The sequence below is a fragment of the Pseudomonas sp. W15Feb9B genome, assembly GCF_000828175.1.
GTDB classification, from domain to species: domain Bacteria; phylum Pseudomonadota; class Gammaproteobacteria; order Pseudomonadales; family Pseudomonadaceae; genus Aquipseudomonas; species Aquipseudomonas parakoreensis.
In genome coordinates this window covers 1-44,683 of sequence record NZ_JTKF01000043.1, presented here as the reverse complement: position 1 = coordinate 44,683, position 44,683 = coordinate 1, and the positions used below count along the sequence as shown (strand labels likewise).

The following is a 44,683-nucleotide window of genomic DNA, read 5'->3' as shown; positions in this document are numbered from 1 at the left end:
GAAGCAAACCGTAGGCGCTGCCCCCCGGATGAATCCCGCAGCGAAGGAACCCGAGCCTAAGCGAGGGCCGAACGTCAGGGCATAGACCTTTTGGTTACTTTTGGGGCGTTTGCCAAAAGTGACCCGCCGTAAGGGCGGAACCCTAAGCCGCCGTTACCGCAGCAACGGATATACACCCAAAAAGATCAGACAACAAAAAAGGCGCCCGAAGGCGCCTTTCGCTTTACAACAGACCAACACCGTCAGGCCATCTCCGCCGTAGTCTCGAAGTCAAACGTCAACTCACCATCCTTGATGTCGATGTGTACCACACCGCCATGCTCGGCCAGCTCGCCAAACAGAATCTCCTCCGCCAGCGGACGCTTGATCTTGTCCTGGATCAGACGCGCCATTGGACGTGCGCCCATCGCCGAGTCGTAACCACCGGCCGCCAGCCAACTGCGCGCCGCATCGGTAACCTCCAGCAACACACGCTTGTCTTCCAGCTGCGCCTGCAGTTCGGTAAGGAACTTGTCCACCACACTTTTGATGACCTCATGGCTGAGGCGACCAAACTGGATAATGGTGTCCAGACGGTTACGGAACTCCGGCGTGAAGCTCTTCTTGATCACTTCCATCGCATCGGACGAGTGGTCCTGATGAGTGAAGCCGATCGAAGCCCGCGCTGCCGTCTCGGCGCCGGCGTTGGTGGTCATGATGATGATCACGTTGCGGAAGTCCGCCTTGCGCCCGTTGTTGTCGGTGAGCGTACCGTGGTCCATCACCTGCAGCAGCAGGTTGAAGACTTCCGGATGCGCCTTCTCGATTTCATCGAGCAGCAACACGCAGTGCGGCTGCTTGGTGATCGCTTCGGTCAACAGACCGCCCTGATCAAAGCCGACATAGCCTGGAGGCGCACCGATCAGACGCGATACGGTGTGGCGCTCCATGTACTCGGACATGTCGAAGCGCACCAGTTCGATGCCCAACGCCTTGGCCAGTTGCCGCGCAGCCTCGGTTTTGCCGACACCGGTTGGACCGGCGAACAGGAACGAACCGACTGGCTTGTCCGGCGACTTGAGGCCGGCGCGGGACAGTTTGATCGCGGTCGACAGCGAATCGATCGCCGCATCCTGACCAAACACCGTCAGCTTCAGGTCACGCTCCAGGTTACGCAGCAGTTCCTTGTCGGAGCTGGTGACGTGTTTCGGCGGAATCCGCGCGATCTTCGCCACGATGTCTTCAACCTGTGGCACGTCAATGCGCTTCACGCGCTTGTCGGCCGGCTGCAGACGCTGGTAGGCGCCCGCTTCGTCGATCACGTCGATGGCCTTGTCCGGCATATGCCTGTCATTGATGTAGCGCGATGCCAGTTCAGCAGCGGCGCGCAACGACTCATCGCTGTATTCGATGTTGTGGTGTTGCTCGAAACGCCCCTTCAGGCCGCGCAGGATACCGATAGTGTCTTCCACCGACGGCTCGACGACATCGACTTTCTGGAAGCGTCGTGCCAGCGCACGATCCTTCTCGAAGATGCCGCGAAATTCCTGGAACGTGGTCGAGCCGATGCAGCGAATGTCGCCAGACGACAGCAGCGGCTTGAGCAGGTTCGAGGCATCCATCACGCCACCGGACGCGGCACCCGCACCGATGATGGTGTGGATCTCGTCGATGAACAGGATCGCCTGCGGACGTTTTTTCAGTTCATTGAGCAGCGCCTTGAAGCGCTTCTCGAAATCACCGCGATACTTGGTGCCTGCAAGCAGAGCGCCGAGGTCGAGCGAATAAACGACACTGTTGGCCAACAGATCCGGCACCTGGTTGTCGACAATGCGCTTGGCCAGGCCTTCGGCAATCGCGGTTTTACCCACGCCTGCCTCGCCCACCAGCAGCGGATTGTTCTTGCGTCGACGCGCAAGGATCTGCGCGACACGCTCGACTTCCGTTTCGCGACCGACCAGCGGATCGATCCGACCCTGGCGCGCAAGTTCGTTGAGATTGCTGGCATAAGCATCCAGCGGATTGCCTGAAGAAGAAGACTCACCGCCCTCGTCGTCCTGCATGTCTTGTTCACCTTCAGAGTGATCGCCATGCCCCGGCACCTTGGAGATGCCATGGGCGATATAGTTGACGACATCAATGCGCGCAACGCTCTGCTGTTTCAGCAGGAACACCGCCTGACTCTCTTGCTCACTGAAGATTGCAACCAGCACGTTGGCGCCAGTCACTTCGCGTTTGCCCGAGCTCTGTACATGAAAAACAGCACGTTGCAGTACACGCTGGAAGCCCAGGGTTGGCTGGGTTTCGCGATCTTCGTCGTGGACGGGGATCAATGGCGTGGTTGAGTCGATGAACTCCTGCAGGTCGTGCTTGAGTTTGTCGAGGTTTGCGCCGCAGGCACGCAATACGGTGGCGGCAGCCTCATTGTCCAATAGGGCCAGCAGCAGGTGTTCGACGGTCATGAATTCATGACGCTTCGAACGAGCCTCCTTGAAGGCAAGATTGAGGGTGACTTCGAGCTCGCGGTTTAACATAGCTTCACCTCATACCCAAGTGGTCGGCGATTAACCGTCCTTCTCGATTTCACAGAGTAGCGGATGCTGGCTTTCCCTGGCGTACTGGTTGACCTGCATGGCCTTTGTCTCGGCGATGTCGCGGGTAAACACTCCACATACTGCCCGTCCTTCTGTGTGAACGGCCAGCATGACCTTGGTCGCCAGCTCGCGATTCAGGTTAAAAAACACCTCGAGCACTTCGACGACGAAATCCATCGGTGTGTAGTCATCGTTGAACAAAACCACCTTGTACATCGGCGGCGCCTGTAACGCAGGCTTTGCTTCCTGAACAGCAACGCCTGCCGAATCGTCGTCGTGCTCCTGTGGAAGATCCTTTTGGAGAAGCGGGCGATCCTGATTGAATGTTAGTCGAATCTGGCTGATTGCATGCATGGAAAGAAAGGTTCGTCAGTTGTGCAAATACAGTGGTGGGGGCGGCTGTACACCTTTTCAACTCCGACTGCCCGGTCACCTTGACTATCGGGAAAACGGTGTTACAACCAATAGAGCCCACAGTGGGTAAAAAAGATCCGCGGAGTCAATCTTTTTAACGGATTCGATTGCGGATGAATTGGATGATACTCCAGCGATGGAGACTGTTGCAGAGGGATTTGAGCATGGCTGTCGGCAAGGTGAAATGGTTCAACAATGCCAAGGGGTTCGGTTTCATTAACACTGACTCCCGCGAGGGGAAGGACGAGGACGGCAAGGACATCGATTTCTTTGCCCACTACTCCGCCATTGAAATGGACGGGTACAAAACCCTTAAAGCCGGGCAAATCGTCAAATTCGAGATCGTGCAAGGGCCCAAAGGCCTGCACGCCACAAAAATTCAGAATGTCGAGGCCGCAAAAGATAGTGCCTCGACCGCCGCTCATCACCAATCCGTGACCAACTGAAGCGACCCGGACACCTGCCAGAAAACAGACCGCCCGGCTCGATCACTCGAGCCGGGCGATTTTGTTGCGACTGCCGTTCTTACATGTGCTTGACGATCGCCTCACCGAAGCCCGAAGAAGACACCAGCGTGGCGCCTTCCATCAGACGTTCGAAGTCGTAAGTCACGGTTTTGGCCTTGATGGCGCCATTGGTGCCCTTGATGATCAGGTCAGCCGCTTCGGTCCAGCCCAGATGACGCAGCATCATCTCGGCCGACAGAATCACCGAGCCCGGGTTGACCTGATCCTTGCCGGCGTACTTCGGCGCGGTACCGTGGGTCGCCTCGAACATGGCCACGGTGTCGGACAGGTTGGCGCCCGGCGCGATACCGATACCGCCCACTTCAGCCGCCAGGGCATCGGAGAGGTAGTCACCGTTGAGGTTCAGCGTGGCGATCACATCGTATTCGGCCGGACGCAGCAGGATCTGCTGGAGCATGGCGTCGGCGATGGCATCCTTGACGATGACTTCACGGCCGGTTTTCGGGTTCTTGAATTTCATCCATGGGCCGCCATCGAGCAGCTCGGCGCCGAATTCTTCCTTCGCCACCTCGTAACCCCAGTCCTTGAAGGCACCTTCGGTGAATTTCATGATGTTGCCCTTGTGCACGATGGTCAGCGACTTGCGGTCGTTGTCCACCACGTACTGCAGGGCCTTGCGCACCAGGCGCTTGGTGCCTTCCTTGGAAACAGGCTTGATGCCGATACCGCAATCCTGGTCGAAACGGATCTTGGTGACGCCCATTTCTTCTTTCAGAAACTTGATGACCTTGGTGGCCTCAGGGGAGCCGGCCTTCCACTCGATGCCGGCATAGATGTCTTCGGAGTTCTCGCGAAAGATCACCATATCGACGTCGCCAGGCTTTTTCACCGGGCTCGGCACGCCTTCGAACCACACCACAGGGCGCAGGCAGACATAGAGATCGAGCTGCTGGCGCAGGGCAACGTTGAGGGAGCGGATGCCGCCACCGACCGGAGTGGTCAGCGGGCCCTTGATGGAGACCACGTAATCCTTGACGGCGTCCAGGGTTTCCTGGGGCAGCCAGGTGTCCTGGTCATAGACCTGAGTCGCTTTTTCGCCAGCATAAACCTCCATCCAGGAAATCTTGCGCTTGCCCCCATAGGCCTTGGCCACGGCAGCATCAACCACTTTGATCATCACCGGGCTGACGTCGACGCCAATGCCGTCACCTTCAATGAAGGGGATGATCGGGTTATCAGGAACATTGAGAGAATGGTCTGCATTGACGGTGATTTTGTCGCCGACGGCTGGAACCTGAATCTTCTTGTAACCCATGCTGAACTCCATTGTTTGGATTGAACATCTGGCTTGGTTCGAGCGTAACCCAGTTAAATCAACACGCAAACCCTCTGTTCACGGCGCGGGCACATCTGGTTTCGTACAAGCCTGAAAGCAAAGGGAAAAGCGCCAAACTCAAGCATTCCCGGCGACTCTACGCCCCACCCCGCCCTGCGACCTTTAGACCAATGGACGAGACCGGTTGCATATGAACCATCGGCAGATTGCCAGCTACCTATGTATAATGCCGCCCGCTGACCAAAGGGTCACGACGGCTGGCCTCTCTAGTACGAGACTTTCCGCCTGATTGGTCGGGTTGTTACCGCAGCCTGACTGCTTGACGCTCAACGATGCACCCAACATCACCGCGAAGATTCTCGACATTCGGTTCATGGATGACTTTGAACGAACGCGCTTACCCGGCGCCCCTCGAGTTTCTGCGCACGCTTTAGCAAAGAAGAGAGAGTTAATCCGAATATGCCCACCCGCTCGAAGATCATCTATACCTTCACCGACGAAGCTCCAGCCCTCGCCACCTATTCCCTGCTGCCGATCATCGAGGCTTACACCGCCTCGGCCGATATCGCCGTGGAAACCCGCGATATCTCTCTTGCAGCACGCATCCTGGCCAGCTTCCCCGAGCAACTGGGCGACAAAGCCGTAGCCGACCACCTCGCCGAACTGGGCGCCCTGGCCGTTACGCCTGAAGCCAACATCATCAAGCTGCCGAACATCAGTGCTTCGGTACCTCAGCTGCAAGCGGCGATCAAAGAGCTGCAAGCCCAGGGTTACAACCTGCCGGACTACCCGGAAACCGTGACCAACGACGCCGAAAAAGAAGCCAAGGCGCGTTACGATAAAGTCAAGGGCAGCGCCGTGAACCCGGTTCTGCGTGAAGGCAACTCCGACCGCCGCGCTCCGCTGTCGGTCAAGAACTATGCGCGCAAGCACCCGCACAAGATGGGCGCCTGGGCCAAAGACTCCAAGTCCCACGTCGCTCACATGAGCACCGGCGATTTCTACGGCAGCGAAAAAGCTGCCCTGATCGACGCCGCTGACGCTGTGAAGATCGAGCTGATCGCCAAAGATGGCACCGCGACCGTCCTGAAAGAAAAAACCAGCGTTCAGGCCGGCGAGATCCTCGACTGCGCCGTGATGAGCAAAAACGCCCTGCGTGCGTTCATCGCTGCTGAAATCGACAGCGCCAAGGCGCAAGGCGTACTGCTCTCGGTGCACCTGAAAGCGACCATGATGAAGGTCTCCGACCCGATCATGTTCGGCCAGATCGTTGCCGAGTTCTATAAAGACGCCCTGACCAAGCACGCTGACGTGCTGGCCCAGATCGGCTTCAACCTGAACAACGGCATTGGCGATCTGTACGCGCGCATCAAGGCCTTGCCGGCCGAGCAGCAAGCACAGATCGAAGCGGACATCGCAGCGGTCTACGCCGCGCGTCCGTCGCTGGCGATGGTCAACTCCGACAAGGGCATCACCAACCTGCACGTGCCGAGCGACGTTATCGTCGACGCCTCGATGCCGGCGATGATCCGTGACTCCGGCAAGATGTGGGGCACCGACGGTCAACTGCACGACACCAAGGCAGTGATCCCGGATCGTTGCTACGCCACCATCTACCAGGCCGTGATCGAAGATTGCAAAGCCAACGGCGCGTTCGATCCGACCACCATGGGCAGCGTGCCAAACGTTGGCCTGATGGCGAAGAAAGCCGAAGAGTACGGCTCGCACGACAAGACTTTCCAGATCAAGGCTGACGGCGTGGTTCGCGTCACCGACAGCAAGGGCAACCTGCTGATGGAACAGGCTGTTGAAGCCGGCGACATCTTCCGCATGTGCCAGACCAAAGACGCGCCGATTCAGGACTGGGTCAAACTGGCCGTCAACCGCGCTCGCGCCAGCAGCACCCCGGCGATCTTCTGGCTGGACCCGATGCGCGCCCACGACGGCGTGGTCATCGAGAAAGTTCAGGCGTACCTGAAGGATCACGACACCAGCGGTCTGGACATCCAGATCATGGCGCCGGTCGACGCCATGAAGTACACCCTGCAGCGCACCCGCGAAGGCAAGGACACCATTTCGGTGACCGGCAACGTCCTGCGCGACTACCTGACCGACCTGTTCCCGATCATGGAACTGGGCACCAGCGCCAAGATGCTGTCGATCGTGCCGCTGATGAACGGCGGCGGCCTGTTCGAAACCGGCGCTGGCGGTTCGGCACCGAAGCACGTGCAGCAACTGGTCGAAGAAAACTTCCTGCGCTGGGATTCGCTGGGCGAGTTCCTCGCGTTGGCAGCGTCCCTCGAGCATTTGGGTGTGAACTACAACAACCCGAAAGCACTGGTTCTGTCCAAGACCCTGGATCAGGCCACTGGCCAGTTCCTCGACAACAACAAGTCGCCATCGCGCAAAGTCGGCAACATCGATAACCGCGGCAGCCACTTCTACCTGGCGCTGTACTGGGCTCAGGCCCTGGCCGCCCAGACCGAAGACGCTGCACTGCAAGCGCAGTTCGCGACCCTGGCCAAAACCCTGACCGAGAACGAGGCGACCATCGTTGCCGAGCTCAACGCCGTGCAGGGCAAGCCAGTGGACATCGGTGGTTACTACCACGCCGACGCCGAGCTGATCAGCAAGGCCATGCGCCCAAGCGCAACTTTCAACGCGGCGATTGCTGCGCTGGTTTAAGGTTGTAATGCTGCAAAGAAGCCCCGGCCCAGTGCCGGGGTTTCTGTTTCCGAATACAACACAAAACCCTGTGGGAGCTGGCTTGCCAGCGATGGCGGCTTATCATTCAACATTGAAGGTGCCTGATCCACCGCTATCGCTGGCAAGCCAGCTCCCACAGTGAATCGGTTAAACCTGGATATTGAGGAAGGTTTTATGGAATGGCTCCCCCACATCACCGTCGCCACCATCGTCGAAGACAACGGCCGCTTCCTGATGGTCGAAGAGCACAAAGCCGGGCGTAACGTGCTCAACCAGCCCGCCGGTCATCTGGATCCGGACGAAACCCTGATCGACGCCGCCATCCGCGAAACCCTCGAGGAAACCGGCTGGGACGTGGAACCCACCGGCGTGATCGGGATTTACCTGTACACCGCACCGAGCAACGGCGTGACTTACCAGCGCGTGTGCTTCAGCGCCAAAGCGGTGAAACACCACCCGGACTATCAACTCGACGACGGCATCGTCGGCGCCAAGTGGTTGACCCGTAGCGAATTAATCGCTCAGCGCGACAACTGGCGCAGCGAGCTGATCATCCGCTGCATCGACGACTATCTGGCCGGCCATCACTTCAGTCTCGAACTGATCCGCCCTTCTCTTTAGCCTTGAGGCCGTGAGCCTGCTAGAATCGCGTCCTTTTTCAAGACACTCATTGAATCCCTATGCGTGATCCAGCCCCTTCTGACACATCCAAGAAGCGCGTCATTGTCGGCATGTCCGGCGGCGTGGACTCTTCCGTTTCCGCTCTCCTGCTGATCGAGCAGGGTTACGAGGTGGAAGGCCTGTTCATGAAGAACTGGGAAGAAGACGACGGAACGGAATACTGCACCGCCATGGATGACCTGGCGGATGCCCAGGCCGTGTGCGACAAGATCGGCATCAAGCTGCACACCGCCAACTTTGCCGCCGAGTACTGGGACAACGTGTTCGAGCACTTCCTCGCCGAATACAAGGCCGGACGCACGCCGAACCCGGACATCCTGTGCAACCGCGAGATCAAGTTCAAGGCATTCCTCGACTACGCCATGATGCTTGGCGCCGACCTGATCGCCACCGGCCACTACGTGCGCCGTCGCGACATCGATGGTCGTACCGAACTGCTCAAGGGCCTCGATCCGAACAAGGACCAGAGCTACTTCCTGCACGCTGTCGGCGGCGAACAGATCGCCAAGACCCTGTTCCCGGTCGGTGAACTGGAAAAGCCCGAAGTGCGCGCCATTGCCGAGAAATACGAGCTGGCGACCGCCAAGAAGAAGGATTCCACCGGGATCTGCTTCATCGGCGAGCGACGCTTCAGCGACTTCCTCAAGCAATACCTGCCGGCGCAACCGGGCGAGATCAAAACCACCGAAGGCGAAGTCATCGGCCGTCACCACGGCTTGATGTACCACACCATCGGTCAGCGTCAGGGCTTGGGTATCGGCGGCCTGAAAGATGCCGGCGACGAGCCGTGGTACGTGCTGCGCAAGGATCTGGACAGCAACGAGCTGATCGTCGGCCAAGGCAACAACCATCCGTGGCTGTTCTCCAGCGCCCTGCTCGCTTCGGAAATCTACTGGGTCAATCCGATCGACCTGAGCCAGCCGCTGCGCCTGACCGCCAAAGTGCGTTATCGCCAGAGCGATCAGGCCTGCACCCTGGAAAAAACCGCCAGCGGCTACCGTGCCGTGTTCGACGAACCGCAACGTGCGGTAACCCCGGGTCAGTCCGTGGTGTTCTATGACGGTGAAATCTGCCTCGGTGGCGGCGTGATCGAAGTTGCCGAGCCGTGGAGCGGCCAGGCATGAGCCCGACTCAGGAGCAACTGACGGCGCTGGGCGGCGTGTTTCTCGCCGCAGTGCTGGTCGACCGGATCGCCAAGACCGGCCAGACCAGCGAGGCCGGCCTGAGCTGCATGCTCGGCAGCCTGCTGGTACGCGACCCGAAAGACACACTGGACGTGTACGGCGGCGACGATATCAATTTGCGCGAAGGCTACCGTGCATTGATCGGCGCTCTTGAGCGCGACCCCAGCACCCTGCAGCGCGAACCGCTGCGCTACGCCCTGTCGATGCTCGGCCTCGAACGTCAATTGGCCAAGCGTGACGACATGCTCGACACCATTGGCAAGCGCTTGCCGCAGATCCAGTCGCAGGTCGAACATTTCGGCCCGGCCCACGAAAACGTGATCGCCGCTTGCGGTGCGCTGTATCAGGACACCTTGAGCACCCTGCGCCAGCGGATTCAGGTGCATGGCGACATGCGCAACCTGCAACAACCGAGCAATGCCTCGAAAATCCGCGCCCTGCTGCTGGCTGGCATCCGTTCGGCGCGCCTGTGGCGCCAGCTCGGCGGCCACCGCTGGCAGTTGGTGATCAGCCGGCGCAAGCTGCTCAAAGAGCTGTATCCGTTGATGCGCAGCGAGTAAATCGTCGCGCAATAAAAGTTTTGTAGTCTGTAGCGCGTAATACGCCGGTCAGTTGGCAACGGACCGGCGGATTTTTTCATGTATGATACGCGCCCCATTTCGTTGCCCGACTGTCCGAGAACACCCCATGCAGCTCTCTTCGCTCACTGCGGTTTCCCCTGTTGACGGCCGCTACGCCGGCAAAACCCAGGCCCTGCGCCCGATTTTCAGCGAGTACGGCCTGATCCGTGCCCGCGTCCTGGTTGAAGTGCGCTGGCTCCAGCGCCTGGCCGCCCACGCCGGTATCCCGGAAGTGCCCGCCTTCTCCGCCGAGGCCAACGCCGTTCTCAATGAACTGGCTGAAAACTTCTCGCTGGAGCACGCCGAGCGCGTCAAAGAGATCGAGCGCACCACCAACCACGACGTCAAGGCGATCGAATACCTGCTCAAGGAGCAGGCGGCCAAGCTGCCGGAGCTGGCCAAGGTCAGCGAGTTCATTCACTTTGCCTGCACCAGTGAAGACATCAACAACCTGTCCCACGCCCTGATGCTGCGCGAAGGCCGTGACGACGTGATGCTGCCGCTGATGCGCCAGACTGCCAACGCCATCCGCGAACTGGCAATCCGTTTCGCCGACGTGCCGATGCTGTCGCGCACCCACGGTCAACCGGCCTCCCCGACCACGCTGGGCAAAGAGCTGGCGAACGTGGTTTACCGTCTCGAGCGTCAGATCGCTCAAGTCGCTGCCGTGCCGCTGCTGGGCAAGATCAACGGCGCCGTAGGCAACTACAACGCGCACCTGTCGGCCTACCCGCAGATCGACTGGGAAGCCAACGCCCGCGCCTTCATCGAAGACGAGCTGGGTCTGGGCTTCAACCCGTACACCACACAGATCGAACCGCACGACTACATCGCCGAACTGTTCGACGCCATTGCGCGCTTCAACACCATCCTGATCGACTTCGACCGTGACATCTGGGGCTACATTTCCCTGGGTTATTTCAAACAGCGCACCATCGCTGGCGAAATCGGTTCGTCGACCATGCCGCACAAGGTCAACCCGATCGACTTCGAAAACTCCGAAGGCAACCTGGGCATCGCCAACGCACTGTTCCAGCACCTGGCGAGCAAACTGCCGATCTCCCGCTGGCAGCGCGACCTGACCGACTCCACCGTACTGCGCAACCTCGGTGTGGGCTTCGCTCACAGCGTGATCGCCTACGAAGCCAGCCTCAAAGGCATCAGCAAGCTTGAGCTGAACGCTGACAAGATCGCTGCCGATCTGGACGCTTGCTGGGAAGTATTGGCCGAGCCGATCCAGACCGTAATGCGCCGCTACAACATCGAAAACCCGTACGAGAAGCTGAAAGAACTGACCCGCGGCAAGGGCATCAGCCCTGAAGCGCTGCAGACTTTCATCGACGGCCTGGACATGCCAGCCGAAGCGAAAGCCGAGCTGAAACAGCTGACCCCGGCCAACTACATCGGCAACGCTGTGGCGCAAGCCAAACGCATCTGATTCACCGCTTGACCCGTTTGAGACGCCCGGCCGCGCCGGGCGTTTTTATTCCCGTCTGAAAAATGCTTTTTTTCAATAGGTTACACATGAATCCTGATACTCCTCTTCAACTTCTGGGCGGTCTCACGGCGCGCGAATTCATGCGCGATTACTGGCAGAAAAAGCCGCTGCTGATCCGTCAGGCCATCCCTGACTTCGAAAGCCCGATCGACGCCGACGAGCTGGCCGGCCTGGCCCTGGAAGAAGAGGTCGAGTCGCGCCTGGTGATCGAGCACGGCGAGCGTCCGTGGGAGCTGCGTCGCGGCCCGTTCGCCGAAGACGAATTCAGCAAGCTGCCGGAAAAAGAGTGGACCTTGCTCGTTCAGGCCGTTGACCAATTCGTCCCGGAAGTCAGCGAGCTGCTGGAAAACTTCCGCTTCCTGCCGAGCTGGCGCGTCGACGACGTGATGATCAGCTTCGCCGCCCCGGGTGGCAGCGTCGGTCCGCACTTCGACAACTACGACGTATTCCTGCTGCAAGGCCACGGCAAGCGCAACTGGAAGATCGGCCAGATGTGCGACTCCGAGAGCCCGCTGCTGCAACATGCGGATCTGCGCATCCTCGCCGAATTCCACGAAACCGAAGAGTGGGTGCTGGAACCGGGCGACATGCTTTACCTGCCACCGCGCCTGGCCCACTGCGGTGTCGCCGTCGACAACTGCATGACCTACTCGGTCGGCTTCCGCGCGCCGAGCGCTTCTGAAGTGCTGACCCATTTCACTGACTTCCTCAGCCAGTTCCTGACTGACGAAGAACGCTACACCGACGCCGATGCGAAGCCGGTCAGCGATGATCCGCATCAGATCCAGCACGACGCACTCGGCCGCCTGAAAAGCCTGCTCGCCGAGCACATGAGCGACGAGCGCCTGCTGCTGACCTGGTTCGGCCAGTACATGACCGAACCGCGCTACCCGGAACTGGTGGTCGGCCCGGAAGACGTTGAAGAAGATGACTTCCTCAACGCCCTGCAAGACGGTGCGGTGCTGATCCGCAACCCGAGCGCGCGCCTGGCCTGGTCGGAAGTCGATGACGATCTGCTGCTGTTCGCCAGCGGTCAGAGCCGTTACCTGCCGGGCAAGCTGCGCGAGCTGCTGAAGATGATCTGCGCCGCCGATGCGCTGCACGTCGACAACCTCGGCGAGTGGCTGAACGACGAAGACGGTCGCGGCCTGCTGTGCGAGCTGGTCAAACAGGGCAGCCTGGGATTTGCCGATGAATAAGATTCGCGTACGTGTCGCAGACTGGCAAAAGGACAACGCCGAGATCCGGCGCATTCGTGAAACGGTGTTCATCGCCGAACAATCGGTGCCACCCGAGCTTGAATGGGACGCCGATGACGCGACCGCCGTGCATTTTCTGGCGTTCGAAGGTGACTTTCCGATCGGCACCGCGCGCCTGCTGCCCGACGGGCACATTGGCCGGGTTTCGGTACTGAAGGACTGGCGCGGGATGAAGGTGGGTGATGCGCTGATGCAGGCGGTCATCGCCGAAGCCGAAGCCCGCGGCCTGCAGCAGCAAATGCTCAGCGCGCAGGTACAGGCCACGGCGTTCTATGAGCGTCTGGGCTTCAGCCTGGTCAGCGAGGAATTCCTCGAAGCCGGAATTCCGCATGTCGATATGGTTCGGCATTCGGCCTGATCAGTAGAGATCTCATACCTGTGAAACCCTGTGGCGAGGGAGCTTGCTCCCGCTGGGGCGCGAAGCGGCCCTGAAAATCCGGGGTCTGCTACGCAGCCCAGCGGGAGCAAGCTCCCTCGCCACAAAAGCGGCATATGAACACCACAAAACGCCCCGACATCAACCGATGCCGGGGCGTTTTGCTGTCTACGATTCAACTTGCACCACCGCAAGCCGACAAACTGGCACTATCAAGCCTTTCGAAAGCGGAGATAACGGACATGTCCCTACGCACCCTGCTCACCACCCTGCTGCTCGGCTGCAGTTTTTCGGTGATGGCAGCCACAGAAATCGTGCCCCTCAATTACCGCACCAGTGCCGATATGCTGCCGATGGCGCAGGACTTCATCGGCAAGGACGGTCAGGTCAGCGCCTATGGCAATCAACTGATCATCAAGGCCGAGCCGGACAAGATCCAGGAACTCAAGGCGCTGATCACTCAACTCGACACTGCGCCCAAACGCCTGCTGATCACGGTCGATACCAATGAAAACAACGACCGTGGTGATGAAGGCTACTCGGTCAACGGCGCCCAACCGAACCAGACCCGCATCATCAGCCGCAGCACCGCCAGCCGTGATGGCGGCGTGCAGCAGGTGCAAGCCACCGACGGCATGCCGGCGCTGATTCAAGTCGGTCAAAGTGTGCCGATCACCAGCAGCCAGACCAATTCCTACGGCGATTACAGCAGCCAGACGCAATACCGCAACGTCACCCAGGGTTTCTACGTGACGGCGAGCGTCACCGGCGACATCGTTCACCTGGCAATCAGTACCAACCGTGACCGCATGAGCCAGGAACGTCCCGATGTAGTGAACGTGCAAAGTACCGACACAACAGTCAGCGGACGCCTGGGCGAATGGATCACTCTCGCCGGGGTGAATCGCCAGACTCAGGCCGACAAACAGGGGCTGACCCGCAGCTACTCGACTCAAGGCCGGGATGACATGACCTTGCGGGTCAAAGTCGACGCCCTGGACTAAAGCACCGAAAACTGACTGATTAGTCGTATTAGACGAAAGATGTAGTGCTTGAAAAAAAGCACTACAAAACGTTTGACGAGCCAAAAAAGCGAAGGCATGATGGCCTCGCTCCCGCTAATCAGAGGCCCTGGCAAGGGCCTTCGAAGCGACGTTCGCACCTACCCCGCGAACCGCTTCGTGTCTGTACCGCCCACAAGGTGTGTTTGACGAGGTTGCCGACTGGAACGAAGTTGTCCCGAGGGACGGAAGCGTAATTAGGTAACCCGGCTTCACGCTGTAGAACGTATAAAGGCCCACGACGCCCGAATGCGCCCGCAGTCCGCCACTACCTGCTCACTTCCCCTCGAGCTCATCGTTCATCCCGTCGCCTACCCCGCCGAACCCGACCTGACCGCCTAAGCTTCTGGTCAGCGAGCGCAGGAATTTTCCACCGCAGAACAACTTTTCATAAAGACGCGACGAGGTTTATCTCCATGGCACTGACACGCGAACAGCAAATTGCAGCCCTTGAAAAAGACTGGGCTGAAAACCCGCGCTGGAAAGGCGTGACTCGCACTTACTCCGCTGCTGACGTCGTCCGTCTGCGTGGCTCGGTTCAACCTGAGCACACCTTTGCAAAAATGGGCGCCGAGAAGCTGTGGAACCTGGTGACCCAGGGTGCCAAGCCGTCCTTCCGCCCAGAGAAAGATTTCGTCAACTGCATGGGCGCTCTCACCGGCGGCCAGGCTGTTCAGCAGGTCAAGGCCGGTATCCAGGCGATCTACCTGTCGGGCTGGCAGGTGGCTGCAGACAACAACTCCGCAGAATCGATGTACCCGGACCAGTCGCTGTACCCGGTGGACTCGGTGCCGACCGTGGTCAAGCGCATCAACAACTCGTTCCGTCGTGCCGACCAGATCCAGTGGAAAGCCGGCAAGAACCCGGGTGATGAAGGCTACATCGACTACTTCGCGCCAATCGTGGCTGACGCTGAAGCCGGTTTCGGCGGCGTACTGAACGCCTACGAGCTGATGAAGAGCATGATCGAAGCAGGCGCCGCCGGCGTTCACTTCGAAGACCAGCTGGCTTCCGTGAAAAAATGCGGCCACATGGGCGGCAAGGTGCTGGTTCCAACCCAGGAAGCCGTACAGAAGCTGACCGCTGCTCGTCTGGCTGCCGACGTTGCCGGTGTACCGACCATCATCCTGGCCCGTACCGACGCCAACGCTGCCGACCTGCTGACTTCCGACTGCGACCCGTACGACCAGCCGTTCGTGACTGGCACCCGTACCCAGGAAGGTTTCTACAAGGTTCGCGCCGGTCTGGACCAGGCAATCGCCCGTGGCCTGGCCTACGCACCGTACGCCGACCTGATCTGGTGCGAAACCGCCAAGCCGGACCTGGAAGAAGCCCGTCGCTTCGCCGAAGCGATCAAAAAGGAATACCCGGACCAGATCCTGTCGTACAACTGCTCGCCTTCCTTCAACTGGAAGAAAAACCTGGACGACGCGACCATCGCCAAGTTCCAGCGCGAACTGTCCGCCATGGGCTACAAGCACCAGTTCATCACTCTGGCCGGCATTCACAACATGTGGCACAGCATGTTCAACCTGGCGCACGACTACGCCCGCAACGACATGACTGCCTACGTGAAGCTGCAGGAGCAGGAATTCGCTGACGCCGCCAAGGGTTACACCTTCGTGGCTCACCAGCAGGAAGTGGGCACCGGCTACTTCGACGACATGACCACCGTAATCCAGGGCGGCACGTCCTCGGTCACCGCGCTGACCGGTTCGACCGAAGAAGAACAGTTCCACTGATTCGACTTCGCTGAGCAAACGGCCTTTGCGGATCGTATAAAGAGCTAACCGCAAAGCCGCAAGACTGACGCCCCGACTGGTTCGGGGCGTTTTTTTGCCCGCAGAATTCCACCGCCCGCCCTGTAGGAGCTGCCGCAGGCTGCGATCTTTTGATCTTGTCTTTAAAAGCAAAGTCAAAAGATCGCAGCCTGCGGCAGCTCCTACAAAGGGTAGATCCTGCAACGACCCTTGTGGGAGCGAGCCTGCTCGCGAAAGCGTACTGTCAGCCTGCACATGCGGCGACTGACCCACCGCACTCGCGAGCAGGCTCGCTCCCACAGGTTTCATCTTCAGCCCGCGAGACAAAACATTGACCCAGAGCGGTATAGACGTCACAAAAATCAGCTAAAACGCTCGCCACCGCTACTTGCAGTAACAGGCATATAAGACAACTTTCTGTTTACTGCACCGCTAAACAGTTACAAAACCACTCCAAACGATATTAATTATCATTTAGCGACAACTATGTTCGTTACATTTCCTACAAAACATAATTGGCAGAATCCCGGCTAATGCCCGCAACGCATGGCCTGCAGGGCATCGGAGGTAAGCTATGTCCTTATTCCAATAAATAATTTCGCTATAGGAATTTTACTTGCCGGGTGTTTAGCCATAAAATCAGCGCGATTGATTGCTGCGACATATCGTCACTGCCTATTTCTTTATCAAGCTCAGAGACCTTTGCTCTCTGTTAAGGATTACCAGCATGCCCGAAGCGACAGGACTCATGGCCCACAACTGGGGCTTTGCCATTTTCCTTCTGGGTGTCGTCGGCCTGTGTGCCTTCATGCTTGGCGTCTCCAGCCTCCTCGGGTCAAAAGCCTGGGGCCGCAGCAAAAACGAACCGTTCGAGTCCGGCATGCTACCTACAGGTGGCGCCCGCTTGCGGCTCTCAGCCAAATTCTATCTGGTCGCGATGCTGTTCGTGATCTTCGATATCGAAGCCCTCTTTCTCTTTGCATGGTCTGTGTCCGTCCGCGAAAGCGGCTGGACCGGATTCGTCGAAGCTCTCGTTTTCATAGCAATTCTGTTGGCAGGTCTTGTCTACCTGTTCCGAGTGGGCGCCCTTGACTGGGCTCCGGAAGCTCGTCGCAAGCGGCAGGCGAAGCTGAAACAATGAGGCTTTGGCAATGCAATACAATCTCACCAGAATCGACCCCGATGCTCCTAACGAGCAGTATCCGATCGGCGAACGGGAAACCGTTTCCGATCCGTTAGAGGATCAAGTCCACAAAAACATTTTCATGGGCAAGCTCGAAGACGTGCTGAGTGGCGCGGTCAACTGGGGGCGTAAAAACTCCCTGTGGCCGTACAACTTCGGACTTTCGTGCTGCTACGTGGAAATGACCACCGCCTTCACGGCGCCCCACGACATCGCGCGCTTTGGCGCCGAAGTTATCCGGGCATCACCGCGTCAGGCCGACTTCATGGTTATCGCCGGTACCTGCTTCATCAAGATGGCGCCGATCATTCAGCGTCTCTACGAGCAGATGCTCGAACCGAAGTGGGTGATCTCCATGGGTTCGTGCGCCAACTCCGGTGGCATGTACGACATCTACTCCGTGGTTCAAGGGGTGGACAAGTTCCTGCCCGTGGACGTCTACGTACCTGGCTGCCCGCCTCGTCCAGAAGCATTCCTTCAAGGCTTGATGCTGTTGCAGGAATCGATTGGACAGGAGCGTCGTCCGCTTTCCTGGGTCGTTGGCGACCAAGGCGTTTATCGCGCCGACATGCCTTCGCAAAAGGAACAGCGCCGCGAACAGCGAATCGCAGTCACCAACCTGCGCAGCCCTGACGAAGTCTGATCCAGTCTGTTTCAAAGAAACGAGAAGCTGGCTTCATTCTTTACGTTGACCGAAAGCGAAAAAATAACCATGACTACAGGCAGCGCTCTGTACATCCCGCCTTATAAGGCAGACGACCAGGATGTGGTCGTCGAATTGAACAATCGTTTTGGCGCCGAAGCGTTCACCGCTCAGTCGACCCGCACCGGCATGCCGGTGCTGTGGGTGGCGCGCGCCAGACTCGTCGAAGTCCTGACCTTCCTGCGCAACCTGCCCAAGCCGTACGTCATGCTCTATGACCTGCACGGCGTGGACGAGCGTCTGCGCACCAAGCGTCAAGGGCTGCCATCGGGCGCCGACTTCACCGTGTTCTATCACCTCATGTCGCTTGAGCGTAATAGTGACGTGATGATCAAAGTCGCCTTGTCCGAAAGCGACCTGAGCTTGCCGACCGTCACCAGCATCTGGCCGAACGCCAACTGGTACGAACGTGAAGTCTGGGACATGTACGGCATCGACTTCAAAGGCCACCCGCACCTGTCGCGCATCATGATGCCGCCGACCTGGGAAGGTCACCCGCTGCGCAAGGACTTCCCGGCGCGCGCCACCGAATTCGATCCGTTCAGCCTCAACCTCGCCAAGCAACAGCTTGAGGAAGAAGCCGCGCGCTTCCGTCCTGAAGACTGGGGCATGAAGCGTTCCGGGGCCAACGAGGACTACATGTTCCTCAACCTGGGTCCGAACCACCCTTCGGCGCACGGTGCGTTCCGCATCATTCTGCAGCTGGACGGTGAAGAGATCGTCGACTGCGTGCCGGACATCGGTTACCACCACCGTGGCGCCGAGAAGATGGCCGAGCGTCAGTCCTGGCACAGTTTCATCCCGTACACCGACCGTATCGACTACCTCGGCGGCGTGATGAACAACCTGCCGTACGTGCTCTCGGTCGAGAAGCTGGCCGGCATCAAGGTGCCAGAGAAGGTCGACGTCATCCGCATCATGATGGCCGAGTTCTTCCGGATCACCAGCCACCTGCTGTTCCTCGGTACCTACATCCAGGACGTCGGCGCGATGACTCCGGTGTTCTTCACCTTCACCGACCGCCAGAAGGCGTACACGGTGATCGAAGCCATCACCGGTTTCCGTCTGCACCCGGCCTGGTACCGCATCGGCGGCGTCGCCCACGACCTGCCACGCGGCTGGGAAAAACTGGTGAAAGACTTCGTTGAATGGCTGCCAAAGCGCCTCGACGAATACACCAAGGCCGCCCTGCAGAACAGCATTCTCAAGGGTCGTACCATCGGCGTTGCCCAGTACAACACCAAAGAGGCGCTGGAATGGGGCGTCACCGGTGCCGGCCTGCGTTCCACCGGTTGCGACTTCGACCTGCGTAAAGCACGTCCATACTCCGGCTACGAGAACTTCGAGTTCGAAGTGCCGCTGGCTGCCAACGGCGATGCCTACGACCGCTGCATGGTTCGCGTCGAAGAGATGCGTCAGAGCGTCAAGATCATCGATCAGTGCCTGCGCAACATGCCGGAAGGCCCGTACAAGGCGGATCACCCGCTGACCACGCCGCCGCCGAAAGAGCGCACGCTGCAGCACATCGAAACCCTGATCACGCACTTCCTGCAGGTTTCGTGGGGCCCGGTCATGCCGGCCAACGAATCCTTCCAGATGATCGAAGCGACCAAGGGCATCAACAGTTATTACCTGACGAGCGACGGCGGCACCATGAGCTACCGTACCCGGATCCGTACTCCGAGCTTCGCGCATCTGCAACAGATCCCTTCGGTGATCAAAGGCAGCATGGTCGCGGACTTGATTGCGTACCTGGGTAGTATCGACTTCGTTATGGCCGACGTGGACCGCTAAGCATGAACAGCACGCTTATCCAGACAGACCGTTTCACCTTGAGTGAAACCGAGCGCTCGGCCATCGAGCACGAGCTGCATCACTACGAAGACCCGCGCGCGGCGTCGATCGAAGCCCTGAAGATCGTTCAGAAAGAACGCGGCTGGGTGCCGGATGGCGCCCTGTACGCGATCGGCGAGATCCTCGGCATCCCGGCCAGCGACGTTGAAGGCGTGGCGACGTTCTACAGCCAGATCTTCCGTCAGCCGGTCGGCCGCCACATCATCCGCGTCTGCGACAGCATGGTCTGCTACATCGGCGGCCACGAGTCGGTGGTCAGCGAGATCCAGAACAATCTGGGCATCGGCCTGGGTCAGACCACCGCCGACGGTCGTTTCACCCTGCTGCCGGTCTGCTGCCTCGGCAACTGCGACAAGGCACCGGCGCTGATGATCGACGACGACACCTTTGGCGACGTGCAGCCTGCCGGCGTGGCCAAACTGCTCGAGGGCTACGTATGACCCTGACATCTTTTGGTCCTGCCAACCGCATCAAGCGTTCGGCCGAGACTCACCCGCTGACCTGGCGTCTGCGTGACGACGGCGAAGCCGTATGGCTCGACGAATACCAGGCCAAGAACGGCTACGCCGCTGCGCGCAAAGCCTTCGCCGACATGGCCCAGGACGACATCGTCCAGACCGTGAAAGACGCCGGCCTCAAAGGTCGCGGCGGTGCAGGCTTCCCCACTGGCGTGAAGTGGGGCCTGATGCCCAAGGACGAATCCATCAACATCCGCTACCTGCTGTGCAACGCGGACGAGATGGAGCCGAACACCTGGAAAGACCGCATGCTGATGGAGCAACTGCCCCATCTGCTGATCGAAGGCATGCTGATCAGTGCCCGCGCACTGAAAACCTACCGTGGCTACATCTTCCTGCGTGGCGAGTACACCACCGCCGCCAAGCACCTCAACCGTGCTGTGGAAGAAGCCAAGGCTGCAGGCCTGCTGGGCAAGAACATTCTGGGCAGCGGCTTCGATTTCGAACTGTTCGTCCACACCGGCGCCGGGCGTTATATCTGCGGTGAAGAAACCGCACTGATCAACTCCCTCGAAGGCCGCCGCGCCAACCCGCGCTCCAAGCCGCCCTTCCCTGCCGCCGTCGGCGTGTGGGGCAAGCCGACCTGCGTGAACAACGTGGAAACCCTGTGCAACGTGCCGGCGATCATTGCCGACGGCGTTGACTGGTACAAATCGTTGGCCCGCGAAGGCAGCGAAGACATGGGCACCAAGCTCATGGGCTTCTCCGGCAAGGTCAAGAACCCTGGCCTGTGGGAACTGCCGTTCGGCGTTACCGGCCGCGAGCTGTTCGAAGACTACGCCGGCGGCATGCGCGACGGTTACAAGCTCAAGGCCTGGCAGCCAGGTGGCGCCGGTACCGGTTTCCTGTTGCCAGAACACCTCGACGCACAAATGTACGCCGGCGGCATCGCCAAAGTGGGCACCCGGATGGGTACCGGCCTGGCGATGGCGGTGGACGACAGCGTCAACATGGTTTCCCTGCTGCGCAACATGGAGCAGTTCTTCGCCCGCGAATCCTGCGGCTTCTGCACCCCGTGCCGTGATGGCTTGCCATGGAGCGTCAAGCTCTTGATGGCCATCGAAGAAGGCCGTGGTCAGCCGGGCGACATCGAGACCCTGCTGGGTCTGGTCGGTTTCCTCGGCCCAGGCAAGACCTTCTGTGCTCACGCACCGGGTGCCGTGGAGCCGCTGGGCAGTGCCATCAAATACTTCCGTCCAGAGTTCGAAGCCGGTATTGCGCCTGCAAGCGCCGCCGTCCCGCCTCTGGCAAGGCCGATCGTAATCGGCGCGTAAACGCTTAAAAAGGCGAAGGGTCCGTGCCCTTCGCCTTTCGTCCGATGACGCCTTTCGGGGCTGACTGGATTCGGACGGATAACAAGATTCCATTAGCCACGCCCGCTGACACCGGGCCAACGAAGACCTTTGAACCATGGCCACTATCCACGTAGACGGCAAAGCGCTCGAAGTCGACGGGGCAGACAACCTGTTACAGGCATGTCTGTCGCTGGGCCTCGACATCCCTTATTTCTGCTGGCACCCCGCGCTTGGTAGCGTCGGGGCCTGCCGCCAGTGCGCAGTCAAGCAGTACACCGACGAGAACGACACCCGTGGTCGCATCGTCATGTCCTGCATGACGCCTGCCACCGACAACACCTGGATCTCCATCGACGATGAAGAATCCAAGGCGTTCCGCGCCAGTGTTGTCGAATGGCTGATGACCAACCACCCGCACGACTGCCCTGTGTGCGAAGAAGGCGGTCACTGCCACCTGCAAGACATGACGGTGATGACCGGCCACAACGAGCGCCGTTATCGCTTCACCAAACGCACCCACCAGAACCAGCAACTGGGCCCGTTCATTTCCCACGAAATGAACCGCTGCATCGCCTGCTACCGCTGCGTGCGTTTCTACAAGGACTACGCCGGCGGCACCGACCTCGGTGTATTCGGCGCCCACGACAACGTGTACTTCGGTCGCGTTGAAGACGGCACCCTCGAAAGCGAGTTCTCCGGCAACCTCACCGAGGTCTGCCCGACCGGTGTGTTCACCGACAAGACGCACTCCGAGCGCTACAACCGTAAATGGGACATGCAGTTCTCGCCGAGCATCTGCCACGGCTGCTCCAGCGGTTGCAACATCTCCCCGGGCGAGCGTTACGGCGAACTGCGTCGCATCGAAAACCGTTTCAACGGTTCGGTGAACCAGTACTTCCTGTGCGACCGTGGCCGTTTCGGTTATGGCTACGTCAACCGCACTGATCGTCCACGTCAGCCGCTGCTGGCCGACGGCACCAAGCTGAGCGTCGACGCTGCGCTGGATAAAGCCGCTGACCTGCTGCGCGGGCGCAACATCGTCGGTATCGGTTCGCCGCGTGCCAGCCTCGAAAGCAACTACGCGCTGCGCGAGCTGGTCGGCGCCGAGCACTTCTACTCCGGTATCGAAGCTTCCGAACTGGAACGCATCCGCCTGGTCCTGCAAGTGCTCAAAGACAGCCCGCTGCCCGTGCCGAACATGCGCGACATCGAAGACCACGACGCTGTGTTCGTCCTTGGTGAAGACCTGACCCAGACCGCCGCTCGTATGGCGCTGGCCTTGCGTCAGTCGGTCAAGGGCAAGGCCGAAGACATGGCCGAAGCCATGCGCGTGCAGCCGTGGCTCGACGCTGCGGTGAAGAACATCGGTCAGCACGAACTGAACCCGCTGTTCATTGCCAGCCTGGCCGAAACCAAGCTCGACGACATTGCTGAAGAATGCGTTCACGCCGCTCCGGATGATCTGGCACGCCTCGGTTTCGCCGTGGCCCACGCACTGGACGCCAGCGCCCCGGCCGTTGAAGGTCTGGACGCCGAAGCACTGGAACTGGCCAAGCGCATTGCCGACGCCCTGCTCGCGGCCAAGCGCCCACTGATCATCGCCGGTACTTCGCTGGGTTCCAAAGCCTTGATCGAAGCCGCGGCGAACATCGCCAAAGCCCTGAAGCTGCGCGAGAAGAACGGTTCGATCAGCCTGATCGTGCCGGAAGCCAACAGCCTCGGCCTGGCCATGCTCGGTGGCGAATCGGTCGACGCGGCGCTGCAAGCCGTGATCGATGGCAAGGCCGACGCCATCGTCGTGCTGGAAAACGATCTGTACACCCGCACCTCGAAAGCCAAGGTCGATGCCGCGCTGAGCGCTGCGAAAGTGGTGATCGTTGCCGACCACCAGAAGACCGCCACCACCGACCGCGCGCAACTGGTTCTGCCAGCCGCGAGCTTCGCGGAAGGCGACGGTACGCTGGTCAGCCAGGAAGGTCGCGCCCAGCGCTTCTTCCAGGTTTTCGATCCGCAATACATGGATGCGAGCATCCTGGTTCACGAAGGCTGGCGCTGGCTGCACGCCCTGCGCTCGACCCTGCTGAACCAGCCGATCGACTGGACGCAACTCGACCACGTCACCGCTGCCGTGGCGTCGAGCACCGAGCAACTGGCGCGTATCGTCGACGCGGCTCCATCCGCCGCGTTCCGCATCAAGGGTCTGAAACTGGCGCGTGAGCCGCTGCGTTATTCCGGTCGCACCGCGATGCGCGCCGACATCAGCGTTCACGAACCGCGCACCCCGCAAGACAAAGACACCGCGTTCGCCTTCTCCATGGAAGGTTACTCGGGCTCGGCCGAACCGCGTCAGCAGGTGCCATTCGCCTGGTCGCCGGGCTGGAACTCGCCGCAAGCCTGGAACAAGTTCCAGGACGAAGTCGGTGGTCACCTGCGTGCTGGCGACCCGGGCACCCGCCTGATCGAAAGCACCGGTGATTCGCTGAACTGGTTCGCCGCTGCTCCGCGCGCATTCAACCCGGCGCCGGGCACCTGGCAGGCCGTGCCGTTCTACCACCTGTTCGGCAGCGACGAAAACTCGTCGAAAGCCGCACCGGTACAGGAACGCATCCCGGCTCCGTACGTGGCGCTGGCCAAATCCGAAGCGGATCGCCTGGGTGTCAACGATGGTGCTCTGCTGAGCCTGAACGTGGCCGGCCAGACCCTGCGTCTGCCGCTGCGCATCAATGAAGAGCTGGGCGCTGGTCTGGTGGCCTTGCCTGCGGGCATCGCCGGCATTCCACCGGCATTCGCCGGCCTGTCCGTCGACGGTCTGCAGGAGGCAGCGCAATGACCTGGTTCACCCCTGAAGTGATCGATGTGATCCTGACGGTCATCAAAGCCATCGTGATTCTGCTGGCCGTTGTGGTCGCGGGCGCGTTGCTCAGCTTTGTCGAACGTCGCCTGCTGGGCTGGTGGCAGGACCGTTACGGTCCGAACCGCGTTGGCCCGTTCGGCATGTTCCAGATCGCCGCCGACATGCTGAAGATGTTCTTCAAGGAAGACTGGACCCCGCCGTTTGCCGACAAGGTGATCTTCACCCTGGCACCGGTGGTGGCCATGTCCGCCCTGCTGATCGCTTTCGCGATCATCCCGATCACCCCGACCTGGGGCGTGGCGGATCTGAACATCGGCCTGCTGTTCTTCTTCGCCATGGCCGGTCTGTCGGTCTACGCGGTGCTGTTCGCCGGCTGGTCGAGCAACAACAAGTTCGCCCTGCTCGGCAGCTTGCGTGCCTCGGCGCAGACCGTGTCCTACGAAGTGTTCATGGGCCTGGCCCTGATGGGCATCGTGGTGCAGGTCGGCTCGTTCAACATGCGCGACATCGTCGAGTACCAGGCGCAGAACCTGTGGTTCATCATTCCGCAGTTCTTCGGCTTCTGTACCTTCTTCATCGCTGGCGTCGCCGTGACTCACCGTCACCCGTTCGACCAGCCGGAAGCGGAACAGGAACTGGCCGACGGTTACCACATTGAATACGCCGGTATGAAATGGGGCATGTTCTTCGTCGGTGAATACATCGGCATCATCCTGATCTCGGCGCTGCTGGTCACCCTGTTCTTCGGTGGCTGGCACGGTCCGTTCGGCATCCTGCCGCAACTGTCCTTCGTCTGGTTCGCACTGAAGACCGCGTTCTTCATCATGCTGTTCATCCTGCTGCGCGCATCCATCCCGCGTCCGCGTTATGACCAGGTGATGGATTTCAGCTGGAAATTCTGCCTGCCACTGACCCTGATCAATTTGCTGATAACCGCTGCGGTTGTGTTGTGGAACACACCTGCGGTTGCGGTTCAGTGAGGATTTGACCCATGTTCAAATATATTGGCGACATCGTTAAGGGTACCGGTACCCAATTGCGCAGCCTGGTCATGGTCTTCGGCCATGGCTTTCGCAAGCGCGACACCCTGCAATACCCGGAAGAGCCGGTCTACCTGCCACCACGCTACCGTGGTCGCATCGTCCTGACCCGTGACCCCGATGGCGAAGAACGTTGCGTAGCCTGCAACCTGTGCGCCGTGGCTTGCCCGGTAGGTTGCATCTCGCTGCAGAAAGCTGAAACCGAAGACGGTCGCTGGTACCCGGACTTCTTCCGTATCAACTTCTCGCGCTGCATTTTCTGCGGTCTCTGCGAGGAAGCCTGTCCGACCACCGCAATCCAGTTGACCCCGGATTTCGAGATGGCCGAGTTCAAACGTCAGGACCTGGTGTACGAGAAAGAAGATCTTTTGATCTCCGGCCCCGGCAAAAACCCTGATTACAACTTCTATCGTGTTGCAGGTATGGCAATCGCTGGCAAGCCGAAAGGCTCCGCGCAGAACGAAGCCGAACCGATCAACGTGAAGAGCTTGCTGCCTTAAGGAAGAACGATGGAATTCGCTTTCTATTTCGCATCGGGTATCGCGGTTGTGTCCACGCTACGTGTGGTCACCAACACCAACCCTGTGCACGCCCTGCTCTACCTGATCATCTCGTTGATCGCCGTGGCCATGACCTTCTTTGCACTCGGCGCACCGTTCGCCGGCGTGCTGGAAGTGATCGCCTACGCCGGCGCCATCATGGTGCTGTTCGTGTTCGTGGTGATGATGCTGAACCTGGGTCCCGCCTCGGTTCAGCAGGAACGCAGCTGGCTCAAGCCCGGCATCTGGGCAGGACCGGTGATTCTCGCCGCCCTGCTGCTGGCCGAACTGCTGTATGTGCTGTTCGCTCACCAGAGCGGTCAGGCCATCGGCCACACCACCGTCGATGCAAAAGCCGTGGGCGTCAGCCTGTTCGGCCCGTATCTGCTGGTGGTCGAACTCGCCTCGATGCTGCTGCTCGCCGCAGCCGTCACGGCGTTCCATTTGGGCCGTAACGAGGCGAAGGAGTAAGACATGCCTGCTATCCCTCTCGAGCATGGATTGGCCGTTGCCGGCATCCTGTTCTGCCTTGGTCTGGTCGGCCTGATGGTCCGCCGCAACATTTTGTTCGTGTTGATGAGTCTGGAAGTGATGATGAACGCCACTGCCCTGGCCTTCATCGTTGCCGGCGCCCGCTGGGCGCAACCGGATGGACAGATCATGTTCATCCTGGTGATCAGCCTGGCAGCCGCCGAGGCCAGTATTGGCCTGGCGATACTGCTGCAACTGTATCGCCGCTTCCACACGCTCGATATCGACGCTGCCAGTGAGATGCGCGGATGAACCTAATCTTTCTGACTTTTGTATTCCCTCTGATCGGTTTCCTGCTGCTGTCGTTCTCCCGTGGACGCTGGTCGGAAAACCTCTCGGCGCTGATCGGCGTGGGTTCCATCGGCTTGTCGGCGATCGTCGCCGCCTACGTCATCTGGCAATTCAACGTCGCGCCTCCCGAGGGCGGTCACTACACCCTGGTGCTGTGGAAGTGGATGGCGGTCGAAGGCTTCAAGCCTGACTTCGCCCTCTACATCGACGGCCTGTCGATCACCATGCTCGGCGTGGTGGTGGGCGTGGGTTTCCTGATCCACCTGTTCGCGTCCTGGTACATGCGCGGCGAAGCGGGTTACTCGCGCTTCTTCTCGTACACCAACCTGTTTATCGCCAGCATGCTGTTCCTGGTCCTCGGCGATAACCTGCTGTTCCTGTACTTCGGCTGGGAAGGCGTGGGCCTGTGCTCGTACCTGTTGATCGGTTTCTACTACAGCAACCGCAACAACGGTAACGCCGCACTCAAGGCCTTCATCGTGACCCGGATCGGCGACGTGTTCATGGCCATCGGCCTGTTCATCCTGTTCCAGCAAGTGGGCACGCTGAACATCCAGGAACTGCTGGTGCTGGCACCGCAGAAATTCCAGGCCGGCGACTTCTGGATCACCCTGGCGACCCTGATGCTGCTGGGTGGTGCGGTCGGTAAATCGGCGCAACTGCCACTGCAAACCTGGCTCGCGGACGCGATGGCCGGTCCGACCCCGGTGTCGGCACTGATCCACGCTGCGACCATGGTGACGGCGGGTGTCTACCTGATCGCCCGTACCCACGGCCTGTTCACCCTGGCGCCGGAAATCCTGCACCTTGTCGGCATCGTCGGTGGTGTGACGCTGGTTCTCGCAGGTTTCGCCGCACTGGTACAGACCGACATCAAACGTATCCTCGCCTACTCGACCATGAGCCAGATCGGCTACATGTTCCTGGCGCTGGGCGTGGGTGCCTGGGATGGCGCGATTTTCCACCTGATGACTCACGCCTTCTTCAAGGCCCTGCTGTTCCTTGCTTCCGGTGCGGTGATCGTTGCCTGCCACCACGAGCAGAACATCTTCAAGATGGGCGGTCTGTGGAAAAAACTGCCACTGGCCTACGCCAGCTTCATCGTCGGTGGTGCTGCACTGGCCGCCCTGCCACTGGTCACCGCAGGCTTCTACTCCAAGGACGAAATCCTTTGGGAAGCGTTCGCCAGCGGCAACCACGGTCTGCTTTACGCCGGTCTGGTCGGCGCGTTCATGACGTCGCTGTACACCTTCCGCCTGATCTTCATCACGTTCCACGGTGAAGCCAAGACCGAAGCCCACGCCGGCCATGGCATCTCGCACTGGCTGCCACTGTCGGTGCTGATCGTACTGTCGACGTTCGTCGGCGCGATGATCGTTCCACCGCTGCACGGCGTACTGCCTGAGAGCGTTGGCCATGCCGGTGGCGAAGCCAAGCACAGTCTGGAAATCGCCTCGGGCGCCATCGCTCTGGCCGGTATCCTGCTGGCGGCCCTGCTGTTCCTCGGCAAGCGTCGCTTCGTGACCGCGATCGCCAACAGCGGCCTCGGCCGTTTCCTTTCGGCCTGGTGGTTCGCTGCCTGGGGCTTCGACTGGATCTACGACAAACTGTTCGTCAAGCCGTACCTTGCGATCAGCCATGTACTGCGCAGAGACCCGCTCGACCAGACTATCGGTCTGATCCCGCGTATGGCCAAAGGCGGTCACACCGCCCTGAGCCGCACCGAGACCGGTCAACTGCGTTGGTATGCCGCCTCGATGGCTGCTGGTGCCGTGCTGGTGATCGGCGCCATCGTGCTGGTAGCGGTCTGATATGAACCTTGCGAATTTGCGAAAGGAAACGAGCCCGTCATGATTCTGCCTTGGCTAATCCTGATCCCCTTCATCGGCGGCCTGCTGTGCTGGATGGGTGAGCGCTTCGGCGCTACCCTCCCCCGCTGGATTGCGCTGTTGACCATGACCCTGGAACTCGCCCTCGGCCTCTGGCTGTGGGCCCACGGTGACTACTCATTTGCACCGGCGCCTGGCGCCGATCCGACCTGGGCGCTTGAGTTCAAGCACGTCTGGATCCAGCGCTTCGGCATCAACGTGCACCTGGCCCTCGACGGCCTGTCGCTGTTGATGATCCTGCTGACCGGTCTGCTGGGTATCCTCTCGGTACTCTGCTCGTGGAAAGAGATTCAACGTCACGTTGGCTTCTTCCACCTGAACCTGATGTGGATCCTGGGCGGCGTTGTCGGCGTGTTCCTCGCCCTCGACCTGTTCATGTTCTTCTTCTTCTGGGAAATGATGCTGGTGCCGATGTACTTCCTCATCGCGCTCTGGGGTCACAGTTCTTCGGACGGCAAGAAAACCCGGATCTACGCGGCGACCAAGTTCTTCATCTTCACTCAGGCTTCCGGCCTGATCATGCTGGTGGCGATCCTCGGTCTGGTGCTGGTCAACTTCAACAACACCGGCGTGATTACCTTCAACTACGCCGACCTGTTGAAGACCAAGATGTCGATGACCACCGAGTACATCCTGATGCTCGGCTTCTTCATCGCCTTCGCGGTCAAGCTGCCAGTCGTACCGTTCCACTCTTGGCTGCCTGACGCGCACGCCCAGGCGCCGACTGCCGGTTCCGTCGACCTCGCCGGTATCCTGCTGAAAACCGCGGCCTACGGCCTGCTGCGTTTCGCCCTGCCGCTGTTCCCGAATGCCTCGGCCGAGTTCGCGCCGATCGCCATGACCCTCGGTCTGATCGGGATCTTCTACGGTGCGTTCCTCGCTTTCGCGCAAACCGACATCAAGCGTCTGATCGCCTTCTCGTCCGTTTCCCACATGGGCTTCGTGCTGATCGGCATCTACTCCGGCAGCCAACTGGCGCTGCAAGGTGCAGTGATCCAGATGCTGGCGCACGGTCTGTCGGCGGCAGCACTGTTTATCCTCAGCGGTCAACTGTACGAGCGTCTGCACACTCGTGACATGCGTGAGATGGGCGGTCTGTGGTCGCGTATCGCGTACCTGCCGGCGATCAGCCTGTTCTTTGCCGCCGCCTCTCTGGGTCTGCCGGGTACCGGTAACTTCGTCGGCGAGTTCCTGATCCTGATCGGTACGTTCGCCAGTGCGCCATGGATCACTGCGATTGCCACCTCCGGTCTGGTGTTCGGTTCGGTCTACTCGCTGATCATGATCCACCGTGCCTACTTCGGTCCGTCGAAATCGGATTCGATCCTGCACGGCATGGACGGTCGCGAACTGACCATGGTGCTGGGCCTTGCGGCGCTGCTGATTTACCTCGGCGTCTACCCGCAACCGTTCCTCGACACTTCCGCCGCCACGATGCATGGCGTGCAGCAGTGGCTCGGCACCGCCTTCACTCAACTCGCTTCGGCCCGGTAAGAGCGCTATGGAATTCACGATTCAACACTTTATTGCGCTTGCGCCACTGTTGATCACCAGCCTCACCATTATCGTGGTGATGCTGGCAATCGCCTGGCGCCGCAACCACTCGCAGACCTTCCTGATTTCGGTCGCCGGTCTGAATCTGGCCTTGCTGTCGATCCTGCCAGCCCTGAAAGTCGCGCCTCTGGCCGTGACGCCATTGCTGCAAGTCGACACCTTCGCCTGTCTGTACATGGCGCTGATCCTGGTCGCCACCCTCGCCTGTGTAACCCTCGCCCATGCCTACCTCGGCGATGGCGGCTCGGGTTACCCGGGCAACCGTGAAGAACTGTACCTGCTGATCCTGATGGCCGCCGCCGGTGGTCTGGTTCTGGTCAGCGCGCAGCATCTGGCCGGGTTGTTCATCGGTCTGGAACTGCTGTCGGTGCCGGTCTACGGTCTGGTGGCTTACGCCTTCTTCAACAAGCGTTCGCTGGAAGCCGGCATCAAGTACATGGTGCTGTCGGCCGCGGGTTCCGCGTTCCTGTTGTTCGGTATGGCCCTGCTCTACGCTGATGCCGGCACCCTGAGCTTCAACGGTATCGGTCAGGCACTGGCTACCACCAACCTGCCGAGCTCGCTGGCTCAGTTGGGTCTGGGCATGATGCTGATCGGTCTGGCGTTCAAGCTGTCGCTGGTACCGTTCCACCTGTGGACGCCAGACGTCTACGAAGGTGCTCCGGCGCCGGTGGCCGCGTTCCTCGCCACGGCGTCGAAGGTTGCCGTGTTCGCGGTGATGGTGCGTCTGTTCCAGATCTCCCCTGCCGCGAGCAGTGGCGTGCTGAGCGACGTACTGACCGTCATCGCCATCGCCTCGATCCTGTTCGGTAACCTGCTGGCCCTGACCCAAAGCAACCTCAAGCGTCTGCTCGGTTACTCGTCCATCGCACACTTCGGCTACCTGCTGATCGCGCTGGTGGCGAGCAAGGGTCTGGCGGTGGAAGCCATCGGCGTGTATCTGGTGACTTATGTGATCACCAGCCTCGGCGCGTTCGGCGTGATCACCCTGATGTCCTCGCCGTACAATGGCCGTGACGCCGACGCACTGTACGAGTACCGCGGCCTGTTCTGGCGCCGTCCGTATCTGACCGCGGTACTGACCGTGATGATGCTGTCGCTGGCCGGTATCCCGCTGACTGCCGGCTTCATCGGCAAGTTCTACATCATCGCCACCGGTGTCGAGTCGCACCAATGGTGGCTGGTCGGTTCCCTGGTACTGGGCAGCGCCATCGGCGTGTTCTACTACCTGCGCGTGATGGTCACCCTGTACCTGATCGAACCGAACCTGCGCCGCCACGACGCCCAGCTGCACTGGGAACAGAAGGCAGGCGGCGTGATGCTGCTGGCCATCGCCGTGGTTGCGTTCTTCCTCGGTGTGTACCCGCAGCCATTGCTGTCGCTGGTTCAGCAGGCGGGTCTGGCGGGCTGATATCCGGCTGGCTACACATGAAAACGGCACCTTCGGGTGCCGTTTTTGTTTTTGTGGGATTCAACATCAAAAGATCGCAGCCTTCGGCAGCTCCTACATTGGGATGGTATGCGGTCTGTAGGAGCTGCCGAAGGCTGCGATCTTTTGACTTATAACGCTCTCCCCTTTCTAGGAATTTGCCTGCAAAGTGGTGAGCAATGGCTGACACTCTGCAGAAGGTAATTGCGGTTAAATTTGAGGATCACCTATCAAGTGGAAATCCACGAACCATGAAGCGGGATATTTTTTCAGAGTTGATGGATGGCCTTGATGCGATAGCCGAAGAACACCAAGGCAAAATTACCTTGAAGAAGACGCGTGTAAAACGGATCGGCGACACGAAGGGCAAACTCATACTTCCCGCCGAAACTGATGCCTCTCTATCACACGGTTTGCTGGATACCTTCGAACGATAAAAAGCCACATCGGCTCTCATGTGATCTATCAGACTCACTCAACCCACTGTGGGAGCGAGCCTGATCCGGGCGGCGTTCCGACGAAGGCGTCGGCACATCCCCATCTTCAGTGCCTGACAGTCCGCTTTCGCGAGCAGGCTCGCTCCCACAGGTTTATGTGGCGTTCACTCAATCCATATAACCACATGACGAAATTGTAATTCCCCCATCACCTTGGCGTTATCCGCAGCCTGCAACGATGTGACCCGGCGACCAATGCCGGCGGGCCCTGCCCCGCCGAACAATAAGACCACGCCGACGCACGTTCCCGTTCTGCCAAACCCAAGGAGTGTTTGATGGTTAACAATACAAAAATGTCGATGGCCGCTTTAGCGGTGGTAGTCGGCGCCGGGCCGTCCATGGTGTTTGCAGAAGACAAGCCTGAGGGCTTTGTCGAAGGCAGCAGCCTGACGGTGCTCAACCGCAACTTCTACTTCAATCGTGATCATCGCAACGGCCAGTCCAGCCCCACCGGCAACGGTTATTCCGAAGCCTGGGCGCATGCGGTGATCAGCAAGTTCGAATCCGGTTTCACCCAAGGCACCGTCGGGGTCGGTGTCGATGCATTTGCCATGCTCGGCTTGAAACTCGACACCGGTGACGGCCGCAACGGCGGCCGCAGTTCGTTCGATGTGCTGCCGGTCAACCGTGACGGCCAGGCACGGGATGAGTACACCAAGGTCGGTGGCGCCGCCAAAGTGCGGGCCTTCGATACCGTGGTCAAGGTCGGTGATGTGTTCCCGGCCAACCCGGTGGTAGCCGCAGGTGATTCGCGCCTGCTGCCGGAAAGCTTTCGCGGGGTGACGGCGACCAACACCAGCATCGAAGGTCTGTCGATCCAGGGCGGCCGTCTGCATGCGATGAGCCAACCGGTGTCCAGCGACATGCGCGAAAACTTCGCGACCTTCTACGCCGGTCCGGTCAACTCGCCGTGGATCGCTTACGGCGGCGGCGATTATGTGCTGAACAAGAACCTCAGTTTCAGCCTGTACTCCAGCCGCCTCAAGGACGCCTGGAACCAGTATTACGCTGGCACCGCATGGACCTATCCGCTGGCGGACGACCTGTCGCTGTTCGGGGGGCTGAACTATTACAAAGCAGTCGACGAAGGCAAACAACTGCTCGGCCAGTTCGACAACAACATCTGGAGCGGCCGCGTCGGGGTGAAACTCGGTGCGCACTCCGTCGCCCTCTCCCACCAGCGCAACAACGGCAACGACGACTTCGATTACCTGCGCCAGTCTGACTCGATCTTTCTCGACAACTCGATCCAGTACAGCGACTTCAACTCGCCGAAAGAACGTTCGTGGATGGTGCGCTACGACCTCGACATGACCGCTTACGGCGTACCCGGTTTGTCGTTCATGACCCGTTACGCGCGCGGCACCGACGCCGACTATTCCAACGCCAACGCGGTGTACATGCGCCGCGATGCTGACGGCAATCCGCTGACCGACCAGAAACGCTGGGAGCGTGATGTGGAAGTCAAATACGTGGTGCAGAGCGGTTCGATGAGAGACCTGTCGCTGCGTCTGCGCCAGGCCACTACCCGCGCCACGGCATTCGAGTCGGACCTGGACGAAGTGCGCGTGATCGTCGAATACCCGCTGGCGATTCTCTGAGTTTCCCGAGCAATACCATTCACCTTTAGAAGCTCCTTGCTCCTTTGGTCAGAGGTGAATTTTTTGGCGTCCTTCGGGGCGCCTTTTTTTGCTCTGCGGTCGCGACATAATCAACCCGCTATCGAAATAACCTAGCGAGTAGCTGATTCAGCCAAGCTTTAGCGTAAAGGCAGCATCAGGGTTATAGGGGAAATGTCGGGGCACGGAATGAATCCCGCGTACTTGATATAAAAGCTCGACAGCCGATCATTCAAGGGATGAACAATTATTGCGCTGGATCCGATCGACTGAGACGCGTTGAGAGCTCTTTCAATCGCATCTTGCAGTAAATCGATCGCGAAGCCCTGGCCCTGAGCCTCCCGTGTGACGCCCATACGCCCCAATAGAGTTACCGGATGGACACTGGGCGAGTTGCGTTGACGGCTTTTCGGCATGACGCTGGCGCGGGCGACTGATCCGCTGGAAAGCGTGTAGTAGGCCATCACATTCGACGTGCCTTTGAGGCAACTGACGTACACAACAGCCTGTTTGGTGGATTGGGCTTTTCGCGCCTTCCTCTGCAGGTATTGGTCAATGGTCACCTCACCAGAATCGAAGGCATCGAGTTCGTGTTGGTCGTTGAGCTTCTCGGGCGCGGTCAACTCCAACGTTTTGGACGAGCGAGCAGTTGGTGCAGGCATTCGTTACCTCGAGCCGGATTGGCTTCAATAGCCTGTTCGAATGCGTCAAATGCGCTGTCGTCGAGAAGGAACAGTCGTTTATCCAGAATCACCTCTTCAGCTTTTTGGCAGGCAGCTTCCAGGATAAAACTTGTGCGATCACGACCAGACATGGCGGCTGCCAAATCGATCAGATTACGTTTCTTTTCGTCCGCTCTCATGTTGATTGGAACGGGTTTGGATTTTTCAACGCTTTCAGTTGTGGACATTGTTCTGTTTCCCATCTGGGTAGGTGATGTTGGAGCTGGAGCCTCCTTATGGCGTTAGCACATCAGCTTTTGTTTATTTTTCATTTTCTGACTCCTTGAGTGGCCCGGAGAGGTTTAGGCCATGCTCTTAACGTGAGATCTAACGTTTGAGGTGCGAAGCCATGAGAGCGACTTCGGAGTCGATTCTATACCGACCGTGTAGCTAATGCATATACGCGTATAGCTTTCAGATACACGGTCATTTTATTCAGGTCTGGCGAGAAAAGGATCCTCGTCAAAGGACCTTCGCCTACGTCGCGACTTCCACGTTATCCAGCGCTTTGTTCACCGCCAGTTCACCGAGCATGACCACCTGCGCGATGCCGAGCAGCGTCTTGCGATGCGTCCCCTCCAGCAACGCGGCGAAATCACCGAGCATCACCGTGGCCGAGGCCAGGGATTCGCAAGCATTGGCCAGCAGGGATTCGATGGCGGCGTAGGGGGATGTTGGATCGGGGTCTGCAGGCGTGTCTGTTTCGGGCGGATTCGGTGTTGGCTTTTTCATAATGTTTTACTCAGCTTGACGGTGGAGCTGACCCTTTCGGTTCCACGCGAAAGGGTGGCAGCTGTACGCAGGTTGGAACCCGGGCAACTAAGCAAAACCCGACAGACTCGAAGTCTCCCGCGCACAGCCGCCATAACGGAGTGCACACATGAAAGTGCACAAGCATACGTCATGAACGGTGCGATTTGCTTCAGTTAAGCCGAGGGGTTCCAATCCCGATCGCTGATTTGACAGCGACCCACACAGGCTAGAGAGCGGACGTCCGAGGGACAACCTGAAAACATTGTGGGAAGGTTCTGCTTTTCCCACACAACCTTTAAACATTCCGAATCTAAATACAGATCGTGATACTGAAAATGTGCCCCGTGCAGGAGCTGCCGAAGGCTGCGATCTTTTGACTTTGAAGACCAAGATCAAAAGATCGCAGCCTGCGGCAGCTCCTACAGGGATCCGGTGCTGTTTAGCCACCGCTGTTGCGGCACACGCCGGCCACGCTGTACTTGAGGGTGTTGAGCTGTCCTTGCGAGTCCTCGTAGGTCATGGCCGTCGGCACCACCGAGCAAGCCGGCTGCGGCTTCACCACGCTGACGATTTTCACCACGTCCAGCTTCATGCCGTATTCGTATTCCTTGACCACCGGCGGCGCTTTGCCCTGCTCGGCGGCATATTGCTCCATGGCTTTGGCGTTGGCGCTGAAGGCACGCTCGAAAGTGCGGTCACCGCCGCCTTCGGCCATGACCAGAGAAGACATCGCCATGACGCTGGCGAACGCGATCAACTTGCGTATTTTCATATCCATTTCCTTCCCATCCAGGCATAAAAAAGCCCAGCATCGATGCGCGATGACGGGCTTGATCAAGTGCTGTCGCTTACAGGCTATTGCTGTTGTCGACGGCTTTTTCATTGACCACCACCGGGTTGCCGGCGGCTTTTTCCTTGGCCACGAACAGCTCCATGGAACGATCATTGTTGGTCATCATCCGATCGAACGTGCGGTCGCCGCCACCTTCAGCCATGACCAGGGAAGACATCGCCAACGCCACCACAAAAGCACCCATTTGTACGATTTTCATTTTTGATTCCTCGTTTAAGTAACTGACGGGATCAAGGTAACAAGGCGTACCTTTCGTGACGGTGGCGGGGGAATTACAGATTCGTAATGTCGAAAATGCGGCAACCAAACACCAATTTCAGGGCTGAGAAATAACTGTGGCGAGGGAGCTTGCTCCCGCTGGGGCGCGGAGCGGCCCTCGCTCTTATTCTGAAAAAGCAAGGCCTGCTGCGCAGTCCAGCGGGAGCAAGCTCCCTCGCCACAGGGTTTGGGGTTGTTCTATTGGATAGGTGTGATGTCCTCATCCCGGCGATGGGCGATCTGGTACAGCGCGGGCAAGATCAGCAGCGTGAGAATGGTCGAGGACAGAATCCCGCCAATCACCACCGTCGCCAGCGGCCGCTGCACTTCAGCGCCGGTGCCGGTTGCCAGCGCCATCGGAATGAAACCCAACGACGCCACCAGCGCCGTCATCAATACCGGCCGCAACCGCGTGAGCGCACCGACATTGATCGCCTCGGCCAGCGACCGCCCTTCCTCGCGCAAATTGCGAATGAACGCGATCATCACCAACCCGTTGAGCACTGCCACTCCGGACAGCGCAATAAACCCGACGCCTGCCGAAATCGACAACGGAATATCCCGCAGCCACAGCGCCATCACCCCGCCGGTCAGCGCAAACGGAATCCCGGTGAACACCAGCAAGCCGTCCTTCAGATTGTTGAACATCATGAACAACAAGCCGAACACCAGCAGCAGCGCCACCGGCACCACAATCTGCAAGCGCTTGGCCGCCGATTGCAGTTGCTCGAACTGCCCGCCCCAACGGGTCCAGTAACCAGCCGGCACCTGCACCTCGCGCTCGATCACCGCACCCGCTTCGCTGACGAACGAGCCGATATCGCGCCCGCGCACGTTGGCGCTGACGATCACCAGACGCTTGCCGTTTTCGCGGCTGACCTGATTCGGCCCGAGCACCAGGTCGAGGCTGGCGACGTCTTTCAGCGCGATAAAACCAATCTGGTTCGCCGCACCGCTCAGCGCCGGCACCGGAATCAGCAGCGCCGACAAACCCTCGATGTCCTTGCGCATGGCATCGGACAAGCGCACCACCATGTCGAAGCGCCGATCGCCCTCATACAAGGTGCCAGCCTGTCGCCCGCCGACGGCCACGGCGATGGTGTCCTGCACATCGCCGACGTTGAGCCCGTAACGCGCCGCCTTGTCGCGGTCGATGTTGATGGTCAGCACCGGCAACCCGGTGGTCTGCTCGACCTTCACTTCAGACGCGCCATTGACCTTCTGCATCGCCGCCGCGATCTTCGCTGCCGTGGCGTTGAGCACGTCCATGTCATCGCCGAACACCTTGACCGCGACATCGCTGCGCACGCCGGAAATCAGTTCGTTGAAGCGCAACTGGATCGGCTGCGACAGTTCATAGTTGCTGCCCGGCAACGTCGCGGCGGCTTGTTGCAACTCGGCCATCAGGGTGTCGCGGGACTTGTTCGGGTCTGGCCATTGCTCCTTCGGTTTGAGCATCACGTAGCTGTCAGAGATGTTCGGCGGCATCGGGTCGGAAGCGATTTCCGCCGTGCCGGTGCGGGCGAACACCCGTTCAACCTCCGGCACTTTGGCCAGGATCAAGGTTTCCAGGCGCTGCTGCATGTCCACCGATTGCGTCAGGCTGGTACCCGGCACGCGCAGTGCTTGCAGAGCGAAATCCCCTTCACTTAGGCTCGGCACAAACTCGCTGCCCATGCGGCTGGTGAGCACGCCGCTGAGCACGATCACCGCCAACGCCGCGCCCACCGCAACCGTGCGATGGGCCATGACCCAGGCCAGCGCCGGCGCATACACCCGACGTGCGCCGCGCATGACCGCGCCCTCTTCTTCCTTGACCTTGCCGGTGACAAACAGCGCAATCGCCGCCGGGACGAAGGTCACCGACAGCAGCATCGCACCGAGCAGCGCGATGACCACGGTGAGCGCCATCGGGTGGAACATTTTCCCTTCGACGCCGCTCAGGGCGAAGATCGGCAGGTACACCACCATGATGATCAACTGACCGAAAATCAGCGGTCGTCGCGCCTCCTTCGCCGCGGCGAAGACCTCCTTGAAACGCTCGGCGCGGGTCAACAAACGGCCGTGATGCTGCTGCGCGTGAGCCAGGCGGCGCAGGGTGTTTTCGACGATCACCACCGCGCCATCGACGATGATGCCGAAGTCCAGCGCGCCGAGGCTCATCAGGTTGGCGCTGACCTTGTTGCTGAACATGCCGGTGAAGGTGAACAGCATCGACAGCGGAATCACCATCGCGGTAATCAGCGCAGCGCGAATGTTGCCGAGGAACAGGAACAGAATCGCGATCACCAGAATCGCGCCTTCAATCAGGTTCTTTTTCACCGTGGCGATGGCTTTGTCGACCAGGTGCGTGCGGTCGTACACCGGCACCGCAATCACGCCTTGCGGCAGGGATTTATTGATCTGTTCGAGCTTGCTGGCCACCGCTTGCGAGACGGTGCGGCTGTTCTCGCCGATCAACATGAACACCGTGCCGAGCACCACTTCACGACCGTTTTCGGTGGCCGCACCGCTGCGCAATTCACGGCCGATTTCTACGGTGGCGACATTCTTGACCCGGATCGGCGTGCCGTCGACGTTGGCCATGACGATGTTGGCGATGTCCTCGGTGCTCGCCACTTGCCCTGGTGCGCGGATCAGCAACTGCTCGCCGCTGCGCTCGATGTACCCGGCGCCGACGTTGGCGTTGTTGCGCTCCAGCGCGGTGATCAGATCGGTGAGGGTGAGCTTGTACGCGGCGAGGCGTTTCGGATCCGGCGCGATCTGGTATTCCTTGGCAAAACCACCGATGGTGTTGATCTCGGCAACACCCGGTACGTTGCGCAATTGCGGCTTGATGATCCAGTCCTGAATCACCCGCAGATCGGTCGGCGTGTAGGCTGTGCCGTCGTCCTTCAACGCGCCTTCCTTCGCCTCCACCGTCCACAGAAAAATCTCGCCGAGGCCAGTGGAAATCGGGCCCATCAGCGCTTCCGCGCCTTCGGGCAATTGCTCCCTGGCGATCTGCAGGCGCTCGTTGACCAGTTGGCGGGCGAAGAACAGCTCGGTGCCGTCCTTGAAGATCACCGTGACCTGCGACAGCCCGGAGCGCGACAGCGAACGGGTCTGCTCCAGTGCCGGCAAACCGGCCATCGCGGTTTCAATCGGGAAAGTGATGCGCTGCTCGGTTTCCAGCGGCGAGAACCCGGCGGCGCCGGTGTTGATCTGCACCTGGACATTGGTGATGTCGGGCACGGCGTCAATCGGCAGTTTCTGATAACTGGCGATGCCGAGGCCGGCCATGAGCAGAACGGCGAGCAGCACGATGATGCGCTGCTCGATGGCAAACTGGATCAGGCGTTCGAACATGGGGACCTTCCAGAATTAATGACTGTGCTCGGCCGAGGCTTTGCCCAGCTCCGACTTGAGAACGAAGCTGCCGGCACTGGCGACTTGCACGCCCGGTTCCAGCCCTTGGGTGACTTCCACGTGGCCGGCGGCGCGGCTGCCCAGTTCCACCGCCTGTGCCTTGAAGCCGTCGTCGGTACGCACGAACACCGTGGGTTTGTCCTCGACGGTCTGGATCGCGGTTTCCGGCACGGCCACTTTCGCTTCGCGGCTGTCAGTGGCGACCCGCGCGCTGACGAACAGCCCCGGTCGCCACGAGCCTTGCGGGTTTTCCAGGGTCACGCGCACGGTCGCGGTGCGAGTCTGTTCGCCGAGCAGACTGCCGACGTAAGCCACGCTGCCAGTCACTTCAGCTTTCAATTCCGGCGCACTGACGGTGACCGGTTTGCCCACCTGCACCTGGGTCAGGTCCTTGGGCGAAACGCCGAAGGTCACCCACACGCGGGACAAGTCCGACAGGGTGAACGCGGCGGTGGTTTCATCGACCACCTCGCCCGGCGTCAGGTGTTTTTCCACCACCACGCCGTCGAATGGCGCGCGCAGTTCGTAGCGATTGCCGCCGGTAGCGACCACGCTGCCGCTGAGCACGCTGATTTTCTGTCGGGCGTTGTTCATGGCGATTTCCGCTTCTTCCAGCGCTTGCTTCGCCTGGAGGAAATCCTGCTCGGCGGAGATCTTGTCCTGCCACAACTTCTTTTCGCGTTCGTAGGTGGTGCGCGCCAACGCCAAGCGACGTTGCGCGGCGGCCTGTTCGCTGCGCTGATCGGAGATCTGCTGACTGGCGATCACCGCCAGCAACTGGCCCTTCTTCACCGCTTGCCCGAGGTTGACCGCCACCGACTCGACCACCCCCGGCACGCGCGGCACGACGTGTGCCGTGCGGTCCTCGTCGAAGCGCACTTCGCCGGGAAACGACAGGCCGAGACTGATGCTTTGCGCCCGCGCCTCGGCCAGTTGAATGCCTGCGGCGGCGATCTGCTCGGCGCTCAATTCGATGTGGCCTTCTTCGGCATGTTCGCCTTCGGCGGCAGCGCCCTCCTCGGCGTGATCGGCGTGTTCGGAGGCCTCATCGGCATGCGCGTCGATATTTGAATTGGCCGGCCACATCGAACCGAGGCCAATGCCCAACGCCAAGGTCGCGACCGCGACCACCATCAGTTTTTTATCCATGGAAACTCCTCTGCGCCGTGCCATCGCGCAGTTGTCTGAAAAGTGAAATTCAAGGGCTGACGCTGAGGTCGCCGAAGATCCGTTCGAGACGCACGCGGGCGTCGGTCGCCTCGCTGACGGCCTGGATGTATTGGCCACGCGCGGCAATCAGGGTGCGCTGCGCGTCGAGCACGTCGAGGAAACCGAACTTGCCCATTTCGAAACCGCGCGTGGCGCTGTCCACTGCGCTTTGTGCGGCGGGCAGGATGGTCTGATTGAACGCGTTGACTTCGCCGTTGGCGGTCTGCCATTGCTCAAGGCTGGTCTGGACTTCGGTGCGCAAACGCAGCTCGGTGGCGTTGCGCAGGTCCCGCGCCTGATCGCTACGGCGTGCGGCGGCGAGCACGTTGCCCTGATTGCGGTTGAACAGCGGAATCGGCATCGACAGCCCGACCACGTTGACCCGTTCGCGCTCGGTTTCGCTGTACTGGCTGCCGATGCTGACGGTCAGATCGGGAATGCGCTGGGACTTTTCCAGGCCCAATGAGGCTTCGCGTTGATCGATCTGCAGTTTCGCCAGACGCAGCTCGGCGGTCTGGTTCAAACGCTCGAGTAAACGGCCGGGCGGCGGCAGCGTGGCGAGGTTTTGCGTGGCGGCTTGCACGTTGGTCGAAGTCGGCAACGGCGCGCCCATGACCTGCGCCAACTGCTGATAGGCGTTGGCCTGATCGCGCTCGGCGCGGCTCAACTCCAGGCGCACTTCCGAGAGTTGCACCTGTGCCCGCGTGCCTTCGACCGGCGACGATTTACCGGCCTCGATGCGCCCTTGGGCCACACGCAAACCGTGCTCGGCCAGTTGCAGCGACTGGCGCGACAGCTGCAGACGTTGCTGCGCAGTCTGCGCGCTGCTGAACGCCTGAATCACATCGGCGCGCAAGGCATTGCGCTTGCGCTCCAGCTCGATGCCGGCGGCGTCCTGCGCGCGGCTGGCAACATCGACCCGCGCTGCGCGTTTGCCGCCCAGCTCAATCGGCTGACTGAGCATCAGCGTGGTGGTGCGCGAGTTGCGCCGGGTGTCTTCGGCCTCCCACGATACCTCGGGATTGGGGATCAGCCCGGCCTGCTGGCGATCGCCCTCGGCGATGCCGATTTCCCACTGCGCGGCGGCGAGATCGGGGTTGCCGGCGAAGGCACTTTGCAGCGCCTGATCCAGTGTCAGGGTCGATGCGCTGGTCAGGCTGCTGCACGCCAGCAACAAGAGGCCGCTGGCGGTTTTGTTCAGGCGTGATCGCGCCGTCAGTTCGATTAAACCGGGCAATGGAGGACTTCCTTTAATTCAGGATTTTTCGATGCCGCCACGTTAGGGTTTTGAACTTATCGACAAGGTGACTGGAACATTACAAATCCGTTATCCACGGTTCAGCAAAGTTGTTTTGTTCTAGGATACGAAGTGCAAAAGGCTTTGCTGCAATACATGGAAACAAATACTCGGTAGTTATCTGCCGTACAGCACTTGCCTGAATGCAATACATGTCTGCTGGCGCTTCCAGGCTGCGACAGGCTGTCGCGGATGGCCGTTTTAAAGGCCTCCGAGATTGACCCTGTAGCCACTACAGCCTTTACCGTGCTTGTCATTCAGTGATTGAACTGCGTCCGGATCCCTTACAAAAACGATAACTTTCCCGGCCACCTTAATTAAATATCCCTTAAATAAAAGTGGTGAAAGATCATGCGAATCCTTGTCGTCGAGGACGAGCTTAAAGCTGCCGAATACTTGCATCAGGGTTTGACCGAAAGTGGTTATATCGTTGACCACGCCGCCACCGGTGCTGATGGATTGCATCTGGCACAACAGCAGGCCTATGACCTGATCATTCTCGACGTGAACCTGCCGGAACTCGACGGCTGGGGCGTGCTGGAACAACTGCGCCGCACCCACTCCACACGGGTGATGATGCTCACCGCGCGCGGGCGGCTGGCGGACAAGATTCGCGGTCTGGACCTGGGCGCCGACGACTATCTGGTCAAGCCGTTCGAGTTTCCCGAACTGCTGGCGCGGGTGCGCACCTTGATGCGCCGCAGTGAAAACATCCCAGTGCCACAGGTGTTGAAAGTCGCCGATCTGGAACTCGATCCAGGCCGCCATCGGGCGTTTCGTGGCGAGCAGCGCATCGACCTGACCACCAAGGAATTTGCCCTGCTGCACTTGCTGATGCGCCAGTCCGGCGAGGTGCTGACCCGTACGCAAATCATCTCGCTGGTGTGGGACATGAATTTCGACTGCGACACCAACGTGGTCGAAGTCTCGATCCGCCGTTTGCGGGCGAAAATCGATGACCCGTTCGACAACAAACTGATCCACACCCTGCGCGGTGTCGGCTACGTGCTGGAGGCGCGGGAATGAAGCCCGCCAGCCTGTCGATGCGCCTCGGTTTGACGGTGAGTATTCTCGGCGCGCTGTTGGTGGTGTTTCTGGCGATCCTTGCGTATTTCGCCTTGACCCATGAGCTCAATGCCCTGTCCCGCGACAGCCTGCAAAAGAAAATGGCGCAGGTGGAGCACAGCCTGTCGCTGTACGTCGACGCCAATGAAGTCAGCGGCAAACCGCACATTCTGCTCGATCAGGTCATGGGCCATGACAACCTGACGCTGACGATTTATGACCATTCGAACCTGCGTTCGCCGCTGCTCAAATCCGGCTCGGGACTCACCGACCCACGGGTGGAACTCAGAGCGGTTCGCGGGACCACCGATCAACTGACCTACAGCGACAGCAGCGATGCCGAAGGCGCGCGGTTCCTCACCGCATCGAAGCTGATTCGCCTCAAGGACGGCAGCAGCGTGCCGGTGCTGCTGTCGATGGACAACGCGCATGATCAAGCGCTGCTCAGTGCCTATCTGCGCTCGACGCTGATCGCGTTGCCGTTGCTGCTGATGTTCATCGGCCTCACAGCCTGGGGCGCGGTGCAGCGCGGACTGGCGCCGCTGCGCGAGTTTCGCAAAGTGGCGGCGATGGTTTCGACTCAGGATCTGGATCATCGGCTGTCGGTGGTCAACATGCCGCAGGAGCTGAGCGAACTGGCGCAGGGCATCAACTTCATGCTGCACCGCCTCGATGCCGGAGTGCAGCAGTTGTCGCAGTTTTCCGATGATCTTGCCCATGAGTTGCGCACGCCGATCAACAACCTGATGGGCAAGGCCCAGGTGACCTTGTCCCGCGAGCGCACGACCGAGGAGTACAAGGATGTGCTGGTGTCCAGCATCGAGGAGCTGGAGCGCGTGGCGCGGATTGTCTCGGACATGCTGTTTCTGGCGCAGGTCAGTCATCCGTCGGCGCTGGCGCCGTTTGAATCGGTGGCGCTGGAGGCGGAAGCGGCGAAGGTCGCGGAGATGTTTTCGCTGTCGGCGCAGGACAAGCAGATTCATTTGAATGTTGTCGGCAGCGCCTCGGTGTTGGGCGATCGGCTGATGATTCAGCGGGCGATTTCCAACCTGCTGTCCAATGCGCTGCGTCATTGCCCGCACGGTAAAACCATCACCTTGCTGATCGAGCGAGGCGCGACGCAGGCTTCACTGCTGGTCAGCAATCCCGGCGTCGGCATCGAAGCACAGCATCTGCCGCACTTGTTCGACCGCTTCTACCGCGTCGACAGCGCCCGCTCGCGCTCGCAGGGCAGCACCGGGCTGGGACTGGCAATCGTGCGCTCGATCATGAGCCTGCATCAGGGTGTGGCGGAGGTGAAGAGCTTGCCCGGCGTCATGACCGTATTCCGCCTCGGTTTCCCTGCGGTGACACCCATGGCCTCATCGCTTGCAGGCAAGCTCCCACA

Annotated in this window: 38 protein-coding genes; 27 read left to right on the top strand and 11 right to left on the bottom strand. The window is 59.9% G+C overall.

The window, feature by feature from the left end; translation table 11 throughout:
• Nucleotides 1-242: 242 nt before the first annotated feature.
• Nucleotides 243-2,513: an ATP-dependent Clp protease ATP-binding subunit ClpA gene (gene clpA / locus OC71_RS21690; protein ID WP_041073244.1), complete on the bottom strand. Its 2,271-nt coding sequence runs from the start codon at nucleotides 2,511-2,513 to the stop codon at nucleotides 243-245.
• A gap of 30 nt (nucleotides 2,514-2,543) precedes the next feature.
• Nucleotides 2,544-2,927: an ATP-dependent Clp protease adapter ClpS gene (gene clpS / locus OC71_RS21685; RefSeq protein ID WP_011334948.1), complete on the bottom strand. Its 384-nt coding sequence runs from the start codon at nucleotides 2,925-2,927 to the stop codon at nucleotides 2,544-2,546.
• 224 nt (nucleotides 2,928-3,151) lie between these two features.
• On the opposite strand from clpS, the gene OC71_RS21680 reads away from it, so the two are divergent.
• Nucleotides 3,152-3,433: a cold shock domain-containing protein gene (locus tag OC71_RS21680; protein ID WP_041073248.1), complete on the top strand. Its 282-nt coding sequence runs from the start codon at nucleotides 3,152-3,154 to the stop codon at nucleotides 3,431-3,433.
• 79 nt (nucleotides 3,434-3,512) lie between these two features.
• On the opposite strand, the gene icd is transcribed toward OC71_RS21680, so the two are convergent.
• Nucleotides 3,513-4,769 (bottom strand): NADP-dependent isocitrate dehydrogenase, encoded by a 1,257-nt coding sequence (gene icd / locus OC71_RS21675; protein ID WP_041073239.1) that lies wholly within the window; start codon nucleotides 4,767-4,769, stop codon nucleotides 3,513-3,515.
• Nucleotides 4,770-5,249: 480 nt separating this feature from the next.
• Here icd and OC71_RS21670 point away from each other — a divergent pair, with 480 nt between their 5' ends.
• From OC71_RS21670 to OC71_RS21555, 24 genes are all read left to right on the top strand, one after another.
• Nucleotides 5,250-7,475, top strand: a complete 2,226-nt coding sequence (locus OC71_RS21670) for an NADP-dependent isocitrate dehydrogenase (RefSeq protein WP_041073238.1) — start codon at nucleotides 5,250-5,252, stop codon at nucleotides 7,473-7,475.
• Nucleotides 7,476-7,670: 195 nt separating this feature from the next.
• On the top strand, nucleotides 7,671-8,117 hold the full coding sequence (locus OC71_RS21665; protein WP_041073236.1) for an NUDIX hydrolase: 447 nt from the start codon (nucleotides 7,671-7,673) through the stop codon (nucleotides 8,115-8,117).
• Between the two features lie 59 nt (nucleotides 8,118-8,176).
• Nucleotides 8,177-9,301, top strand: coding sequence for a tRNA 2-thiouridine(34) synthase MnmA (gene mnmA / locus OC71_RS21660; RefSeq protein WP_007920201.1), 1,125 nt, complete (start codon nucleotides 8,177-8,179; stop codon nucleotides 9,299-9,301).
• On the top strand, nucleotides 9,298-9,921 hold the full coding sequence (gene hflD / locus OC71_RS21655) for a high frequency lysogenization protein HflD (RefSeq protein WP_041073234.1): 624 nt from the start codon (nucleotides 9,298-9,300) through the stop codon (nucleotides 9,919-9,921). The genes mnmA and hflD overlap by 4 nt, the downstream gene beginning before the upstream one ends.
• 127 nt (nucleotides 9,922-10,048) lie before the next feature.
• Nucleotides 10,049-11,419: an adenylosuccinate lyase gene (gene purB / locus OC71_RS21650; protein WP_027614666.1), complete on the top strand. Its 1,371-nt coding sequence runs from the start codon at nucleotides 10,049-10,051 to the stop codon at nucleotides 11,417-11,419.
• Between the two features lie 86 nt (nucleotides 11,420-11,505).
• A complete protein-coding gene (locus OC71_RS21645; protein WP_041073232.1) occupies nucleotides 11,506-12,678 on the top strand; it encodes a cupin domain-containing protein in 1,173 nt (390 codons plus the stop codon).
• Nucleotides 12,671-13,096, top strand: a complete 426-nt coding sequence (locus tag OC71_RS21640; protein WP_003223818.1) for a GNAT family N-acetyltransferase — start codon at nucleotides 12,671-12,673, stop codon at nucleotides 13,094-13,096. The genes OC71_RS21645 and OC71_RS21640 overlap by 8 nt, the downstream gene beginning before the upstream one ends.
• A 260-nt stretch (nucleotides 13,097-13,356) precedes the next feature.
• Nucleotides 13,357-14,118 (top strand): secretin N-terminal domain-containing protein, encoded by a 762-nt coding sequence (locus OC71_RS21635; RefSeq protein ID WP_041073230.1) that lies wholly within the window; start codon nucleotides 13,357-13,359, stop codon nucleotides 14,116-14,118.
• 473 nt (nucleotides 14,119-14,591) lie between these two features.
• Nucleotides 14,592-15,917 carry an isocitrate lyase gene (gene aceA / locus OC71_RS21630; RefSeq protein ID WP_041073228.1) on the top strand — a complete coding sequence of 442 codons (1,326 nt, stop codon included), beginning with the start codon at nucleotides 14,592-14,594 and terminating at the stop codon, nucleotides 15,915-15,917.
• 745 nt (nucleotides 15,918-16,662) lie between these two features.
• Nucleotides 16,663-17,076 carry an NADH-quinone oxidoreductase subunit A gene (locus OC71_RS21625; protein ID WP_003223812.1) on the top strand — a complete coding sequence of 138 codons (414 nt, stop codon included), beginning with the start codon at nucleotides 16,663-16,665 and terminating at the stop codon, nucleotides 17,074-17,076.
• A 10-nt stretch (nucleotides 17,077-17,086) separates the two neighbouring features.
• Nucleotides 17,087-17,761 carry an NADH-quinone oxidoreductase subunit B family protein gene (locus OC71_RS21620; protein ID WP_003223809.1) on the top strand — a complete coding sequence of 225 codons (675 nt, stop codon included), beginning with the start codon at nucleotides 17,087-17,089 and terminating at the stop codon, nucleotides 17,759-17,761.
• A gap of 69 nt (nucleotides 17,762-17,830) precedes the next feature.
• Complete coding sequence (gene nuoC, locus OC71_RS21615) at nucleotides 17,831-19,615, top strand: NADH-quinone oxidoreductase subunit C/D (protein ID WP_041073225.1); 1,785 nt, start codon at nucleotides 17,831-17,833, stop codon at nucleotides 19,613-19,615.
• 2 nt (nucleotides 19,616-19,617) lie between these two features.
• A complete protein-coding gene (nuoE, locus tag OC71_RS21610) occupies nucleotides 19,618-20,115 on the top strand; it encodes an NADH-quinone oxidoreductase subunit NuoE (protein WP_003223804.1) in 498 nt (165 codons plus the stop codon).
• Nucleotides 20,112-21,467: an NADH-quinone oxidoreductase subunit NuoF gene (gene nuoF, locus OC71_RS21605; protein ID WP_041073222.1), complete on the top strand. Its 1,356-nt coding sequence runs from the start codon at nucleotides 20,112-20,114 to the stop codon at nucleotides 21,465-21,467. The genes nuoE and nuoF overlap by 4 nt, the downstream gene beginning before the upstream one ends.
• Nucleotides 21,468-21,603: 136 nt before the next feature.
• Entirely contained in the window at nucleotides 21,604-24,318 is a 2,715-nt protein-coding gene (gene nuoG, locus OC71_RS21600; protein ID WP_041073220.1) for an NADH-quinone oxidoreductase subunit NuoG, read from the top strand.
• A complete protein-coding gene (gene nuoH, locus OC71_RS21595) occupies nucleotides 24,315-25,322 on the top strand; it encodes an NADH-quinone oxidoreductase subunit NuoH (protein ID WP_007964859.1) in 1,008 nt (335 codons plus the stop codon). The genes nuoG and nuoH overlap by 4 nt, the downstream gene beginning before the upstream one ends.
• A gap of 11 nt (nucleotides 25,323-25,333) precedes the next feature.
• Nucleotides 25,334-25,882, top strand: coding sequence for an NADH-quinone oxidoreductase subunit NuoI (gene nuoI, locus OC71_RS21590; protein WP_003223795.1), 549 nt, complete (start codon nucleotides 25,334-25,336; stop codon nucleotides 25,880-25,882).
• Between the two features lie 9 nt (nucleotides 25,883-25,891).
• Nucleotides 25,892-26,392 carry an NADH-quinone oxidoreductase subunit J gene (nuoJ, locus tag OC71_RS21585; RefSeq protein ID WP_041073216.1) on the top strand — a complete coding sequence of 167 codons (501 nt, stop codon included), beginning with the start codon at nucleotides 25,892-25,894 and terminating at the stop codon, nucleotides 26,390-26,392.
• 3 nt (nucleotides 26,393-26,395) lie between these two features.
• The gene (gene nuoK / locus OC71_RS21580) at nucleotides 26,396-26,704 is read left to right on the top strand and encodes an NADH-quinone oxidoreductase subunit NuoK (RefSeq protein WP_041073214.1); all 309 of its coding nucleotides are present in this window, start codon (nucleotides 26,396-26,398) and stop codon (nucleotides 26,702-26,704) included.
• The gene (gene nuoL, locus OC71_RS21575) at nucleotides 26,701-28,554 is read left to right on the top strand and encodes an NADH-quinone oxidoreductase subunit L (RefSeq protein ID WP_041073212.1); all 1,854 of its coding nucleotides are present in this window, start codon (nucleotides 26,701-26,703) and stop codon (nucleotides 28,552-28,554) included. The genes nuoK and nuoL overlap by 4 nt, the downstream gene beginning before the upstream one ends.
• A gap of 39 nt (nucleotides 28,555-28,593) precedes the next feature.
• Entirely contained in the window at nucleotides 28,594-30,126 is a 1,533-nt protein-coding gene (gene nuoM, locus OC71_RS21570; RefSeq protein WP_027614661.1) for an NADH-quinone oxidoreductase subunit M, read from the top strand.
• A gap of 7 nt (nucleotides 30,127-30,133) precedes the next feature.
• Nucleotides 30,134-31,597: an NADH-quinone oxidoreductase subunit NuoN gene (gene nuoN / locus OC71_RS21565; RefSeq protein ID WP_041073209.1), complete on the top strand. Its 1,464-nt coding sequence runs from the start codon at nucleotides 30,134-30,136 to the stop codon at nucleotides 31,595-31,597.
• 197 nt (nucleotides 31,598-31,794) lie between these two features.
• The gene (locus OC71_RS21560) at nucleotides 31,795-32,052 is read left to right on the top strand and encodes a hypothetical protein (RefSeq protein WP_041073207.1); all 258 of its coding nucleotides are present in this window, start codon (nucleotides 31,795-31,797) and stop codon (nucleotides 32,050-32,052) included.
• Between the two features lie 335 nt (nucleotides 32,053-32,387).
• Nucleotides 32,388-33,713 carry an OprD family porin gene (locus OC71_RS21555; protein ID WP_041073205.1) on the top strand — a complete coding sequence of 442 codons (1,326 nt, stop codon included), beginning with the start codon at nucleotides 32,388-32,390 and terminating at the stop codon, nucleotides 33,711-33,713.
• Nucleotides 33,714-33,871: 158 nt separating this feature from the next.
• On the opposite strand, the gene OC71_RS21550 is transcribed toward OC71_RS21555, so the two are convergent.
• The 8 genes from OC71_RS21550 to OC71_RS21515 form a co-directional block, all read right to left on the bottom strand.
• Entirely contained in the window at nucleotides 33,872-34,393 is a 522-nt protein-coding gene (locus OC71_RS21550) for a hypothetical protein (protein ID WP_052510612.1), read from the bottom strand.
• The gene (locus tag OC71_RS21545) at nucleotides 34,351-34,641 is read right to left on the bottom strand and encodes a DUF1778 domain-containing protein (protein ID WP_041073246.1); all 291 of its coding nucleotides are present in this window, start codon (nucleotides 34,639-34,641) and stop codon (nucleotides 34,351-34,353) included. Before OC71_RS21545 ends, OC71_RS21550 begins: the two co-directional genes overlap by 43 nt.
• Before the next feature lie 289 nt (nucleotides 34,642-34,930).
• The gene (locus OC71_RS21540; RefSeq protein WP_041073201.1) at nucleotides 34,931-35,185 is read right to left on the bottom strand and encodes a DUF6124 family protein; all 255 of its coding nucleotides are present in this window, start codon (nucleotides 35,183-35,185) and stop codon (nucleotides 34,931-34,933) included.
• A 460-nt stretch (nucleotides 35,186-35,645) separates the two neighbouring features.
• Nucleotides 35,646-35,978 carry a DUF2790 domain-containing protein gene (locus OC71_RS21535; protein ID WP_041073199.1) on the bottom strand — a complete coding sequence of 111 codons (333 nt, stop codon included), beginning with the start codon at nucleotides 35,976-35,978 and terminating at the stop codon, nucleotides 35,646-35,648.
• Between the two features lie 76 nt (nucleotides 35,979-36,054).
• Entirely contained in the window at nucleotides 36,055-36,258 is a 204-nt protein-coding gene (locus OC71_RS21530; protein ID WP_041073197.1) for a co-regulatory protein PtrA N-terminal domain-containing protein, read from the bottom strand.
• A gap of 257 nt (nucleotides 36,259-36,515) precedes the next feature.
• On the bottom strand, nucleotides 36,516-39,665 hold the full coding sequence (locus tag OC71_RS21525; protein ID WP_041073195.1) for a CusA/CzcA family heavy metal efflux RND transporter: 3,150 nt from the start codon (nucleotides 39,663-39,665) through the stop codon (nucleotides 36,516-36,518).
• A 15-nt stretch (nucleotides 39,666-39,680) separates the two neighbouring features.
• Complete coding sequence (locus OC71_RS21520) at nucleotides 39,681-40,874, bottom strand: efflux RND transporter periplasmic adaptor subunit (protein ID WP_041073193.1); 1,194 nt, start codon at nucleotides 40,872-40,874, stop codon at nucleotides 39,681-39,683.
• A gap of 49 nt (nucleotides 40,875-40,923) precedes the next feature.
• Complete coding sequence (locus OC71_RS21515) at nucleotides 40,924-42,171, bottom strand: TolC family protein (protein ID WP_041073191.1); 1,248 nt, start codon at nucleotides 42,169-42,171, stop codon at nucleotides 40,924-40,926.
• 411 nt (nucleotides 42,172-42,582) lie between these two features.
• Here OC71_RS21515 and OC71_RS21510 point away from each other — a divergent pair, with 411 nt between their 5' ends.
• Both OC71_RS21510 and OC71_RS21505 read left to right on the top strand, forming a co-directional pair.
• A complete protein-coding gene (locus tag OC71_RS21510) occupies nucleotides 42,583-43,257 on the top strand; it encodes a heavy metal response regulator transcription factor (RefSeq protein ID WP_003223767.1) in 675 nt (224 codons plus the stop codon).
• The coding region (locus OC71_RS21505; RefSeq protein ID WP_041073189.1) for a heavy metal sensor histidine kinase at nucleotides 43,254-44,683 on the top strand (1,430 nt) is incomplete at its 3' end. The genes OC71_RS21510 and OC71_RS21505, both read left to right, overlap by 4 nt.

Coding starts and splice junctions, on each gene's coding strand:
- clpA (WP_041073244.1), bottom strand. CDS start 2,513: ATGTTAAACCGCGAGCTCGAAGTCACCCTCAATCTTGCCTTCAAGGAG.
- clpS (WP_011334948.1), bottom strand. CDS start 2,927: ATGCATGCAATCAGCCAGATTCGACTAACATTCAATCAGGATCGCCCG.
- OC71_RS21680 (WP_041073248.1), top strand. CDS start 3,152: ATGGCTGTCGGCAAGGTGAAATGGTTCAACAATGCCAAGGGGTTCGGT.
- icd (WP_041073239.1), bottom strand. CDS start 4,769: ATGGGTTACAAGAAGATTCAGGTTCCAGCCGTCGGCGACAAAATCACC.
- OC71_RS21670 (WP_041073238.1), top strand. CDS start 5,250: ATGCCCACCCGCTCGAAGATCATCTATACCTTCACCGACGAAGCTCCA.
- OC71_RS21665 (WP_041073236.1), top strand. CDS start 7,671: ATGGAATGGCTCCCCCACATCACCGTCGCCACCATCGTCGAAGACAAC.
- mnmA (WP_007920201.1), top strand. CDS start 8,177: ATGCGTGATCCAGCCCCTTCTGACACATCCAAGAAGCGCGTCATTGTC.
- hflD (WP_041073234.1), top strand. CDS start 9,298: ATGAGCCCGACTCAGGAGCAACTGACGGCGCTGGGCGGCGTGTTTCTC.
- purB (WP_027614666.1), top strand. CDS start 10,049: ATGCAGCTCTCTTCGCTCACTGCGGTTTCCCCTGTTGACGGCCGCTAC.
- OC71_RS21645 (WP_041073232.1), top strand. CDS start 11,506: ATGAATCCTGATACTCCTCTTCAACTTCTGGGCGGTCTCACGGCGCGC.
- OC71_RS21640 (WP_003223818.1), top strand. CDS start 12,671: ATGAATAAGATTCGCGTACGTGTCGCAGACTGGCAAAAGGACAACGCC.
- OC71_RS21635 (WP_041073230.1), top strand. CDS start 13,357: ATGTCCCTACGCACCCTGCTCACCACCCTGCTGCTCGGCTGCAGTTTT.
- aceA (WP_041073228.1), top strand. CDS start 14,592: ATGGCACTGACACGCGAACAGCAAATTGCAGCCCTTGAAAAAGACTGG.
- OC71_RS21625 (WP_003223812.1), top strand. CDS start 16,663: ATGCCCGAAGCGACAGGACTCATGGCCCACAACTGGGGCTTTGCCATT.
- OC71_RS21620 (WP_003223809.1), top strand. CDS start 17,087: ATGCAATACAATCTCACCAGAATCGACCCCGATGCTCCTAACGAGCAG.
- nuoC (WP_041073225.1), top strand. CDS start 17,831: ATGACTACAGGCAGCGCTCTGTACATCCCGCCTTATAAGGCAGACGAC.
- nuoE (WP_003223804.1), top strand. CDS start 19,618: ATGAACAGCACGCTTATCCAGACAGACCGTTTCACCTTGAGTGAAACC.
- nuoF (WP_041073222.1), top strand. CDS start 20,112: ATGACCCTGACATCTTTTGGTCCTGCCAACCGCATCAAGCGTTCGGCC.
- nuoG (WP_041073220.1), top strand. CDS start 21,604: ATGGCCACTATCCACGTAGACGGCAAAGCGCTCGAAGTCGACGGGGCA.
- nuoH (WP_007964859.1), top strand. CDS start 24,315: ATGACCTGGTTCACCCCTGAAGTGATCGATGTGATCCTGACGGTCATC.
- nuoI (WP_003223795.1), top strand. CDS start 25,334: ATGTTCAAATATATTGGCGACATCGTTAAGGGTACCGGTACCCAATTG.
- nuoJ (WP_041073216.1), top strand. CDS start 25,892: ATGGAATTCGCTTTCTATTTCGCATCGGGTATCGCGGTTGTGTCCACG.
- nuoK (WP_041073214.1), top strand. CDS start 26,396: ATGCCTGCTATCCCTCTCGAGCATGGATTGGCCGTTGCCGGCATCCTG.
- nuoL (WP_041073212.1), top strand. CDS start 26,701: ATGAACCTAATCTTTCTGACTTTTGTATTCCCTCTGATCGGTTTCCTG.
- nuoM (WP_027614661.1), top strand. CDS start 28,594: ATGATTCTGCCTTGGCTAATCCTGATCCCCTTCATCGGCGGCCTGCTG.
- nuoN (WP_041073209.1), top strand. CDS start 30,134: ATGGAATTCACGATTCAACACTTTATTGCGCTTGCGCCACTGTTGATC.
- OC71_RS21560 (WP_041073207.1), top strand. CDS start 31,795: ATGGCTGACACTCTGCAGAAGGTAATTGCGGTTAAATTTGAGGATCAC.
- OC71_RS21555 (WP_041073205.1), top strand. CDS start 32,388: ATGGTTAACAATACAAAAATGTCGATGGCCGCTTTAGCGGTGGTAGTC.
- OC71_RS21550 (WP_052510612.1), bottom strand. CDS start 34,393: ATGCCTGCACCAACTGCTCGCTCGTCCAAAACGTTGGAGTTGACCGCG.
- OC71_RS21545 (WP_041073246.1), bottom strand. CDS start 34,641: ATGTCCACAACTGAAAGCGTTGAAAAATCCAAACCCGTTCCAATCAAC.
- OC71_RS21540 (WP_041073201.1), bottom strand. CDS start 35,185: ATGAAAAAGCCAACACCGAATCCGCCCGAAACAGACACGCCTGCAGAC.
- OC71_RS21535 (WP_041073199.1), bottom strand. CDS start 35,978: ATGAAAATACGCAAGTTGATCGCGTTCGCCAGCGTCATGGCGATGTCT.
- OC71_RS21530 (WP_041073197.1), bottom strand. CDS start 36,258: ATGAAAATCGTACAAATGGGTGCTTTTGTGGTGGCGTTGGCGATGTCT.
- OC71_RS21525 (WP_041073195.1), bottom strand. CDS start 39,665: ATGTTCGAACGCCTGATCCAGTTTGCCATCGAGCAGCGCATCATCGTG.
- OC71_RS21520 (WP_041073193.1), bottom strand. CDS start 40,874: ATGGATAAAAAACTGATGGTGGTCGCGGTCGCGACCTTGGCGTTGGGC.
- OC71_RS21510 (WP_003223767.1), top strand. CDS start 42,583: ATGCGAATCCTTGTCGTCGAGGACGAGCTTAAAGCTGCCGAATACTTG.